Here is a 57671-nt window from a genome sequence, read left to right as displayed (position 1 = left end):
TAGTTGCTTCTCTAATTGTTTGATTTCGAATTCATTACTGTCTTCTATATGCTTTAACTTTTCTAATTGAAATAATGGGTTGTTAATATCATTGTCTATGATGCGATCGAACAAACGTACCTGTAAGTTGCGTTGTGGTTCTTGTGGCAGCAGCTGGGTACTGTTTTGAAAATACCTATCTAAGTACTCGATAATAATGCTGGATTCGGGTATCAGCTGTTCATTTTGGGCTTTAAGCAGGGGGATTCGCGCTTGCGGATAATGTTGGTGAAATTCCTTGCGGGACAAAGGGTCGCGTAGATCTATGATTCTGGGGTAGAAGTTGGCCTGCTTTTCATAAAGTGCGATGAGCACTTTCTGTGAATAGCGTGATAACGGGTGATAAAAAAGCTCCATAGGCACTCACTCCAAACCCAGTCTTTTACGGACTTTACGTTTTAACTTTAGTCGTAATTGAAGCGCTTGCTGTAAGAGTTTTCTTAAAAAATGCTGGAATAAACACAATTTTTCTTGGCAAAGCCAAGTGATCCATCAGGGATAAAAATCGGTATTATGAGCCCATATAGGAAGTGTCGGGATTTAATCATTTTAAAGGTAATAATATGAGCCAGTTAGAGCGTTTTTCATCTATTTATGCCAGAGCCAGTGAGCGCAAAGGCGGACCTGCTGGACTCGAAGCCTTATTGTCTGGTTGCCTGTCTGATGATGAAATTCGCCAATATCGGGATGCTGAATTATTGTCGGCGATGAGCCGTCAGGTGTTTCAAAGTGGTTTTGTATGGCGAGTGGTTGTTAACAAATGGCCCGAGTATGAGAAGTCTTTCTTTGGGTTCGAACCGCATAAAGTATTAATGTTATCGCCTGAGCAAATTCAAGCGCGGGCAAGTGATGCGACCTTGATTCGCCATCTTAAAAAGACTCAAGCTATTTATGATAACGCTCTGATGATCCACGATGTTGCTCGCGAACATGGCAGTTTGGCGCAACTGATCGCCGCTTGGCCGACACAGGATATTATTGGTTTGTGGGCGTTGTTGAAGAAACGCGGTACTCGATTGGGCGGCAATACGGGTCCCTATTTTCTGCGCGGTATTGGCAAAGATACTTTTTTGTTAACCGATGATGTACAAGGCTATTTTAAAGCACATAAGTTAGTCGATACGGGTTTTTCATCACAAACGGCGCTTAAGCAAGTGCAAGCCGTATTTAATCAGTGGCAACAGGAGTCGGGTCGTTGTTTGGCTGATATCAGCCGTATTCTGGCTTGCAGCGTGGGCGATAATCGAATTTAGTCCTGTTAAGTTGTGATTGAAGATGAACAAATTAGTTTTAATAGACAAATATTGCTTTGCTAGCAATATTTTTCATTACAGAAGCATTATTTGTGGGAGTCTGAGTTTCATTTAATGGGGTATTAATCTGAATTTCGGGTTTGCTCCGTTTTGGGGTAACCACTAAAATAGCTCGCTAGCTATTATTTGTGGCTGTTTAATTGTGTGGCGTTGGCTCATAACGCTGGCGCTGCATTTTAGCCGTGCACAAATAGTAGATGTAATAAATTGCACAGCAATCCGCTATCGGATGTATTCATGTTTTTACGCGCAAGCAGTCTGAAGCCAGCTCTTTGCTTACTCTCTTTCGGTATTGTCAGTCTTGATAGGGTCGTTTTTAACGACTTGATGCTGAGAGTGGCCTGAGTAAAAACAAGCGCGCTGCGTTTTCGTCTCTATGTACAAATTATTGCAACAAGTGACGGTTAAGCTAACGTCATTGAGCTGTGGGCCTTGGCCTGCCGCAAGTCTAGAATATGAACAGATTTGCAACATATTCAATATGGAGTAGGCTTATTGGGTGTTTTACGGCATATCCCCCTAACAATGCCACTCAAAGTTAACCGATTTTTTAAATCGAATAACAATTCGATGAATATAGTAATGCTGAATGAGTGAAAATTTTCATTAGTTTACAATTTAGTTTCGTTATCTTCCTTGTTGATTCATATAGGCTATGAGATAAATAACGGATTTGATTTTAGTTACAATTACGGCTCGTGTCAGCGCAATAAGTGTACTGGTATGTGGGCAGTTAATATTTGAAGGAGTTCTCATGCGGCAGACAATTAAACTTGCCTCAGTTATAAGCGTGGCGTTATGGATGGCAGCTTGCAGCCCTCAAGAAGAGAGCGCTCAGGCGGGTGCTGGTCCACGTAGTATGGAAGTGGGAATCCTTAATGTTGTTGCCCAGCCACAAGTGATTCAGGTGGAATTACCAGGACGCAGTAAAGCTTTCCTCGAGGCTGAAGTTCGTCCACAGGTTAACGGTATTATCACTAAGCGTAGTTTTGTTGAAGGTGGCAATGTGAAACAGGGTGAATCTCTGTATCAGATTGATTCTTCAACTTATAAAGCTGCTTTAGTGAGTGCCAATGCTGATTTAGCCAGAGCGAATGCGGGCTTAGCCTCAGCAAAAGCTAAGGCGGCACGTTATCAGCAATTGGTAAAAACCAACGCCATCAGTAAGCAAGAGTTCGATGAAGCTGAAGCGGCTTATAAAGAAGCATTAGCGAATGTAACCGTGGCTGAAGCTGCGATTAACACCGCTAAAATCAACCTGCAATATACTGAAGTATTAGCGCCTATCTCTGGTCGTATCGGTAAATCGAGTGTGACTGCGGGTGCGTTAGTCACTGCCAACCAGAGCCAAACGCTGGCGACGATTCAACAACTTGATCCTATCAATGTGGATATCGCGCAATCGAGTGCTCAGTTGTTACGTCTTAAAGCTAAGTTGCAGCAAGGTAAACTACAAGCTTCAGAAAATGCAGACGTGAAATTATTGCTTGAAGATGGCACTCAATATAGTCATCCGGGTAAGTTGCAGTTCGCTGAAGTGAGCGTGGATCCAAACACTGGCTCAGTTATTCTGCGCGCAGAATTCCCTAACCCTGAAGGTATCTTGTTACCTGGCATGTATGTTCGCGCTATGTTAAATGCGGGCACTGATCCACAGGCTATCTTGGTTCCACAAAAAGCGATTACGCGTAACTCTAAGGGTGAAGCTGTGGCTATGGTGGTGAATGACCAAGGTTTAGTCGAAGCGAAAACAGTGACGACCGCAGAAGTGATTAACAACCAATGGCGAGTTACTTCTGGTTTAACTGTGGGCGACAAGTTGATTGTGGAAGGATTACAGAAAGTTCGTCCCGGCGCTCCAGTAACCACCAAAGTTATTTCTGAAACGCAAGCACAATAGGGCATAGCTATGGCACGTTTTTTTATTGATCGCCCCATCTTTGCGTGGGTGATCTCCTTGATTATTATGCTGGCGGGGATCCTTTCGATCCGCTCGCTGCCAGTGTCCCAATATCCTAACATTGCACCACCGACCGTGGTGATCAGTGCTAACTATCCTGGTGCTTCCGCTAAGATTGTTGAAGATTCTGTGACTCAGGTGATTGAGCAACGTATGACGGGTATCGATCACCTCCGTTATATCGCCTCAGCCAGTGACAGTTTTGGTAATGCTGAGATCACTTTAACCTTTAACGCTGAAGCCGATCCGGATATTGCACAGGTTCAAGTGCAGAACAAGTTACAGGGCGCTATGACCCTGTTACCGCAAGAGGTGCAGGCGCAAGGGGTTAACGTTAACAAGTCGAGTTCAGGCTTCTTAATGGTATTAGGCTTCGTATCGACCGATGGTTCGTTAGATAAAGGCGATATCGCCGACTATGTTGGTGCGAACATTCAAGATCCTATGAGTCGCGTACCGGGCGTAGGTGAAATTCAGCTGTTTGGTGCCCAATATGCGATGCGTATATGGCTAGATCCGTTGAAATTGACTCAATACAACTTGACCAGTTTAGACGTTATCGCTGCGATTCGTTCTCAAAACGCTCAAGTTTCAGCTGGACAGTTAGGTGGCGCGCCCTCTGTGGCAGGCCAAGAGTTGAACGCAACGGTATCGGCTCAAAGCCGCTTACAAACGGCAGAAGAGTTCCGTAAAATTATCCTTAAATCGGATATTTCAGGCGCAAACGTCTTCCTAAGTGATGTGGCACGGGTTGAATTAGGTTCTGAAAGTTATGCTGTGGTGTCACTGTATAACGGTCAACCTGCGACAGGGTTAGCGATTAAGCTGGCAACGGGTGCTAACGCGCTTGATACTGCTGAAGCTGTTCGTGAAAAAATTGCTGAGATGAAACCTTTCTTCCCGCAAGGGCTAGAAGTTGTTTATCCATACGATACAACGCCTTTCGTTGAAAAATCGATAGAAGGTGTAGTGCATACCCTGCTTGAAGCTATTGTACTAGTGTTCATCATCATGTACCTCTTCTTGCAAAATTTCCGCGCAACTTTGATCCCGACTATTGCAGTACCTGTGGTATTGCTGGGAACCTTTGCGATTCTGTCGTTAGCGGGTTTCTCGATTAACACTTTAACCATGTTTGCTATGGTGCTCGCCATTGGTTTGCTGGTGGACGATGCGATTGTGGTGGTGGAAAACGTCGAGCGGGTAATGGCCGAGGAGGGCTTAAGTCCACTGGAAGCGACGCGTAAGTCGATGGATCAAATTACCGGTGCTTTAGTCGGTATCGGTCTGACCCTCTCTGCAGTGTTTGTCCCTATGGCATTTATGTCAGGTTCAACGGGGGTTATTTATCGTCAGTTCTCTATCACTATCGTATCTGCGATGGCGTTGTCTGTTCTAGTTGCTTTGATTTTAACACCTGCACTTTGTGCGACTATGCTCAAACCGATTAAGAAGGGCCATGCTCATATCGAAACTGGCTTCTTTGGTTGGTTTAACCGTAGTTTCGATAAACTGACTAATCGTTATGAATCGAGCGTTGCTGGGATCATCAAGCGCGGCTTTAGAGTAATGGCGATTTACGTTGTGCTGGTTATTGCAGTGGGTTGGATCTTTATCCGTATGCCTACGGCGTTCTTACCAGATGAAGACCAAGGTATTTTGTTCACGCAAGCCATTTTGCCGACTAACTCAACTCAAGAAAGCACCTTAAAAGTATTGGAGAAAGTGTCTGATCACTTTATGGCTGAGGAGGGCGTGAGATCGGTGTTTAGCGTGGCGGGCTTCAGTTTTGCGGGTCAAGGGCAAAACATGGGTATCGCCTTCGTTGGTTTGAAGGATTGGTCTGAGCGTGAAGCGCCTGGTATGGATGTGAAGTCTATTGCTGGTCGCGCTATGGGTGTGTTCGGTCAGATGAAAGATGCCTTAGTATTCGCCTTCGTACCGCCTGCGGTAATCGAGTTGGGGACGGCGAACGGTTTCGACATGTACCTGCAGGATAAGAACGGCCAAGGCCACGAGAAGTTAGTGGCGGCACGTAATCAACTGCTTGGTATGGCGGCACAGAATCCAAATCTGGTGGGTGTGCGTCCAAACGGTCAAGAAGATGCGCCAATTTATCAATTACATGTAGATCACGCTAAGTTGAGCGCGTTAGGCATTGAAATCACTAATGTGAACAATGTGCTTGCAACGGCTTGGGGTGGTTCTTATGTGAATGACTTTATTGACCGCGGCCGCGTGAAGAAAGTATATGTGCAAGGTGATGCCCAGTATCGTATGCAACCGGGAGATTTAGATTCTTGGTACGTGCGCAATAACAAGGGTGATATGGTGCCATTCTCTGCGTTTGCCACTGGTGCATGGGAATACGGTTCTCCACGTTTAGAACGCTTTAACGGCTTACCATCGATGAACATTCAGGGTGCCACGGCTCCTGGTTTCAGTACCGGTGCAGCTATGACAATTATGGAAGACTTAGCCAAGCAGCTTCCTCCTGGTTTTGGTGTCGCGTGGAACGGTCTATCGTATGAAGAACGTCTATCGGGTAACCAAGCACCAGCGCTGTATGCTCTGTCAATCTTAGTGGTCTTCTTAGTATTGGCAGCACTCTATGAAAGCTGGTCGGTACCCTTTGCAGTTGTGCTCGTGGTTCCGCTCGGGATCATCGGTGCCTTGATTGCAATGAATGGTCGCGGCTTGCCAAACGACGTGTTCTTCCAAGTGGGGCTGTTAACCACAGTAGGGTTAGCGACTAAGAACGCCATCTTGATTGTGGAATTCGCCAAAGAGTTCTATGAGAAAGGTTCAGGCTTAGTCGAGGCGACCTTACATGCGGTGCGTGTGCGTCTTCGCCCCATCTTAATGACGTCTCTAGCCTTTGGTCTGGGTGTTGTGCCGTTAGCTATCAGTACCGGTGTAGGCTCTGGTAGTCAAAACGCCATTGGTACAGGTGTACTCGGCGGTATGATGAGCTCGACTTTCCTAGGGATCTTCTTCGTACCATTATTCTTCGTGATAGTGGAGCGTCTCTTCAGTAAGCGCGAGAAGAAAGGTAAAGAACAGAAGCCAAACTCAGCTGAATAAGCTCGATCGTTTCTAAACTTCTAAACTAAAGCCCTGCAATTGCAGGGCTTTTTGTTATTTTAATGCTGTTAGTTATAAAGATGGATAGGCACTGTGCGCGAGTTCTGGCATATTGCGCTGAGGCAGTTAAGAGGACGAAACATGGATGATGCTGCGTTGGAATTGCAAAAACTAGATGCACTCATTGCTAAGGGTAAGATGTACGTCAGTTTGGTCTTTGGCGTATTTTTCTGGGGTATGCTGACCTCCCTCGTGGTCGCCTTAATACATTATTTTATCTCGGGCGATCCATTCTGGGCGGAACTGCAAAGAGCGCTCTATATTTATCCCATTGGCGGTATTTTATTTGGTTTGTTTGTGTGGGTGCAGATTAATCGTAAGCGAGATAAACTGCGCGCCCAATAGTATCAATAGTTGTGGTTAAGCTGAGTGTAGGGGTGACATGGTGTTTTCGTGGGGTAATCTTGCCACTAAGCAACTTATCGTGGGAATGGTATGCCATGGCATAGCGCTGGCGTTTTTGGCCTATGGCGTTTATGCATTTTACTTGCAGGAGCCTGTACTGCCAGAGTTAACTCGCTGTGTCGGTGCTGCTGTGTTATTTGTGGGCATGGGGCTAGCCCCTCAATTATTTTTTATGTCTGTGAGCCAGATAGTGTCGCAAGCTGAGGACACGACATTAAAATCTACCCTACAGACCTATGTGTTTAATCTAGGTATTTTTTTGATGATCTGCAGTCTGTTAATGGAATGGCTATACGACTAAAGCTATCGAATAAAGAAAGGGCGTCGACTTCATCATCGACGCCCTTTTTATTGCGGTTAAGGCGTGTAGTAAGTCGCGGCTCCCGGCCCAACGGGCAGACCAAAGCCAAATACCCACAGGAAGAAGAACGCTGTCCAACCCACGAAAAACACGAGCGAGTACGGCAGCATAGTGGCGATCAGCGTACCTATCCCTAGGTTTTTCTGGTAACGACAGGCAACCGCTAAAATCAAACCAAAGTAGCTCATCATAGGTGTGATTAAGTTAGTCACCGAATCCCCAATACGGTACGCCGCTTGAATCGTTTCGGGCGCATAACCAACCAGCATCAGCATAGGCACAAAAATAGGAGCGGTAATGGCCCACTGGGCCGAGGCACTGCCAAGCATCAAGTTGATAATGCCGCAGAGCATAATAAAGAACAAAAATACGATCGGGCCCGTCAAGCCAATGGATTGCAGAGCATCGGCACCTAACACCGCCAATACAGCGCCTAAATTACTCCAGTTGAAGAAGGCGACAAACTGCGCGGCGAAAAAGACGAGGACGATATACATGCCCATAGTGCTCATGCTGTGGGACATGGCATTGATGACATCTTTATCATTTTTGATGCTGCCCACGACTTTGCCGTAAATAAAGCCAGGTATGGCAAAACAGATAAAGATAAAGGCGACTATGCCCTTGAGGAATGGCGAACCTGAGATGAGACCGGTTTCAGGATGGCGCAGCGGTGCGCCTTCTGGTACGACTGAAATCGCTAAAATAACCGCGAGCACTAACATAGATAACCCAGCCCATTTTAAGCCGCGTTTCTCAATAGCACTGATGCTCTCCATCGATTGCAGTACGGTTTCGTCTGCATCATCATCTTGGTATTGACCTAACTTAGGTTCGACGATTTTTTCGGTGACAAAGGCGCCAAGGAAAGTGATCACAAAGGTGGAGACAAACATGAAGTACCAGTTTACTTCTGGGCCGACGTTGTATTGAGGATCTATCATGCGCGCCGCAGCTTCGGTAATGCCCGATAGCAAGGGATCGACAGTACCAAGCAACAAGTTAGCGCTATAACCTCCTGAAACCCCGGCAAAAGCGGCAGCTAAACCTGCAAGTGGATGGCGGCCAAGGGAGTGGAAAATCATCGCCGCCATAGGGATAAGTACCACATAGCCAAGCTCGGCAGCGGTGTTGGACATAATGCCGGCAAATACTATGGTCACAGTGACTAATCGTTTAGAGGTACCCATGACTAAGGCGCGCATAGCCGCAGATAATAAGCCTGAGCGTTCGGCAATCCCGACGCCGAGTAGCGCCACGAGTACAGTGCCGAGCGGTGTAAAGCCGGTAAAGTTGGTCACCAGATGCGAGACTATCATCCGCAAACCTTCGGCGTTCATCAGGCTCACCACATGGATTAAACCGTCGGCACTGCGGCCGTGTGAGCCAATAGGTCTAGGATCGACCACGGTTAACCCAAAGTAGCCCGCAATACCTGAAATAATGACTATTGCAACACAGAACAGTGCGAATAAGGTAATTGGATGGGGCAGGAGGTTGCCTAAGCGTTCAACAATATTGAGAAAACGTACAAACCAACCACTAGAGCTGATATCGCCCGGTTGTGGATTGGGTTCAGAAGCTTTTTTTTGGGGAATATCGCCGGAATTAAAACTCATCGTCCTTCCTTTATGTCGACCTTTACGCAGCGCAATATTTGGACCCTATAACAGACTCGAGACATTGCCGACGGCCGATTGTGGATGACGTGGCTGAGGGGATAACTCTAGGTGCAAGACTCGGAGTGAAAGCTAAGGTAAAAGTTAAAAAATTAGCGGCAAAGTATGATTGTTAAGTTTTAATTGAAACTTAAATGTTGCTATTGACTGTGTTGAAGTGAGCAGGGCTAAAATTAGGATAAAAAAATGGACTCTCGAGGAGTCCAGTATTCACGAGCAAAATTGGATGCTCTAATGTTGTGCCATATCACTATAGACGTTGTTTGCTGTATCGGAGCTGAATATTGATAAATTTATAGGTTAAATGCTGTTTTTTATGCAGATGATCACTTTTCATCGCTGAATATGGCCAGTTTCGTTGATGATTGCTCGTTAGATAACATCGCCAGCTCTGACCAGCGAGTAATTTCATTGTCTTAATCAGCCCGCAGGTGAAATTTTCACTCATTTATGGTTAGCTGTATCCTATTAACAAGAATAAGAAACCTAAGGATGGAAGATGGAAAAATTGTTATTGGGATTAACGCTGATTTTTATCGTGACCTATCTTTGGTACGTCAGCCTAGTCAAAAAGCGCAATACCGCGCTCGAAGCCTTGTCGGGTATCGATGTACAGCTGACCAAGCGTGCCGACCTTGTGCCTAATATTCTAAAAATTGCTAAACGATTTATGGAGCATGAAAAGTCACTGCTCACTGAAATCACCGAATTACGCACTCTGCTAAGCCATAATTACAACAAGGCCGACCCTAGCGCAGTTAAAGAACATTTAGTTCAGGCTGAGCGGTTGAACGACAAAATGAGTACCTTGATGGTGAATGTGGAGAACTATCCTGAGCTCAAGTCCGACAACACTATGTTGCAGGCGATGCAGACCTATAACGAGGTCGAAGCGCATATCTCAGCTGCGAGGCGTTTTTACAACTCGGCAGTTTCCGAGCTTAATACTGCGGTAGAAATCTTCCCCGGCTCGATTATTGCTTCTATGGCGAGTATTAAAGTGATGCCATTCTATGAGGTGAGCGAAGCGGCAAAAGCGCCCGTAGATGCGGCCGAATACTTGTAAGCTTAGCTGTGCAGGGTGAGTTATCACCCTGCAATACTATGACATCAATATGAATATCATCACTTTTATTTTAGGTAGCCCGATTCGGACTTATCGGGGGCCTGTTGGTTTGTCTGCGGATTTGGACGAACTACCTCAACTCGAAGCCTATTACGAAGAATATATCGCTCCAATCAGTCGCAAATATGAAACTAAGCGTGTGGCTTGCCTTAAGGCGGCGCGTAAACGTTTGTATTTGAGTTTGATGATAGTGCTTGGGCTGAGCTTGCTCACCGTTATTGGCTACTACAGCGGTGGCGCTTATTTTCCGCTTTTGCCATTGCTTGCTTTAGTCGGATTAAGCTGGTGGAGCTTTGCTCCGATTCGTGAGTTTAAGCATTTGGTTCAAAATGATATTTATCCGCTGATGTTTAAATATTTCGGCGATGATTTTATTTATAGCCGCGAAATGCGCCTCGACATGAATCGACTCGTTGCGGCTAAAGTATTACCGCGATACGACAAGGTCAGCTTCGGTGACTATATACAAGGCTGCTATAAGGGCGTTGAGTTGGCGGTCAATGAGCTTACCCTGACCAAGAATGTGCAAGTCGAAGAGCTGGATGTCAGTACCAGCAGGCGCAGAACTGTGACCCGCACGGAAACCCAGTTTCGTGGCTTAGTGGTTGAGCTGAGTAGCCATAAAGCGTTTTTGGGTCATACTGTTGTGCTGAGGGATCGCGGTGGTTTAGCAAATTTCCTGTCCGACAGCCATGCGGGACTGGTACGAGTCAAACTTGAAGATCCGCAATTTGAAAAAGAGTTCGACGTGTTTTCAACGGATCAAATCGAGTCACGCTATTTGCTCAATACGGCATTTATGGAGCGCTTACAGGAGCTTGCCAAACATTTCGATGGTAATATTCAATGTGCATTTTTCCGCAATAAATTGACTTTGTTCCTGCCGAATCGCAGAACGCATTTTCAAATGCAGTCCATTTTTCATGGCGCAACCTTTTCAGTAGAATTTAGTCAGATAAACCGAGAAATGAAGCAACTCTTTGCTATTATTGAAGTACTTAAACTTAATCAGTACACGGGACTTTGATGTTGCTTACTCGCTCAGCGCTTGCTCGTACACTGACTTTTGCAGCCTTTTCATTGCCCTGCAGATTTGAGGGGCTAGGCCTGTGCTTATTATTGATATCGAGTTTGATGATAAATGCAAATGCTGAGGAGGCGCGCGAAAAAGCTAAGCCGCGTATTGTGGCGCGGTACTCACAGAGCGGCATAGTGAGTAGTGAAGGTCTAGAAAAACTCAAAATTTATCAATACCAACAAGCTAATGGTGTCACCGTATTTACTGACAAAGCCCCCGCAAATAACCAATATCAAATTTTGTTATATGACTGTTTTGCCTGTCGTCCCGATTCGACCATAGACTGGAATGGTATTCGGCTATTTACCGCTAATTATGATGCCCTGATCTCCCATGCGGCCCATAAGCATCAACTTGATCCCGCCTTAATCCGCGCAGTGATCCACGCGGAATCAGCCTTTAATGCGCGTGCACTTTCGCGAACTGGCGCCATGGGATTAATGCAATTGATGCCAGAAACAGCAAAAGAAATGGGTGTGGCAAATGCGTTTTTACCCGAAGAGAATATCTTAGGTGGCAGTAAGTATTTGGCACAAATGCTAAAACAGTTCAATGGTGATATCGCATTGGCCTGTGCGGCTTACAATGCGGGGCCGACGACCGTGGTTCAGTACAATGGCATTCCGCCCTATCCTGAAACCCAAGCCTATGTTGAGCGTGTGAAAATTTTATTGAAGCGTTACCGCGAGCAGAAGGACGTTTAGTTGCCGCATTGATAAGCTAAAATGAAGTGGCGAAAATCCGGAGATCATCGCCGCCATTTGAATCGAAGGTTACTCGCCGACTTCCCATTTTACGGTAATGTCACCGTCCACTTGTCCAAGTGTTTTACCCAAGTAATCCATTAATTCAGTTGCGATTTCGTCTAACTGCCAAGGTGGATTGATGATCCATAATCCTGCCGCTGTCATGCCAAATTCATCTGAATCGGGCTTAATGGCTTGTTCAATTCTCAGCTGACGTTTAATGCCACTGCTGGCTAGGCGCGATAGCATACCTTCGGTCTGAGCACGATTTACGACTGGATACCACAGGATAAACACACCCGTAGCAAAACGCTTGTGCGCTTTTATCAGGGTTTCGGCCACATCTTGGTAGTCGGTTTTCATCTCGTAGCTAGGATCGACTAGCACCAGAGCACGACGCTCTAATGGTGGTACTGCGGCGATAAGGCCTTTTAAGCCATCACCTTTGATCACTTTAACTTGTCTGTCTTCGCAGAAATAATCATCCAATAACACATAATCAGTGCTGTGCAGCTCGTGCAAGACCATGCGATCTTTAGGCCCTAGCTCCATGTCGATAATGGCGGGTGAACCTGGGTAGAAGTTGAGTTCGTCTGGATTTTCTTCATTAAAATGGCGCACGGCGGCGACATAGTCCTGCAGCGATTGTGGTAAGTCAGTTTTATCCCAAAGCTTAGCTACACCTTCGAGGTATTCACCTGTTTTCTGTGCAAATTCATCGCTTAAAGCATAACCACCCGCACCTGCGTGGGTATCGATATACACGAGTGGTTTGTCTTTTTTGTGCATCAGCTGCAAGGTTTGTAGCAAGATGGCGTGTTTCAACACATCGGCATAATTGCCAGCGTGATAACCATGGCGGTAACTTAACATGGGGGATCCTAGTAATTTGCAAACATAGCAAAGAGAGGCAAATGCCAGTCGCCAATTATACCTGCGATGCTTCTAGGCGTAAATTTAATGCCTCAGTTGGCGCTCTTTTTATTGGCAAACCAATGTGTGGGGGTTTGCATTTGAAAGGTTTTCAGCCAGAGATTCGCTGGTGCGGGTTTACCGAATAAATAACCTTGAAATTGTTCGCATCCTAGCGCAGTGAGTTGCAATAACTGGGCTTCGGTTTCGATACCTTCGGCAATGACGTTGAGTTTTAAGCTCTTGGCTAACAGGATGGCAGCGTTAACAATTTGGGTATGGCGTTCACTAATGCCCATTTGACTGACAAAGTAACGGTCGATTTTAATTGTGTCGGCACTGATATCAATGAGCTGGCTTAATGACGCATGGCCAGTGCCAAAATCGTCAATGGCGATAGAAACCCCCATGCGAGCTAAGGTGTTTAGGCGTCGGCCTGTTTCTTTATGGGTTGAAAATACAGAGGTTTCAGTAATTTCAATTTCCAACAATGGGATGAGTTCAGGATGATTCATATAGGTTTGGATTAACACCTTAAAGAAGCGATCCGACAGAATATCTTGCCCTGATAAATTAAAGGCTATCCTAACCAGAGGTACATTTTTAGGCCAAGAACGGATCAGTTGTAGTAATTGCCTGAAGACTTTTATCGCAAAAATCGCCTGCAATTGAGATGACTCTATGATGGGGATAAAAGTGTTCGGCATGATCATAGTACCGTCTTCATCAAACATTCTGGCTAGCGCTTCAAAGCTAGTAATGTGGCCATTGGCCATCACTTTAGGTTGCAGCCACATTTCAAGGCGGTTGTGTTTCAGTGCGTCACGGATTCTGGCTTTTTGCGATGAAGCTTCGAGAAGATTGTTAATCAAACCAATGTAATACACCATCACTGGGCTAGCTTGGGTGGTTTGTTTTATGGCAATTAAACATTGCTCCGCGGCTTGCTGCGGTGAGGCTTTATTACCTGAGCTGCAACCGACTCTGCACTCGAGATGATATTCAGTCTGTTGTTCTTGCTTAAGTTGTAGGTTTGTTGGAATACGCTCGCGTAATTGTAGCGCTAGGTTTTCAGGGGAGATAAGCGGCAGGCTAGTAAACTCGAGTGCAAACGATGCTCCTCTAAATCGGTATATTTTTGCGATATGACCAAAGCGATTTTTGAGTTCAATAGCAAAGGCTTTTAGGATGGCATCTCCGACGCTGATACCGAAAGCAGCATTAATTTGGCTAAGATTATCAATTTTGATTAAGGCTACGGTCATTTCCTGATGGATCAAGCTTGGCGCTGGGTTATACCAGTGATTTTCGTTGGGTAATCCCGTCACTAAATCATAGAAATGCGTGCTGATGTGGTGCTTTTTAAGGCGACTCAGCTCAATCGCATGGTTTGCCTGTTCTGTGACATCGTGGCAGTGAAACAACAAAGTATCATGGTGCTGTAATGAGGCTTTTTGCAGCAGATATTTAGTGCTGTTATTGTTCTTTAAATGGGTCGGAAACGAGGCCGCCAGTAAATTCGTGCTGGTATCTTCGGTAAGTTCAAAAATGTCACATAGGCGAGTGCTGTTTAGTGTGACTTCTCCAGCGATTTCCCTCGCGGCATTATTCAGGTTGAGAATGACTCCATCCTCATTGCAGAAGAAGGAGGCTGTACCATTATTTTCAAAGATTTCAGCATATTGGTCTAATGTATGTTGCAGTGCATTTTGATGCTGGATCATTTGCTGCGCATGGATTTTCTGGGTTTTTAGCAGACGCATCGCCGACAACGGGATACAGATATTAAAAAACATAAACAGCAAACCGTTTAGATAAGCGTGGGTCGCAGGTAGGCTGATATCAATATCAATAATGGGAGGCAGGTTTTGGTTACGCAGTAGCAGTAAAAAAGGCAATACGTTGAAACACATCATAATAAAAGCGACTTTTCTGCCAAACAGGAAAAGCGCCATCAAGGGCAAGGTATATAAGAAAGTAATACCTACCTGCGATAAGTTGAAGTCAGGGATAAACAACAGCATAGATAAACAGGCTGCAATAACCATCGCCAGCAGGCTGATAGAGCTGACGAGTAAATATTTGCGCGTAAACCATAAAGATAGGAATAGTACGGTTAAAAAACTGACCGTAATGCTGATAATGAAAGTGAGGTTTAACTCATACGCAATTAAAGAGCTATGCAGCACTATGCTAGTGGTCAAGATGGCGCCACTGAGCAGAATAATCCGCAATAAGCTGGTTTTTAATATCGTTTTGTCAGGATTTAAAAAATCTTGCTCCCTGATAAACAAAAAACCTTTTAGCCATTGAAGCAAAAAAAGTCCTTATCCCGTACGGAAGTCACGCAGGTTGGCTGGGGACGTAACATATAACATAAATCACTAAACTGTTATACAAATAGATTGCAGCCTTTATAAATCAGTATATTACAGTGTGATACTTGTTTGAATTATTAAGGGCGCACTGAGACAAATTGGCTAAGACAGTGATGAGTTTGGCGATGTGTTTTGCTTACTAGCATATTCATAAACGAGATTTTTAGGCATAATGGCCATCATTTTCGTTGGTTAGAAGACAGCCTGTGACCCCGATTTTTTTCAATCAGCAATACCCAACACTTGTGGATATTTGTGCACGTTGGCAACTCGTCTACGATGCGAATGCGACCTTCGAATTACGTTTTGAATCAGATACGTTATCACTGCATAAACGCGATGAGCCTAAGCTCGATGGCATAGTGGTGGACTTTGTGACTGGTGCCGTCGCCCATAGACGTAAGTTTGGTGGTGGTCGCGGCCAATCTATCGCTAAAGCGGTGGGATTAAAGCAAGGGGTAACACCGAGTGTGGTTGATGGCACTGCGGGTTTAGGGCGCGATGCGTTTGTGCTCGCAAGCCTTGGTTGCACTGTAACTATGGTTGAACGTCATCCTGTGGTTGCGGCATTGCTTGAAGACGGCCTGCGCCGCGCCTATCAAGATGCTGAAATCGGCGATTGGATGCGTGAGCGGATGCGCCTATTTCATGGTTCTAGCCTAGAAGCACTATCGAAATTGGCACAAGAGGTGGATGTGGTTTACCTCGATCCTATGTACCCCCACCGTGATAAATCGGCCCTTGTTAAAAAAGAAATGCGTGTATTCCAATCCTTAGTCGGTGCCGATTTAGATGCCGATGGCTTACTCGCCCCAGCTTTAGCCTTAGCAACTAAACGTGTCGTCGTTAAGCGCCCAGACTATGCCGAAGATTTGGATGGGGTTAAGCCTAATATGGTTATTGAAACCAAAAAAAACCGTTTCGATGTCTATGTAAAAGCCGCGATGAAATAGGGAATATTTTTCTCATCGCGAACATAGTATGCTTTCAGTGACAACGGCTTAGCTCATGTCGATATTTCAGTTTTATGGGCTATTTTCTTTTTTATACCCACTTGTGATTTTTTATATGAAACTCATTCCTCTGCTAAAACAACCGCGAATTCACTGACTATTCTAATGTGAAACTTCTCATAACATTATGTTTCGTATTAACTATTTTGTTTATAAAGAGGATTTGCAATGCAGAACAAGCATTGGTCAAAAGTTCAGTTATTGCACGAGGTGGTCACCAATCCCAATATCATAGTCAAAGGTCAGCATAGCTATTACAGTGATTGCTGGGATGCTGGCTTTGAGGGAGCAGCGGTGAGATATCTTCATGGTGATGAAGTGAGCCGTGAGTGGGAACCTAAGTGGCCTATCGATAAACTTTATATCGGTAACTATGTGTGTATCGCTGCCGAAGTTGTGATCTTAATGGGCGGAAATCATACGCATAGAGCAGATTGGTTTTGTTTATACCCCTTTATGGATTTCATCGAGGATGCCTACGTAGGCAAAGGTGATACTCATATTGGTGATGGGGCTTGGTTAGGCATGAGATGTATGTTGATGCCAGGGGTGACGATAGGTGAAGGTGCGGTTGTTGCCGCAAATAGTGTCGTCACCCAAAATATCGAACCCTACAGTATTGTGGCGGGGTCACCTGCAAAATTAGTCAAGTATCGGTTCGATAAAGACGTTATTAGTGAGTTACTGGCGTTAAAAATCTACGATTGGCCTGCCGAAAAGTTTGAAAGCTTAAAGCGGTATTTGTGTTCGGCGGATTTTGACGCGCTCAGCAAAGCGATCACTCTCTATGACCAATCTGTACATCAAAGCAAGTAACCGTTAGTCCCAAAGTGAAAGGTCGCGCTCAGTCGAGGCCTTTCACTTATTCTGCCTTAAATCTGCTTTTTGGCGTTTTGGCTAGTTCCACCAGTTCTTCGATGATCACCCGTAGCTTGGGTTGGAGGTAAGGGGTTTTAAGCCAAATCAGGTGGATAGGTGTGTCGTCACTGGCGAGTTCGTCTAGTACCGAGATAAGTTCACCAGTTTTAAGATAGTCCTCAACTAACCATATCGGCACCTGCGCTAAACCCACTCCCGCCAGTGTGGCCGCTAAAATGGCTTCGCAATCAGCGATTTCGTGGCGTACTGGAATGTCATAGGCCTCAGTGACCCCATCCTCATTTTTAAGTAACCAGCGATGTTGCTGCCCAAGCGGCCAGCCGACAATGCATTGGTGCTGGCTGAGATCTTCTTTGCCTTGTGGCGTGCCAAGTCGAGCGAAATAGGCGGGAGATGCGCAGATCACTCGGCGTTGTTCTCCTAATCTACGGGCGACTAAATCCACAGTGTCGCCGAGTTGTCCGACACGCACCGCCAAATCAATGCCGTCACTGAACAAGTCGGTCACTCTATCGTTAAAGGTAATAGATAACTCGAGCTTGGGATATTTTTGCGACAGTGATAATAGGGTTGGCAGTATATATCGCCGCCCAAACGTCACAGGTAAATCCACTCGCACTCGACCTGAGGGAATTTGCTGTTCGCTGCCGAGTCGGCTCTGTGCATTGTCTAGGATTGCCATGGCATTTTGGCAATCTGTGAGATACGAATCGCCATCATTGGTTAAGCTCACACGCCTTGTGGTGCGGTGCAGCAGCTTAGTGCCTAAGCGGGTTTCTAATCGCACTATGCTTTTACTGAGCGCCGAACCAGTCATGCCTAACGCCTGCGCCGCTAAGGTAAAACTGCCTAGCTGGGCAACTGTGACGAAATGGCGTATCTCAACAAATTGATTATTTATCACGGCAATTAATTCCTTATAGGACTTAGTGAAGGTCATTTTAGTGACTTAATCATGGCAAGTGAATCGCGTAAGCTACTACCACAGTATGAAAATGAGCGTTAACGTACAAGCGAACGTCATTTTGTAATTGATTAAAAAGGTTTTTCTATACAATAAACCTTAACCTCCTATTGAGTGAGCAAACTATGAAATCGTCGAATAATCTGCAAGGTAAAGTGGCTTTTGTACAAGGTGGTAGTCGTGGTATCGGTGCCGCCATCGTTAAACGTTTAGCGAGTGACGGCGCAGCAGTTGCCTTTACCTATGTTTCATCTGAAGCCCAATCACAATTGCTTGTTGACGAAGTTATCACCCATGGTGGTCAAGCCATTGCCATTAAGGCCGACAGCACAGAGCCTGATGCGATTCGTCGTGCCATCCGCGAGACCAAAGCGCATTTCGGTGGCTTAGATATAGTGGTCAATAATGCGGGCACGTTGATTTGGGATAGCATCGAGAACCTGACGTTAGAGGACTGGGAGCGAACAATTAACACTAACGTGCGCAGTGTGTTTGTGGCGAGCCAAGAAGCCGCGCTGCACATGAATGACGGCGGCCGCATCATCAATATCGGTAGTACTAACGCTGAGCGTATTCCGTTTGTAGGTGGTGCGATTTACGGCATGAGTAAATCGGCCTTAGTCGGTTTAGCCAAAGGGTTAGCGCGGGATTTAGGCCATCGAGCTATTACGGTAAACAATATTCAGCCTGGACCTGTGGATACCGATATGAACCCTGATAACGGTGATTCATCTGAGCCCGTTAAAGCGATGGGCGCCCTAGGGCGTTTTGGTAAAGCCGAAGAGATCGCCAGCTTTGTCGCCTTTATCGCGGGTCCAGAAGCGGGCTATATCACTGGTGCGAGTTTGATGATTGATGGTGGGTTTTCTGCATAAGCTTTGTCTGTATTTATCTTTTAGGCAAAAAGTTTGATTCCAGTCATTAATAAGCCTGCACAAGAGTCACTCTGGCGGGCTTTGCTTAAGTTGTGGCTAGTTATTCAGAATCAATATGTTAGAGCATAAAAACTCGTTGAGTATGATGGTAAGAACTTAGGTCGTTGTTACTCAAATTATCTGTCAGCAAAGCGAGGTTTTATTGAAATGGTGGACTATGGCTTGAGTCAGGCAAGGCAAAATAATTTGCTTGTTGATGAACTATTGTTACAATCCGCCGGTCTTATCTTCAGCTATCTGTTGAAAGACACTCATTTTTTATCTTTATTATCAAAGAATAAGACGAAGGGAAATCCAAATTTCTAAGTTATCGACTAAGCAAACAGGCAACCTATGGGGCGTGATGGTATTTACCATTCTGACCTTGTTCTGTTTGACTCAAAATAGTGGAATACTTAACTTGTTGCTCAAGGAGTTGAGCGCGCAAGCGATGTCGGCTACGTCTTTTTCTGGTGCTGGTTTTAGCGCCAACTCAGCTTTAAACTCAAGTTCTGCTTTAAACAGCAGTTCAGCTTCAAACAATATGGCTAGCCACGCCGATGCTCAAGCGGCGAGTACTGAGCTGGTCAAAAGTGAACCTAAAAAATGTGAATTGTCTGAAAAATCGATCCGAACCTGTATCGACACTCCGAGTACCATCCCATTTCTTATCCTGCTGTTCCTACTGCCGTTACTTCCCCGCGCCTCCCGCGTGATAACACTGTTACCCATACAAGGTTATCAAGCTAAACCTAGGCGAATACATCTCACACATTGTCGCTTTCAAGAATAAAAACTTATTTATCAATTTGATAGGTGGGTTTGTTTAGGCATGTTTTCTCTCAGTCAATATTTGACTTTTCTCGCCAGTTTGCCGGTAGAAAAGAAAGTTAAGCGGCTGCAGAACATCCGATTTTACACATCACACCTCCCTATCTGACTGCTTGAACTTAAGCCTTCTATCACGCTGATGTTTCTTAAGCCATAACGATATTGGTAACCAGAACATAGCGTTAGCCAATATTTATATGGCCTAGAAGCAAGGTAAGCATGCACGCAGCATCACAGAGTCTTGTTTAACTTAGCTTGGTCTAACAGCGCTTAAGTATTGCAATGGCAAATGCTGACGATATATCGAAGAGATTAATATGCAATTGAATAACAAACAGTTAATGCATATTTTGGGGACAAAATGAGTACATTAAAATCCATGTTAACCAGATTCTGGATACTCGCCTTGATAGTGACGAGTCCGTCGCTAATGGCCGCATCGACGGGGTGGTTGGTTAATGATAATCACCCGCCAGCCAAAGTACGTTTTATGCTAACGGGGGAGGTTGATCCTGCAACGAATACTTTGCCTGCTGTGCTTGAAGTACAACTTGAGGGCGATTGGAAAACCTATTGGCGCAGTCCTGGGGAAGGCGGTATCGCGCCGACGATAAAATGGGATGGCTCACACAATCTACAGCAAGTGGATTGGAGATGGCCAGCGCCAGAGGAATTCTCATTATTGGGGTTACAAACCTTTGGTTATAAAGGCAATACCATCTTTCCCTTAACCCTAAAAGTCGATGATATCGCTGCGCCAACTCAGCTGCGTGGCAAAGTGACCTTGTCGACCTGTACCACCATCTGTGTACTGACGGATTATCAAATTAGTCTCGACTTCACGCCCAATGCGCTGCAAGCGGATACCGATGCCATGTTGGCTTACAACAAGGCCGTGTCGCTTGTGCCACAAAAAGTGTTGACGAAAGAAGGCCAAAATCCTGCGATGACAATGGGTTGGGATGCCGCCAAAGGTCAACTTGAAATCAGACTCAATGATGCCAACTGGCAGAGTCCAACCGTGATTATCGATGGTGAGCCAGATACCACATTTAAGCTTGTGAGCTTAAAACCGAGTGAAAGCGATGTTAACGGCAAGCAATTGGTCGGTATTTTTAGCGGTAAAAGTTGGCTGGGCGAGCCTGAAGTTTTGGGCAAATCGCTGAACATGACTGTCGCCGATAGCGAGCGGGCGTTGGAATACAGCGCCGAAGTTAAGCCTGTGGTGATTACCCAAGAAAGTACCTCGATATTTGGCATGATTTTGTTAGCGCTTATCGGTGGTTTGATCTTAAACGTCATGCCCTGCGTGTTACCAGTGCTTGGCATGAAGCTCAGTTCAGTGGTTGCAGCACCTGATCTTAAGCGTAATCAAATCCGCCAACAGTTCATCGCATCAGCGCTGGGGATATTGGCCTCATTCTGGTTACTCGCTTGCTTTATCTTAATGCTTAAGCTCACGGGGCAGGCGATTGGTTGGGGCGTGCAGTTCCAAAACCCTTGGTTTATCGGCTTTATGGTGCTGGTGACCACAGTGTTTGCATTCAATATGTTAGGTGTATTTGAGATTAACTTACCCTCTAACGTGCAAACCAAGTTAGCAACAACGGGCGGCAATAATAACAGCGGGCACTTTTTACAGGGCATGTTTGCGACGCTACTGGCGACGCCGTGCAGTGCACCATTTTTGGGTACCGCGGTCGCCTTCGCTTTGGGCGCCGATGTACTGAGCCTGTTTGCCATTTTCACTGCGTTGGCCGTGGGTATGGCGTTCCCTTGGTTGATTGTGGCGGCATTTCCGCAGGTGGCGGGTTATTTCCCTAAACCCGGTCGCTGGATGAACACAGTCAAAGTGTTTTTCTCCGGCATGTTGCTCATCACCAGTTTGTGGCTCATTAGCCTGTTGGCTAGTTTTATTGATGTGCTCTACCTGTGGCCATTAGCGGGTGTCATTACACTGATATTCATGGTGTTTATGGCTAAAAAATACGGTGCAATTGCCATTGTGAGCTGCTTAGGTATCGGCATTTTACTGTCGGCGGTTATTGCATTTATGACGGCGAACCAGTGGGCTAAACCTTTACCTGCGGATCTTGCTTGGACGCCATTGGATCAAGCATTGATTAATCAGCAGGTCGCCCAGGGCAAGACAGTATTTGTCGATGTGACTGCCGATTGGTGTATTACCTGTAAGGCCAATAAAGTTGGCGTGATCTTGCAAGACCCTGTTTATAGCCTGTTGCAACAGCCGCATATTTTGCCGATGAAGGGCGATTGGACTACGCCTTCTGAGCCCATTACTCACTACCTGCAAAGCCATCATCGTTTTGGGGTGCCATTCAACGTGGTTTACGGCCCGGGTGCACCGCAGGGGATTGAGCTGCCGGAAATTCTATCGACTGACCTTGTGCTCGCTGCGATTGAGCAGGCCTCAGCGTCCCCTGAAAAGTCATCCGTAGCGTCAGGGAAATAACGCTAACGAACAGCCATTCACTCGGACATGTCACTCGGCAATATCACTGGCGAGTCTCATTCAATAGCGAGTCGAGTGGCACTCAACAAATACTCAGGTCAGGGATAACCCTGACTTAAGACAATGGAAATCGATTATGAAACAGAAGATTGAAGTACAAAACATCACTGAATCAATGCAGAAAACTCAAGCCATTGGAGGCACCCAAATGTCGAAATTTAGCTCTTTATTCAAACATCGCAAGTTACAGATGTTTGCTGTCTCGGGTGTCGCCATGGCAATACTGGTGGTTTCCTTGCCTTCGGTGAGCACCATGGCCTATGCCAAGGACAGCAGTTTATCGGCTGCCCAGCAGCAAGAGGTGCGAGCGATTCTGAAAGATGCCTTGATCAATGATCCTGACCTAATGAGAGAGGCGATTATTGCGTGGCAAGCAAGGGAGCAAGAGGGGGCCAATACAGCCATGCAAACGAGCCTAGTGACCCACCATAAAGCCATGTATGAGACCAAAAGCGATCCGTGGAAGGGCTCTGCGACACCTGAGATTGAGATGGTGTACTTCACCGATTTTAACTGCCCATACTGCAAGAAAATCGAGCCTTCGCTGAACCAGCTGATTGAAGAATTTCCGCAGTTAAAAATCATAGTCAAAATGGTGCCGCTGCAGGGCGAAGGCTCTAAAATGGCGGTCGATTTTGCCCAAACGGTTTGGTTAAACGAGCCTGAAAAGTATCTCAAGGTGAAGGATATGTTAATGTCGAGTCCGCGTGGGCTCGATGCCGCCGCCATCGCTAAGGTCGCTAAACTGACGGCAACCGAGCGTTGGGTTGGCAACACAGATGAGCGCGTGGCTAAAATGGTCGATGACAATGTTAATTTAATGAATGAGTTAGGCATAGGTGGCACTCCAAGTATGATAGTGGCTGATACGCTTATTCCCGGATTAGTGCCTTACGAAGTGTTAAAAGAGCAGCTTGAAGCCGCGATTGCCGCTAAAGATAAGACGCAGAAGAGCAGTTAAGATGCCGCCAAAGGAAACTGAAAATATGAGCGCCGAACAGGTTTCGATATCTTTACCTAAACGCATATTGGGCTGGATTAAGCAGCTGGCACTTTGGCTGCTCATTGCTCTTATCGTGACCAGCGTGATGGACATCTGGCGCGGCAAAGATATCCCGCGGGATAATTTGCCGCAGCTCCAAGGGACGACGTTGGCTGGGGAAGCGCTTGATATTGCCAAGTTAAGCCAAGATCAGGCGGTATTGGTATACTTTTGGGGCACTTGGTGCCCTGTGTGTAATTTTGTCAGCCCGGCAGTCAATCAAATGTCGGCCTATTACCCCGTGGTGACGGTTGCCATGAATTCGGGGGAGGATGAGAAACTGAGAAAATATCTTCAGCATCAAGGCTATGGCTTTGACACTATTAACGATAGTGACAGCAAGATTGCCCGTGATTGGTCATTGCAGGCGACGCCAACCATTATGATCTTTAAAGAGGGTGAGCTAAAACACTATACGACAGGCTTTACTAGCCTACCCGGTATGTGGTGGCGAATGATGTTCACTTAGAAGTGATGCTTCAGGGGCTGTTTTAGGAGAGAAAAAAAGCGCTAATCTTGGTTAGCGCTTTTGTATTATCAACTTATTTCAGGACTAGACAACTAGCTGAAAGCTTAGGGTTTACTTCACTAAAGTGAGTAGTGGTGCCTGACTCACAACTTGGAAGTCGAGCGCCATAGTCACACTAAGCGCCGTAATAGTGATGATTGAAAAACCAAACACTTGGCGAGCCCAGCGGTGCATGTCGACACCGTGGCGATAACCCTTTAATGCCATGGCAAGCCACCACAGGCTGGTTGCGCAGGTGACCGCCATAAAGGCGATACCTGTGTAACCCGCGAGTGGCAACAGTGCACTGACTAAGGCGAACACGGCAATATAAAGCACGATATGCAGTTTTGCTTTGGTCATGCCTTCTGCAACCGGTAGCACAGGAATATTGGCTGCCGCATAGTCATTAAAACGGAAAATCGCGATGGCGTAAGAATGTGGCATCTGCCATAGACTGAACATCAACAGCAAAATAGCTGCACCTATGTCCATTTGCCCTGTCACACTGCAATAGCCAACCACGGGCGGTACTGCGCCCGAGAAGCTGCCAACTAAAGTGCCATACACTGAGTTACGTTTCATGTAGAGGCTATAAACCCCCACATAAACGATGTAACCAATAACGGCAAATAGCAGGGCTAATGCATTGGTAAACAAGGCTAAGATGCTAAAGCCTAACACACCTAAGGCGAGTCCAAACGCGAGTACGTTACCCACGGCAATTTCGCCCGTGACAGTGACGCGTTTGCAGGTGCGCTGCATCTTGGCGTCGATATCACGGTCAATACAGTTATTGATTGCGCAACCCGAGGCTACGACCAAGGACAATCCCACTAAGCTCGCCAGCATCAAGACCAAATTTACGTCGCCTTTGGCGGCTAATAAAAAACCGCCAGCAACGGAAATCAGATTCCCGAAAATGATGCCAGGCTTAGTAACCTGCACATACCCTTTGAAGCGTGCTTTCCATTGCGGTGACATAAATCTGTCTTGTGTTTGCATAGACTGTTTCTCGTTACATCATCAAAGCGTTGGCTTCGAGTATGATCCACACCGACAGGCCGACGACCATGACAATAATCAGGGCAGTAAATAGGAAGGAGAAGGTATTTACTTTGCCTTCTTTCGAGAAATCTAAGTGCAAGAAGTACTTAAGATGTACCACTATCTGCACTATCGCCATCACTAGCACTAAGCTGAGGGTGGTCGCTTTCTCGAAGTGATGGGTCATTACGGCCCAAAATGGAATGGCGGTTAATACCACTGACAGCACAAAGCCCATTAGATATGACTTAATGCTCGCGGCCAGATCGTCAGTGCCATGGCTAGGCTTATCAGTATGACTATGTGCGCTCATTACAGTGCTCCCAATAAATACACGACCGTGAATACACAAATCCACACTATGTCGAGGAAATGCCAGAACAAGCTTAAGCAGCTCAGGCGGGTGATGCTGCGGTTGCCTAAACCGGTTTTCGCCACTTCAATCATCATGATCGCCATCCAAATCAGACCTGCGGTCACGTGCAAACCGTGCATACCGACCAGGGTGAAGAAGGACGACAGGAAAGCGCTACGTTGTGGGCCATTGCCGTGTTCAATCAGGTGATGGAATTCATAGACTTCCATCCCGATAAACACACATCCGAGGGCGAAGGTGACGAGTAACCAAGCCAAGGTTGCGGCTTTGTTGTGGCGCTTAGCAAAAATCAGCGCCATGCCATAGGTAATACTACTAACGAGCAGGGCGGCAGTTTCAACCAGCACAAAGTCCAATTCGAAAATGTCTTTACCCGAAACGCCACCGTCCGTGTTCATGTAGAGCACAGCATAGGTTGCGAAAACCGAGGCAAACAAAATGCAGTCGGTCATCAGGTAAATCCAAAAACCAAACAGAGTGTTGCCACTCGTATCATGGTGTTCGTGATGATCTTCTGCGTGAGCTACTTCTAAATCTGCTGGGATTGCAATACTCATATCAGCCCCTTACTACATTGTTTAAGTGGGCATTTTCAATGCGAGCCACTTCATCGGGTTGCACGTAATAGTCGACGTCATTGTTATAGGCACGGAATAAGAACACGATAAACGCGCCCACTAAGCCCACAATGGCTAACCAGAGAATGTGCCAAATAGCGGCAAAACCCGCGGCAGTGATCCCCAGCGCCATTAAGATACCGCTTGAGGTATTTTTCGGCATATGGATTGGCTGATAGTGTTTGAGGCCTTGATAAGCCACGCCTTTTTCTTTCGCATCGGTAAAGGCATCGATATCAGCAACCTGTGGCAGCTTAGCGAAGTTATAGAACTGTGGTGGTGAAGCGGTTGACCACTCTAACGTATGGCCATTCCATGGATCGCCCGTAGTATCGCGGTTTTGGTCGCGGTCACGGATACTCACATACAGTTGAATAAACTGCAGAATGATACCGACCATGATGATGCAAGCGCCCACAGCGGCTAAGTAAATCCACACGTTCCACGCTGGGTTATCCGTATGGCTAATTCTGCGCGTCATACCCATAAAGCCTAATACGTACAGCGGCATAAAGGCCACGTAGAAACCGATTTGCCAGCACCAGAATGACGCTTTACCTAAACGCTCATTCAAGTGGAAACCTGTCGCTTTCGGGAACCAGTAAGCAAAGCCTGCTAAGTAACCAAATACCGCACCACCAATAATAGTGTTATGGAAATGCGCGATTAAAAACAAACTGTTATGTAGAACGTAATCGGCTCCTGGTAAGGCTAATAGCACACCTGTCATACCGCCTATGGTGAAAGTCACCATAAAGCCTAGCGTCCACAACACTGGTACCGTTAACCGTAGGCGGCCACGGTAGATAGTGAACAACCAGTTAAACAGTTTTACCCCGGTTGGAACCGCAATCACCATAGTCATCACCCCGAAGAAAGCGTTGACGTTGGCACTTGAGCCCATAGTGAAGAAGTGGTGTAACCAAACGATGAAACCTAAAATTGAAATCGCACCGCTCGCCCACACCATAGAGGTGTAACCAAACAAACGCTTAGCCGTGAAGGTTGAGATCACCTCGGAGAAAATACCAAAAGCAGGCAAAATCAGGATGTAAACTTCAGGATGTCCCCACGCCCAAAATAGGTTGATATACATCATGGCGTTACCGCCACCGTCATTGGTGAAAAAGTGGAAATCCATGTAACGGTCGAGCGTTAACATGGCTAACACGGCGGTTAAGATTGGGAATGACGCGACGATCAAAATGTTCGCCCAAGTACAAGTCCAAGTGAAGATTGGCATTTGCATCAGCTTCATGCCGGGGGCGCGCATCTTAAGTACGGTGGCGATAAAGTTCACCCCGGTTAAGGTTGTCCCTATGCCTGAAATTTGCAGTGCCCAGATATAGTAATCGACTCCAACCCCCGGACTGTAAGCCAGTTCTGAGAGGGGGGGATACGCCACCCAACCTGTTTTAGCAAATTCACCTAAACCCAATGAAATATTGATCAGCACAGCGCCAGAGGCGGTCAGCCAGAAACTGAGGTTGTTCAAGAAGGGGAAGGCAACGTCGCGTGCGCCAATCTGCAGCGGCACTACTAAGTTCATTAGACCTATCATAAATGGCATCGCCATAAAGATAATCATGATCACGCCGTGGGCGGTGAAGATCTGGTCGTAATGTTCTGGCGGCAGATAACCTGCGGCGCCGTTGGTGGCGAGTGCTTGCTGGGTACGCATCATAATGGCATCGGAGAAGCCACGAATGAGCATCACCAAAGCCAACACTATGTACATGATACCGAGGCGTTTATGGTCAACTGAGGTTAACCAATTATTCCAGAGTACGCTCCATTTTTTGTGTTTAGTGATCAAGGCTGCGATATACAAACCTACCACAGCGACGACCGCTAGGGTCACCATGATGATGGGCTCGTGATACGGAATCGCATCTAAGCTTAATTTACCGAGAAATGACATGATTACTCCGCCTCCACTTTATGAGTGGATGAGTGCTCTAAGGATGAAGGTTCTGTGGATGAGTCTTGTGTTAATGACGGTACAGAAGGTGTTGAGCTATCCATGTCGGCCATGTTCTGTGTATTTTCCATCGCGTGCTCGCCTGCCATATGTGCCATGTCGTGCATACCTTTCATGTCTGCCATGTCAGATGTGTGCTCAGTGCCCATGTGTTCCATGCCTGCGTGCATGTCCATTCCTTCGTGACCGTTCATGCCCTCATGTGAGTCCATGTGCATGTATTGCATCACGATTTGGTCAAATATCCCTTTGCTCACTGAGCCAAAGTATTCAACCGGATTGTATTCACTCGGTTTAGCCAGTGTTGCATAGGCCGCTGAGTCCAATGTTTTGCCCTGTTGTTTTAACTTGGCAACCCATGCCTCGAAGTCGGCAGGTGTCTGAGTGGCAATCGCTTTAAACTTCATGCCCGCAAATCCGGCACCGCTGTAGTTAGCTGAGATACCGTCGAAGGTGCCGGGCTCGTTAGCGATCAAATGCAACTTAGTGGTCATGCCCGCCATAGAGTAAATCTGGCTGCCTAACTGAGGTATGAAGAAGGAGTTCATCGCAGTGTCAGAGGTGATCTTAAAGTTCACTGGCACATTGGCTGGAAACGCCAACTCATTGACCGATGCCACGCCTTGTTCTGGATAAATGAATAACCATTTCCAGTCCAGCGACACCACTTCAACCGTGACGGGTTTAGCTTCGTGTTCTAAAGGTTTATATGGATCAAGATCATGGGTCGAACCCCAAGTGATCACACCTAGCACTATCACGATCACAATCGGCACTATCCACACGACGGTTTCAATCGCCGTTGAGTGTGCCCATTTAGGCGCATAGATTTCCTGATCACGGCCATCGCGGTATTTCCACGCGAAGTACAATGTCATGGCAATCACAGGGATAACGACAATGAGCATGAGTAGGGTGGCGACGATAATCAGGTGTTTTTCATCGATACCGATTTGGCCCTTAGGGTCCAACACACCGCCATCACAACCCGCGAGCATGAGTGCTACTGCCGCGATTGCTGCTTTACTTAATTTTCGAATTAACAAAGGAAGATTCCTCTAACCCTAAGGTTTACAACTCTGCCAAGCGTTAACCGGCAGTCGCACTAAGCGGCGTTATCTGAGCGCAAATCCTGAAACCCAAGAGGCATGACACAACAATGTGCCGCCATCCCGAGGCAAATCTAAGATCAGCTTTCAGCGCTTAATGCTTAATTTTAATTTAAAAACAGAGGGTTAAAATGGCGGAGCGCGACAACCGTGGGCGGTATGTTCGAGGGATTTTAGCCTTGGGGGTGCTAAAAAAAGTGAAGCGTTAGTTAAATCGAGATGATTGAAAAATTTGAAGCAGCAGTCGATTAAATGCCATAACTGCAGAATAACGAGGGGATTGAGTAATAACAAGCTGAGCAAACTAGCGCCAATAAACTCGACTAAAAAGCCATTGCTGAGGCTGATTAATTCACTAATATCGACACAACCGCCGATCAACACGGATAAAACGTCAGCAATAGGCAGCACAAACAATAACCCGAAAAACAGGGTTAGATTTGTCATGCTAAAGGTTGAAAGCCGAATAGTTAGGTTCAATCTTTCAACAATGAATTGGCTAAGAGCTAATTTCAATTAATGAGTCCGGCTGAACGGGAAAAGGAGTCAGTTGGCAGAACAAAAAATATTCAGCATGTAACTTTTTTATGCGGCAGGAGGATACCAAGAAGCGGCTATTGAATGAAAGCGGATCCCTGTAGTAAAAGGGCTTTAGTATTAAAAAAACCTTAATTAAAACTAAATTGGATCGTTAGATTTACAAAATTAACATTATTTAAACTGATTTTGTTCTCATAAAATAAAAAAATGTGAAGCCTCTCATTTATTCATTTTGACTAAAGTTGATTTGCTCGTGGCGTCATTGAGTTGATTACAGCCCCTATAAACATGTTCGCTTTACCCGCAAAAAGACTAAGCTTAACTTCTATGGCGGGGCTAATGTTGCCAGTAGTTGTCTTGATGGGTTAGCTTGTTTGTCGCAAGATTGGGCTCGCCAAGTTTGGCTGTGTGATTAAGTGCATTTGAGATCGGCATCCCAAATAAAAACATCACGTTAAATGAGTGATTGCGTCAGTCATTTACGCTATTTACATTAGATAAACCGATTATTAAACTGTGAACTTATCTCGCCCCTGATATGTGCTTGAGATTGAGCCTGTGAGTAGGGCATGATGCTTCTCAATTCTTGAAGTGCGTCAGCATGAAGGACTACACATAAAGTCATTTATCCCATACCTTAAGGTAAACATTTTCATCGCCTTAGCTTACGTTATTGTAGGTAAAATTGGTTTGATGATTGCTTTGCCGCCTGGATATTCTGCTGCAATTTGGCCTGCCGCAGGTATTGCCATTGCCGCTTGTGTTTTATGGAAAGAATATGCGCCTTGGATTGGTGTGTTCATTGGTTCTTTGTTGATTAATCTCAACATCAGCGGACATATCCATTGGGGGTGGTTGCCCTTTGCGATTTCAATTGGCTCATCTATACAGGCAGTGCTTTCTGCCTATGTTCTTGGGCGAGTCGATCATTTATTCACCCTAGATAATCCTAACGCCGTCATTAAATCCTGCTTGAGTTTAGCTTTAACTTGTACTGTAGCGACTGTTTTTGGCAATTTCTCCTTAGTGATTAACGGTACGATTCCACAGTCCGATTTACTGGGTAGTTTAATAAATTGGTGGACTGGGGATTTGCTCGGTGCCGTGATTTTTATCCCTCTGACTATGTTGTTATTTGATAAGCGAGTTATTTGGCGTTCTCGCCGCATTCAGACGGGTGTGCCTTTGCTGGTGGGTTTTTTATTTTGCGTGGGAATTTATTACTACTCAGATATGAATCAGCGCCAACAGTTGCAGGATAAGTTTCTGGTTCAATCTAATGCGATTATTAGCAATATTGAAAGTTTTCAAGATGCTAACCTCCAACAAATTGTTGCCTTAGCAAGCTTGTTCGATAATAGCGAGCAGGTTTCTGAGGATGAGTTTGTACAGTTTGGCAAACGCAATATGTTGATGAAGGATGGCTTTAGAGCTTGGTCTTGGTCACCGCTTGTGGCGGCAGCCGATCAGCAAAGTTTTGAGGCATCAATTCGTTCTGTGGTTGGTGGTTCCTACAAAGTGACTCGTCCCGAAGGCTGGCAGGCGAATACTGATGGTTGGCTAGTCCCTGTGATGTATATTCAGCCGCAGATAGGTAACGAAGCGGCCTTGGGATTAGATCTCAATAGTGAGCCGACGCGAGCTGCTGCCATAGCAAAAGTGCGTGCGACGTTAGCACCCGTGATGACAGCCAAGATTCAATTAGCACAAGATCCCAATGGTCCTGGTGGCACTTTACTCATTGCTCCTGCTTTTGACAGATTGGGTAAGATCTCAGGGTTTTGTTCTGCTGTAATTGATTTGCAAGGCATTATTGATGATGTTGATAGTGTAAAAGGGTTGCAGTGGCAACTGACAGATATGAGTGCGGGCGGTACCTTACTTTATAGCAATACTCAAAAATCGTTTCCCGAATTTAGCAGTAAGCTCTTCAGCGATAAAACTGGGCAGTATTTTCAGGCAAACCTGATGTTAGCGGATCGTCATTGGCATATAGTGATTTATCAATCCTATGCGGTACTGATGGGCGATACTTTTAGCTTATCGCTACTGATGCTTCTGCTCGCCTTTATCACTTGTGCGGTCGTGGGCGGCATGACACTGGTTTCCTCCGGCGAGCGCCAACGTATTGCCGAAAAAGTGACAGAAAAAACCATGGCATTGTCGAAGGAAATTGCCCGCCGTCAGGCTTTTCAAGCTACCTTGGTCGAAAGTGAGCAAAAATATCGAAACCTATTTGATAAGGCCCCAGTGGGGCATGTGCTTAAACGTTTAGATGATGGTCAATTTGTGGCGATTAACCCCGCCTTTCAAGCGATTACGGGTTATTCACTCGATGAGCTTAATCAACTTGATCCTTGGGATCTTACCCCAAAGCGTTATCAATTAAGTGAAACTGAGCAATTAGAGCGCTTAAAGCAGACGCGCCGTTACGGTCCCTATCAGAAGCATTATTTACATAAAAATGGCCAATTAGTGGCGGTGCGCCTCAACGGGGCTTTAGTTACTGGTGCTAATGGTGAACAGCTAATTTTGTTTATTGTCGAAGATATTACTGAGCAGGAGCGTACCGTTGCGCGGGTAAATCTCTTGGCGCAAGTATTTCAGCAGAGTGGTGAAGGCATCACGATTATGGATGCCAACGATATCATTGTGGATGTGAATAGCGCATTTTCTCAGATCACGGGTTATTCCCGAGAGGACATTATTGGTAAAAACTGCCGTTTTATAGAGGCTGAACGAACGGATAAAAGTATCGATTCTCAAGTCCGTGCAGCCCTCGAACAAACGGGTTTCTGGCAAGGTGAAGTCTGGGATAGGCATAAACAAGGCTACGATTTCCCGAAATGGTTGATGATGTCTGTGGTGCGGGATGATTCTGGTGCCGTGAGTCACTATATTGGCAGCTTTACCGATATCAGTGAGCGTAAAGTCAGTGAGGAACGCATTCATTTCCTTGCCCATCATGACTCTTTGACCTTATTGCCTAATCGACTGAGCTTGCAGTCGCGCCTCGAAGTGGTGTTTAAGGATGCTCTGGTATCCCACAGCCAAATAGCGGTAATGTTCATCGACATGGATCACTTTAAAAATATCAACGATACCTTGGGCCATCATGTGGGCGATCAACTGCTGCTAGAGGTGGCCCGACGTTTGAAATACATCGTTGGTGATAATGATACTGTGGCGCGTTTGGGAGGCGATGAGTTTGTGGTTGCCTTGTCCGATACAAACCATGATGAAGTGGCCAGTTTAGCCGAGGCGCTGCGCAGTGGTTTGAGTCAAACCTATGTGATTAATAATCAAGCATTACATTCATCGCCAAGTATAGGGATCAGTTTATTCCCCAATGATGGTGACAGTGTTGAAGCCTTGATGAAAAATGCCGATATGGCCATGTACCGCGCAAAAGCGGCTGGACGCAATAACTATCAATTCTTTACTGCGGCAATGAACACCTTGATCACTGAGCGCCAGCATATTGAAACTGGCCTGAGGCAAGTGTTAGCAAACGACGAATTGCGGCTGCATTATCAGCCACAAATTGATATTAGAAGCGGGCAAGTGGTCAGTGTCGAAGCGCTTGTGCGCTGGCAGCATCCCGAATTTGGCATGATAGCGCCTGACCGTTTTATTCCCATTGCCGAAGAGATTGACATGATCATCCCAATTGGCCAATGGGTGTTAGAAACGGCGATGGCGCAACTTGCTGTCTGGCGCGCTGCGGGTGCCACTGAATTGCGAATGGCGGTGAATCTGTCGGCACATCAACTCCGTAAGGATACGATAGTCGCCGATATTACCAATGTGTTGGTGAAGCACAAGTTGGGCAAAGGCGCACTGGAGCTGGAGATTACCGAGAGTGTGGCGATGCAATATCCTGAGCAGAATGCGCGCTTATTAGCGGAATTGCGCCAACATGGTATCGAGCTCGCCATCGATGATTTTGGTACTGGATATTCCTCTTTATCCTATTTGAAACTCTTGCCCTTAGACAGGTTAAAGCTCGACCGATCCTTTGTGAAGGATATTGAGACCGACTCGAACGATGCAGCCATTAGCGCTGCAACTATTTCTATGTCCCATGAATTGGGGTTAACTGTGGTCGCTGAAGGGGTTGAAAACGAGGCGCAATTGGTATTATTGTCGAGCATGGGGTGCGACTTAGTGCAAGGGTTTTACTTTAGTAAACCCTTAGCGGCAGAAGAGTGTTTCCGCTTTATCCAGCGTAATTTATAACGGCATAGTGTTGTTGTTTTTCTAATGCTGGCGCAGAGTTGGACTATACTTGAGTTCGCATTATGCATGCGTTAATCAAAATACTAAGGATGGTTTTATGCAAGTCATCTTCACTAAAGGTACTCAGCGTTATGGCCAGTTGCGCTGTGTGCGCATGGACGGTAGTGCGACCCAAACCCAAATGCCAGAACAAGGTATAGCACCTCACGATATGATCCACTATGTGGTTGAAAAACGCCTGCATATTCAAGGTGCTTTCTTCTCGCAGATCAGAGCTGGCGCCGATATCAGCTTTACCTTAGAGCATAATGAAACCTCCCGCGCCATCGCTGATAAAACGGAGGTGTGGCAAGCTGAATCCATAGTTGAGACCCTGCAGTCGCTACTGTGGGCGGGTGAAACGCCAACCTATGACGGCTTTATTTATCTGTTAGAGCAAGCCTGTAGCAGTCGAGACTTGGCCGTTCCTACTGTTAACCAAACAGATTTTGATCATATTCTCAATGAGATTATGGATTTGAGTGTTGAGTGGCAGGGAATGGGAGAAGGTCAGTCCTTGACCTTGAAGTTCTGATCTATTGATTAGGGCGGTGAGTGGTTAAATGCCTTCCCCTAAAAAGACTTTGGTATAGCGCGGTTGGATCCAAGCGCTATCACCTTTGTTTATGCCAAGCTGTTTAAATTGCACTTTAGATAATTCAACATGGATCAGTTGGTTATTTAGCTCAGTTAGGACTTCTAATCTTACTGCAGGGCCAACTATGGTCACTAAGTCTAAACTGACTTTAAGGGCATTTTCAGTTGGTTGTGTCAGTACCTCGATTTCGTGTGGACGAACATAGGCCAAGCCTTGTTGCTCTTCGTTAATCGTGTGCTCAGGTGAGGGAATGTGGATATTGCCTATAGTGCTATGCCCTTGTTTTACCCGGGCATGAAATAGGTTCACATTGCCAAGAAACTCGTACACAAAAGGATTGCTTGGATTATCATAGACTTCTTCTGGCGTACCTTGCTGCTCGATACGACCTTGATTCATCACTACAATTTTATCTGCGACTTCGAGTGCTTCTTCCTGATCATGGGTCACAAATACGGTAGTGACATTAATCTCATCGTGTAAGCGTCTTAACCAGCGGCGTAATTCTGCGCGGACTTTTGCATCGAGCGCGCCAAAGGGTTCGTCTAACAGTAGAACCTTAGGTTCGACCGCAAGCGCGCGGGCGAGTGCGATGCGTTGCCTTTGACCGCCTGAAAGTTGTGATGGATAGCGATTAGCAGTCCAATCTAATTGGACGAGTTTGAGTAATGAATGCACCTTATCGGCAATGTCTGCCTTAGTCGGACGTGTCTTTCGTGGTCTGACTGTGAGTCCATAGGCGACATTTTCGAATACAGTCATATGTTTAAATAGGGCGTAATGTTGGAATACAAAACCGACACCGCGTTCACTCACATGCTGTGTGGTGATGTCTTCGCCATTAAATCTAACTATGCCACTGTCGGCCTGTTCGAGTCCGGCAATAATCCTGAGTAAAGTTGTTTTGCCTGAGCCGGATGGGCCTAAAAGGGCCGTCAGCTCTCCGGTTTTGATCTCTAAATTGACCGAGTCCACGGCAACAAAATCACTAAAACGCTTATTAACTTGTTGAATGTGTATGCTCATAATGCTCTGTTCCTAAGGACGTTGCGTTTAGTTAATTTGATGTTTGCGCTCATCTTTCCACTCCACGAGGCTTTTCAGCACGATAGTGACCAGTGCTAAACCTGTGAGTAGGGATGACACGGCAAACGCGGCCGTAAACATGTATTCGTTATAAAGCACTTCTATGTGTAGCGGCATAGTATTGGTCTCACCGCGAATGCGCCCAGAGACCACTGCTACCGCACCAAACTCGCCCATAGCGCGGGCATTACACAGGATCACGCCGTAGAGTAAGCCCCACTTAATATTCGGTAAAGTGACGTACCAAAAGGTCTTTAAACCACTGGCGCCTAAGGTGAGTGAGGCCTCTTCTTCATCTTTGCCCTGTTGCTGCATCAGTGGGATGAGTTCACGGGCAATAAAGGGTAAAGTGCCAAACATGATGACAATGACTATGCCCGGAACGGCAAAAATCACTTTTAAATCATGGGCAGCAAGCCAAGGCCCAAACCAGCCTTGGGCACCAAAGAGGATCACAAAAATCAGCCCGACCACGACGGGTGAAATGGCGAAGGGCATATCGATTATCGAGATCAGTATGGTTTTGCCTCTAAACTCAAATTTAGCAATAGCCCAAGCGATGGCGACACCAAAAATAGCATTGGTGGGTACAACAATAATTAACACTAATAAGGTGAGGCGAATGGAAGCGAGCGCATCGGGATCGGTCACGGCTTGCCACCAGATCTTGAGACCCGCTTCAAAGGCGCCGTAGAGCACAACCGCTAATGGCAAAACCAGAAACAGTGCGAGAAAGCTTAATGCGATCCCGATTAAACTCCACTTTATCCAAGGTGCCTCAGTGGTAGCTTGATAATTTACAGTCGATATTTGGCCCATAGACTTAACCTCTTTTACTCGCCCACCACTGTAGGCTATTAATTAATAACAATAAGAGGAAAGCTGCTGCGAGCATGACCACTCCGATAGCCGCAGCGCCGTTATAGTCATATTGCTCAGCTTTGGACACTATCAGTAGCGGAGTAATTTCGGTGCGATAGGGCAAATTGCCCGAGATAAAAATGACGGAACCATATTCGCCTACTGCACGTGCAAAGGCTAAGGCGTAACCCGTTAATAATGCAGGTAATACCGCAGGTAGGATCACTCTTCTTATGGTGGTTAATCGATTAGCACCGAGGGATGCAGATGCTTCTTCAAGTTCCTTTGAAAAATCAGCCAAAACCGGTTGTACTGTTCGTACGACAAAGGGCAATCCAATGTAAGTTAAGGCGATCACAACACCAATTTGACTGTAGGCGACTTTAATACCCCATAAGTGTAAATATTGACCTACCCACCCGGTAGTCGAATAAAGCGTTACGAGCGCGATACCTGCGACAGCCGTCGGTAAGGCAAAAGGCAGATCGACTAAAGCATCGACGACTTTTTTACCAAAAAATTGATAACGTACTAACACCCAAGCGACGAGAGTCCCAAAAATGGCATTAATGCTGGCGCCAATAAAAGACGCCGTAAATGACAGCTTGTATGAGGCTACAACCTGAGGATGACTAATTGCGACCCAAAAGTCAGCCCAACTCATTTGCAGCGTAAACAGAACTAATCCGGCTACAGGAATAAGAAATAGCAAACTTAAATATAAAACTGAGAAGCCTAAGGTAATACCAAATCCAGGTAGCACAGATTTTATGACAACCTTGCTCATATCATTATTCCGTCGCGAGATAAGTGAAACCAATGGGCGGTTTCGTATTAATGAAACCGCGTAAAAGATTACTTGCTAATCTTGGTTAAAATAGAATCGAATTGACCACCATCATTAAAATGAGTTTTTTGTGCTTTGTTCCAGCCACCAAAAACCTCATCAATGGTAAAGAGCGTCAGTTGTGGAAACTTGTCTTTGTATTGCAACGCAATGTCTGGGTTTGTCGGGCGATAAAAGTGTTTTGCAGCTAGGTGTTGTGCTTCATCAGTATAGAGATGTGCTAGGTAAGCTTCTGCTAACTTAAGTGTCCCTTTGCGATCGACATTTTTATCTACCACTGTCACTGGTGGCTCAGCAAGAATACTGACACTTGGAACAATAATTTCAAATTCACCTTTTCCTAACTGCTCAACAGATAATATGGCTTCATTTTCCCAAGCGATGAACACATCGCCAATGTTACGCTGTACAAAGGTATTGGTTGCGCCACGGGCGCCTGAGTCCAGCACAGGTACGTTTTTATAAATCTGAGTGACAAACTCTAACGCTTTTTCTTCTGAGCCGTATTGCTTCAGTGCATAACCCCAAGCAGCGAGATAGTTCCAGCGTGCCCCGCCTGAAGTCTTAGGATTTGGGGTAATGACTTCTACACCTTCACGAACTAAGTCATTCCAGTCATGGATATTTTTGGGATTTCCCTTGCGAACCAATAGCACTATGGTCGAGGTATAGGGCGAGCTATTGTGTGGCAGGCGACTTTGCCAATTTTCAGGAATTAAATCCGCTTTTTGTCTTAATGCATCAACGTCATAGGCCAGTGCTAGTGTGACAACATCTGCTTCTAATCCATCAATAACGGAGCGAGCTTGCGAGCCTGAGCCACCGTGAGATTGACGTATGGTTGGGGCTTTATGGCCTTGTTTTTGCCAATATTGGCCGAAGAGTTGGTTATATTCCCGATAGAATTCACGGGTTGGATCATAGGAAACATTTAATAGCGTATCTTCAGCGAGTGCGAGAAAACTAGCCGAGGCCAAAACTAAGGTGAGTGTTGCTTTTTGTAGGTGAGATAAAATATTCATACCGAAATCCTCATATTATTTAATAAGGCTTCCGGTTGACCGGTCAGCGATGTGGTCTAACTGTGTTGATTGGGTGGTAAATTTCGTTTTTATTTTGACGGCGTAACTTGGTCTAAACGAATTTTTTCTTTTTTTTCTAATTGCACTAATTTCCCATGGTGAAAGGTTAATTCCACTGTCCCAAACTCGATTCTACCCAGTAGTTTTTCTAAACTATTGACGAGCACGGGGATCACGGTTTGTAGATCTTCTTTGGTTGCCATATCAGTCCTCATGTAAGTGGTTTTTGACAACGTAATTGGAATTATAATCAAATATTGATAACTAAAAAGTTACATTTTGCGATTTGATATTCTTTTATGTAATAAGTGTGTCTTTTGTGTCTTTGAGTTTGCGAGATCGTTAGGCTAGATCTGAGTTGCACTTTCTATTTGATAGATAAGATTACCAATAAGCACATCAATGAGGGGCCACTGTCCATGTCCGGAATCGACATTAATGTGGCCACTTAACCCTAAGTTGATTGTTGGGAATCCAAATTTCTTTGCCAGTTTTGCAGCTTGATTAAAGGGCATCCAAGGATCGTTTTCACTGGCAATGACAAGCCCTGCGACACCTAAGGGATATTTTGGCAACAAGTGTTTGATCGTTTGAGTGCCATCGTGTTCATGCAGAATGTGTCCATTCTCAGAAAATCGTGCTGGTGATGCTGGCGCGACTAAAATAGCTGCTGCTACCCGCTGTGGATGATGAGCGATGGCAAGGCTTGTCGCTAAACAGCCAAAACTGTGGGCGAGGATGAGGATTTCACCTTCGATTTGATCGATTGCGCGGCAAATGGCATTGGCCCAGATATGAATCTTAGGCTCCAATAGTGGTAAGTCATTGACCCATATAGCTGATTCATATTTTTGTGCAATCCAACTTTGCCAATGTAAAGGGCCGCTACCACCAAACCCTGGCACAATTAATAAGGTTGCCATATTTCATCCTCCAAGATGTGAGTTGATAAGAGAGCCAAATGACGACCGGATGAAGCCAGTTTGACTCGCACTCTGACTATATCTGCAAATTTGGTTATTAAAATTGTTATTTATAGTTCATTTTAGAATATGAGATGTATTTAGGATCTTAACTCTGGAGGACGTTGCCTTTGTGAGGTGATGTTACAGATAAATAATCCATAAAAATGCCCAGTAAGAGGGTGAGTCTTCTGGGCACTCGTTTTCAGTTTATATCTTGTTATTCCCTATGACGGCGTTCTTGGCTTTGAGTTGATCGACCTTGGTTATGTTCTACCGAGCGAGCGGTTTGCGCATTTTGGCGTGGTTCACTTTGTCTCACTTTCACTTCTTCGCGTTGTCTAGGCGCCGCTTGTCTTGGTTGTTCAATCCGTTGTGGCTCTGTACGTCTTGTTTCAGGTCGTGGCGTTTCAACTCTTGGGGTCATAGTTCTTGGTTTTTCTTGCCTTTGTGACTGTGCCCTTTGTTGATCGACATTACGCGGCTGTGACTCCCGAGTTTGATATTGCCTTTGCTGAGGCTCCTTTGATGGCATTGGCTTTGACTGCACGGGTCTTGATTGCATGTCATTACGCTCCTTGTGGGTTGGTGTTTGTACCATAGTCGCTGCGCGACGCTCCTTTAACTCGGCTTGCGTTTTCTGATAACTCGGCGCGCGGTTATCACGTTCACGGCTGACGTTGTGATAGTCTTTATTATCACGACTTTTATTGCCCTGATTACTCATATTACCCAGATTACTATGGGTATCTTGGCGTTCTTTAGACTTCGAATATTGGCTATTGAAGTGCTGTTTACTGCCGCTTGAGTGTGAATCTCTGCCGCGATATTTATCATCATGGTAATAGCGTTGTTTCACCACTGGATTGTGATAACTCACACCGCGTCTATGTTCGGGTTTATGTTTCCAAGGTTGTGCGCCATGGCTAACACTGTATCTTTCCCGTGGGCGATATCGGTGTGAATGGCGATAGTCGATCACCACCACTTTATGGTTGTGCCAGTGGAACGAACTGAAGAAGTAGTTAAAGGAAATATGGATGCCCGGTGACCAGTAGAAATGGTTATGACTCGGACGATAGGGATAGCCAGCATAGCCGCCAAATTCCCAATATACGGGTGGATAAGCCACTCCCCAACGCCATGTGCCGTAAACCACGCGTGGATCGTAATAGGGGACGTAGACGATTTCTCGCTTAGCGGGTTCTATGATGATCTGATTGTTGGCGCGGGTAATTGCCATGTTATCCATGTCCGCTAAGCTATTCGCTTTATCAGCCTGTTGTCTTAGGGACTGAATGCTGTTCATCACTTGGCCTTCATCTTCTAAGAAGGCTTCACCGAGTCTTTGAGTCCATTCGAGATCTTCACTCATTTTTTGCAGCAGCGTCGGGAAGGCCAGCAAGGCTTTGACGCTCGGGTCCCAGTCCTGATCTTCGGCTTGCGACATAATTTGGTCGATCGATGATTTGGGGCGCTGGGTTAACCAACGCTGTGCCTGCACTATTTCGAGTGGATAAGTTGAGGCAATAAGTATGTGGGTCAATAAGCTATCGGGATACAGGGCAATAGGCGCCAGCATTTGTTCGAGTTCGGCTTGGCTTGCCGCGGTGCTCGATCCTTGGCTCGCAGATATGCCCGCAGCCTGTGCTGTGGTAGTGAAAGGCAAGGCCACTAATGCCGCCGTTAACACTAGCCAATTCCATCGATGTAGTCTGTTCATGGTTTGCTCCAATAATCCTGTTCGAGGATGTTATGGGCATATTAGGCGTGTGAATATGAACATAAGCTGAAAGTGTTTTGCGGTTAAATATTTATTTATAGCCAAATTTTAAGAGAAGTAATAAACCTATCACATTGAAAATAAAGACTTAAACTGAGTGTGCAAAGCTGATGCTAAATTTGGCACCACCTAAGGTTTCTGAACGAGAGACAGAAATTCTGCCGTTATAGCTGTCGACTAAATCGCGCACGATAGCAAGCCCAATACCATTACCTTGAAGGTAGGAGTCTGCGCGAATACCACGTTCAAAGATTTGATTTTGCAGGGCTTCACTGATCCCTGGGCCATCATCTTCGATACAGATTAGCAGTTGATAGGCATCGCCTGTGACCGTTAATGTCACCGTAGACTTCGCGGCTTTACAGGCGTTGTCGAGTAAATTGCCTAGAATTTCAGTCAGATCTGCTTCATCCCCCTTGAATACTGCGTGTTCTACCATCTCACCGCTGAGATTGATTTGTGGCTCTCGATAAATTTTAGCTAACGTGCGTAATAACTTAGCGGCGACTTCATCGACACGAATACCTAAATGCCACGAGGCCGCCGCTGCGGTTTGGGCACGTTTTAGCTGGTGGCCAATGATCCGGCTGATCACTGATACTTGCTCACTGGAGGATTCGCTTAAGTCGGCCTGACTCTTGATCACCGCCAGTGGTGTTTTGAGGCTATGGGCTAGGTCGGCCAAGGCATTACGATAGCGTTTTCGTTGGGTTTGTTCGGTATTGAGCAAAATATTAAGCTGCCGAGCAACCGCTTGTAATTCAGTGGGGTACTGGCTACTTAGCTGCATCGACTTACCTTGCTCGACGGAATGTAACTCTTGGGTAAAGCGTGCTAAAGGTCGCAACGTCCACAGTAACCAACTCAATTGAAACACTAACATGACTAACATTAAGATCAGCAGCCAAGTCCAAAGCTGTTGATTAAACTGATCAATTTGCTGCTGAAATTCTCGCTCGTCTTTAATGATGTGGATTGTCACTGGCACGTTTTGATTTTGGCTGGCAAAACTGACACTAAAGCTATAAATCAAATGGAGTTGATCGGCGAGCTCGATTTGCTCAAATGCGCTTTGACCTGTGGCTGGGATGGTAAAATGTGGCGGTGGCGTAATCCCCATAAAAGATTGCGAGTGCCACACTATATCTTGTTTGCCGCTGGCGTCTTCAGTGGTTGCAATGGCATACAGTCCTGATTGAATGAGGTTAAAACGATTCTCTAACACTAACTCTGGGATGGAGATTTGTTTGTTTTCGACTTCAGTCACCGCGAGAATCGAATAGACATAGGCACTGAGTTCATTCTTGGTTGCGCTTTTAACTTGTTCAGTAAAGGCATCGTTTAAGGCAACGCCGATCAAAGGTAATAACACTAAGATAAATAATAGCGCGCTGGCAACTAAGCGTGCTTTTAGGGAGTTCAACACTTGCCACGCCATGGCGCGTTTACTCATCGGCTGCTTGCCCGGACGTTAACGCTTTTAGGCGATAACCTTGGCCGCGCAGAGTTTCAATTAAGTTGTATTGATTATCTGGGTCGAGTTTTTTGCGTAACCGGCGGATAAAGACTTCGATGACGTTAGAATCTAAATCAAAATCCTGATCGTAGATATGCTCTGTGAGTACAGTTTTTGATTTGACTTCGCCTTGATGCAACATAAAAAATTCGAATAGCTTGTATTCAGAACCACTGAGATTAACCAGTTCTTCGCCTTTACGTACTTCTAGACTGCTGGTGTTAAGGCTAAAGGGGCCGTTGTAGATCAGGGGGCTGGCCTTACCAGCAGAGCGACGGATCAGGGCTTTTAGTCGTGCGATGAGTTCTTGGGGATGGAAAGGTTTCGTCAGATAGTCGTCGGCACCAGCATCGAGTCCTTCAACCTTATCTTGCCAACTGTCTCTTGCGGTTAAAATCAGGATAGGAAAGTCGCGTTTTTGTTCACGCACGCTACGGATCAAGGCGATACCATCGAGTTTAGGTAAACCTACATCGATAATTGCTGCATCATAGTTGTATTCGAGCGCTTGAAATAAGCCTTCTTCACCATCACTCGCCACATCGATACTGTAATGGGCATCGAGGAGATGTTGCTTTAAGTTAGTCTGTAGTTCTATATCATCTTCAACTAGTAACAATCGCATCGTTAGTTCCTCGAGACTCGGCCCGTTGCGGCATCTACTGAAACAGAAAATACTTGGCCATCATTATTGAGGATTTTAATACGATATCCCGATCCGCTGGATTGTACGCTCAATACTTTGCCTTGAAATTGTCGTTGCGCCATTGCCACCGCTTGATCAGGGCTATTGACCGCTAGACGGCGCTGCTCATTCTTCGCACCTTGGTTACGAGGCTGATTGCGATCATCATGTCTATCATTACCTGCTATGCAACCAAAGGAGGCTGATAAGCAAGTGATTAGGGCCAAGGTCAAACCAAGTTTCATATCGGGTACCCGCAATGTTCAGCGATCTTAAGTTAATGAGTGAGATGGATAACTTATCGAGTCGACTAAGAATACCTCATCACCTTAACAAACACATAGAGATCAGCCAATTGGTTGGCACAATTCCTTCAAAATTAACTCTGGCAGTTATTTTGTTATTCGTGACAGAACTGAAGTTCTGTTGGCGAGTCTATCTCTATGCTCGCGCTTGTATCGTTTAAGTTTTGTGAGTGTACCCATTCCAGATGAACTCGGGCTGAACGTATCTTCTGGCTGAGAACAGTGAGCGTTGATGTTCAGCTTATGTTCACCTTCATTGCACTTTAATAGCTCCAATTTGAACGGGTTATCCATAGGATATTCAAGATGAACACACTCAATAAGCAAGATATGGCAGCCACAGTTAATGTTAAGCTGTTTATGGCAACGGCTATTGCAGCTCTGTTTTTAGCGTCCCCTGCCGCTAGCGCTCAGCCCCGCGAACTGGAGTCATCGCAAAGCTTAACGCCATTTACTGCAGCCAGCGTTGGTATTGCCAAAAAAGCAGAAAATAGCGAGCAAGCTGCCGAGCAGGAACAACAAGCCTTAGCCTTGTTACAACAAGCCGCGCCCGCAAAAAATGTCACTGAAGTCGCCGCTGCGGCCGTGAAATCCTTGGCGCCAGCCTTATCATCCAAAGCGCCGACGGCAAACCGAGTGCAACTTATGGGCGCCTCGCCGATGACGCGTGAGCAAGTAACTGCGAAACATGCGAGTCAAGGGATTCCGAGTTCGAGTGCGACCAGTGAAGATCCCTACCGCGCACCTGTGTATCACAGCTTTTCGATTTTTGATGCCAGCAGTCGTTTGTTTGAAGACTTTGACTACGATGGGTTTTATCAAACGTTTAGCGTGACCTTCGATGTTGATGTCAATGGTGCATATCTTAATGAAAGAGCTGATTTATTTGCCGAGCTTTATCTCAGTCGTGATGGTGGCCCTTGGGTGCATTACTACACCACAGACGTATTTACCATTTACGGCGATTCGACACAGGACGATTACGAAGTGTTGACCACGCTCTACACAGGTTATGCGACGGATCACTATGATGTGTTGATTGATGTGTATGAAGTGGGTTACAGCGATATTGTTGCGACCATTAGCGCCGATGAAATCGATAGTTTGTATGCGCTGCCATTGGAGAGTAGCGATCGAGACAGAGAGCCCGACATTATCGTTGTTGAGGAAAGTGGCGGCGCCTTCTCAGTATTAGGTTTGTTATGTCTTAGTTTGTGTGCGGGGCTGCGGTTGAATCGAACTCGAGTCTAATCGCCCTTATTTCTCTCGGTGTTTATCTGCGGTAAATAGGGCTAGTATGGATGAGTTATTTTAACTAAATGGAGAAAGACATGATTGCTCAAGGTCAAACATTACCCGCGGCCACATTAGGTCAACTGACTAAAGATGGCATGGTGAATCACCAAGTTACCGAATTGTTCGCGGGTAAAAAAGTCGTATTGTTTGCAGTGCCAGGTGCTTTTACTCCAACGTGTTCTGAAGCGCATTTACCTGGCTATGTGGTATTAGCCGATCAATTTAAAGCGAAAGGCGTGGATTTGATTGCCTGTGTTGCTGTGAACGATGCCTTTGTTATGAAAGCGTGGGGCGAAGCCCAAAATGCCTCTGAATTAATGATGTTAGCCGATGGCGATGCCAGCTTTACTAAAGCCTTAGGTTTAGAGATGGATACTGCCGGTTTTGGTGGCGTGCGTTCACAACGTTACGCCATGATCATCGATAATGGTGTAGTGACTCTACTGAATGTAGAAGAGCCAAAGGTTTTTGAAGCCAGTAAAGCTGAAGTTGTTTTGGCTGCTATCTAAGCGTATTTAAGACATGAAGTTTGGATGTGACCAAAGCCAGCCATTCATTGGCTGGCTTTAACTAAATCAATTTATTGTACGATTTGAATGTTGTCTGCATCTATGGTCACTTCAGACCAATCTTTATCCACTTCACCACGAATAATGACCTGAGTTTCAGGTGTTACTGTGTTGCCGCGCCATAAATCATCATCAATTTCGACCTTAATATCACCCGTAGCGTCACGGAAAATATAATCATCGTGTCCAATGGAAGAAATGATATGGCCCGTTAACTCAATTTGGGCGTCATCACTGGCATTGAGCGCGCTTACCACATCATGAATCACTTGTCTTGCGCTCGGCCCTTGGAAGCCACCCTGTATTTGAGGTTCACCCGTTGTAGGTTGAAAGCCTGCTTGGCTGGTCATAGTCGTGAATGAAAGTGCCATTGCGAAAACGGTAAGAGTCATTTTATTCATCTGTTTGTCCTTTCTATGGTTTTATGTAACTCAGCCTCAATGGCTATTACAGTGTTGCGAGCATAGTGCCAAGACAAGCGTGAAGCGGTTGTGAAGATTGGGTTTGCAACTCAGAATTTGCTAAAACGAGGTCATTTATCCAAGCTAACTTCAGTTAATGGGCATTATCTATAAACTGAACATAAGCCTGATAGCTAGCACCATCGTTTTGGGTTGAAAATGCCCAGCCCATTCGCTCGCAAATACGTTCAATAATAATTAATCCGCAGCCATAGCCTGATGTATCAGTACTTTGAGTGCTTAGTGGATTCAGTATCCATAATTGGTTGCTTTGCATCGTAATTTCAATGTTTCCGGCACTGTAATTGAAAGCATTTTTAATTAAATTACCTATCACTATGTCAATAAAGCTCAGTGGCGCCTTGATGCTCAAGCAATCTTTAAGCGTTAAGCTGTAGGTGATTTCTTGCTTGGCAAAATGCTGCGCCATTTCAGCTAAAATGTGTTCAAGGCGTGGTGCTAAATCAATTTGGCTGTAGTGCTGGGATTCAATGTCTTCTTTTCCGAGAAGTAAAAAGGCCTCGGTGAGCGTTTTCATTTGATGCCCTGCGTAATCAATACGTGTAATGGCTTTTTTGACCATTAATTGTTGAGCCTCGGTTGTCGCATTGGGGATTTTTTTGAGCAATTCTACCGAACCTTGGATCACCATAATGGGCGTGCGTAGTTCATGGGAGGCAAAACGGCTAAATTCTTGTTCCCGAGTGAAGTAGGCGGCAATTTTAGCTTTGTTGCTTAATAGGGTTTGCTCAATCTGGCGGGTTTCACGGTATGAAGTACTCGGTGTTGATGTCGGTCTTTTTGGTGATAGTTGATTGATTTTATTTTCAATCTCAGCAAGTGGACTGGATAGCAGACGTACAAAATACAATCCATACGCCATGATAAACAGGAGCAAACCGATCCCCATAATAGAGATCAAAATGTGCATTCTATCTTCATAGCTATCAAGGAAATCGTCCGCGTCATCCTTATAAACCACATACAACAGCCCTTGCCCAGAAGGATGAGCGGATATTAAAAAGTGTTTATCTTCGTCACCCAGTTGATGTTCGTAAAATCCGGTATTTTGATAAGGTTGCAGCCAAGCTGGTACAAACTCTTTGCTCCAATATGTTTTCAATTCATTGATATCGGGGAGCTGTGCTTTATCACCAAACCTTTGATAATTCTTTAGATATTCGCGAGTCTCTGTGGCCAGCGTTTGCTCGAGGCTAATCTTCTCAATTTGTTCTTCGGCGATATAAATGAGGCTCCAAAAAATGGCAAACATCAAGCTAGTTAATACTAAAAAAGTGAGGCGGATTTTTTTATATAAACTCGGAAAATACTCAGGGGATAAGTCGGTAACCTTGGCCATGGATAGTCTCTAATTTTGAGTCTGAAAAACCTTTATCGAGTGCACTGCGTAAGCTGTATATGTGGCTGCGAAGTGAGTCACTCGAAGGAGCATCATCTCCCCATACTGTATCTACCAATTGCTCTTTACTCACGATAGCGGGCGCATGTTTTAGTAACAGTGAAAGAATGGTGCGCTGAATTTTACTGAGCTTAATTTCTTTATCAGCACGGGTAACTTGATGGGTTTGCAAATTTAAACTGATATCACTGAAGCGCAAAATACCCACATCTAAACGTGGGCCACGATTATGCAGTGAATGTAGTCGTAAGCATAATTCTTCCATCGCGAAAGGTTTATTTAAAAAATCATCCCCACCTGATGTAAAAGAATCAATTTTATCCTGCAGACTATCTTTGGCGGTTAAAAATATAATCGGTGTATTACAATAAATTTCTTCACGCAGTTTTTTGACCGTATTAATACCGTCTAATTTTGGCATCATAATATCCATTATGATGACATCGTAATGGTTTTGTTGAATTAAATTGATTGCACTTTCCCCGTGATATGCACAGTCGGCAATAATCCCCTCTAGGGTTAAATAATCCATGATTGTTTCAATAACATCATGATTATCATCAACAATTAATACTTTCATAGGTTAATTCATTTCTTCACATTTGCTTGACGATCTTCATACTAAGATGCCCAGCACTGATTTAACAAGACATAATAGGGAAGAAAATGAATAAACTCTTAGTCTGTATTACGGCCATTTTGCTGGCAGGTTGCGGTGGTAATGATTCATCAACAGATACCTCTAAACCCGATCCTATCGTTCCACAACCTACGTTACCCGCAAAAATCAACGGTACAGTAACAAATATTGCTTCTGACAATAATTCGATTACTGTCAACGGATATAGCGTAAATATCGCTAATGCTAAGATTCACTATGGACAACAGCCGTTAGAGGTTAATGCCATTCAAATGGGGATGAGGGTTAAAATTGATAATGAAGGCCAACAGGCTAAAAATGTCATATTAGATCCAAGCCTTGTGGGTGAAATCAGTTCCGTTAATCAAAATACTATTGCCGTTAATGGGATTAATTTAATCGTTAAACCAGCGGACGCGACTCAGTATAAAGTAGGCGATTGGGTTGCGGTAAATGGTTATCCAACGGTAATGGGAGAATGGCAGGTTAATTCTATAAACCTTATCCCCAATTTTGCGTTTGCTGAAATTGAGGGACGTGTCTCTGGATTAAACAAGGCCACGCAACAATTCAATATCGGTTCGGCAGTGATTGATTATGCCAACGCACGTTTAGAAGGCAGCTTACAGGAAGGCGCATGGGTCGAAGTGGAAGGCCAGCAAAGTGGTGCTTCATTTTTGGCCTCTGAAGTCGAGGTGGAAGATACGGCGTCTTTTAACGATATGGAGCTAGAAGGGACTATTACTTGGGTCAACCAAGATAAAACGCAGTTTGAGCTTAATGCCCGTACTCGACTCTATGTCACTACAAATACTCAATTTGAAGATGGCAAGCAAGCTAACTTGGTTGAAGGCAAGTTAGTCGATGTAGATATTCAATCTATGCCGCAGGGTTTATGGGCCAGAGAAGTTGAATTTGAAACATCACATGATAATGGTGGAATACCTCCAACCTTAGGTAAAAAGTTCGAGCTAGAAGGTCTGGCGACACTGACTACCAATAATCAGCTACAAATTAATGGATTTACATTTGATATTGATGCCAGAACTCAATTCGATGACGGTTTAACCTTAGCGACACTTGACCAAAAATGGATTCAAATAGAAGGTGTTGAACTCGCAGACAACCAGTGGTTAGTGAAAGAAGTTGATCTTGAAGTGCGAAGCAATGAGCTTGATTTGTCGGGTTTAGTGATGCAAAAGACCTTGTGGGGCTATCAAGCGACTGATGCTTCATTAACGCCATTTGAAGGCAAATGGGTTGATGTCGAATGTCAGTTCGATGGCTCTAATATCCACAATTGTCGAATCGACGATTAAACACAAATAGAGAAATTAAGTGAATAAACGTGCGGTTTTAGGCCGCACGGTTTATTTGGCTTTGCCCAATCCCCAAGCTGGTTTCAATATCTTCTACACTCTGCTGTACTTCTTGGGCGATGACCTCACTCTGCTGTGAACTGGTTTGCGCTTGTTCTTTTAAACTATCCATAGTGCGAACAAATTCATCGAGATAATCGACTTGCTTTTTGGCATTTAGCGAGCCTTGTTTGGCGGTATTAGCCATTTCACTTGCTTGGTTTTGCACTGTTTGCGCCACTTGCCACAGGCTTTGAGCACGCAGTTTCTGGCTGCTGGTGGCCTGTGCTATGCCATCGACACTCTCACTGAGAGCATGATTTGATTGGGTAAGTTGTTGCAGAATTTTCACGATCTCATTCAAAGACACTTGGGTGCGTTGGCTTAAATTACGCACTTCATCGGCCACCACGGCAAAGCCGCGACCTTGCTCGCCAGCCCGCGCAGCTTCGATGGCAGCATTAAGGGCGAGTAAGTTAGTTTGCTCGGCAATATTGCCAATCACATCAATGATTTTCGATACATCCGTCACTGAGTTATTTAGGCTTTCAAGGGACGAATGGCACAGACCGACCGCGGTTTGTGTTTGCTCGGTTGCGCTCAATACCGCCTCGGCTTGTGCTTGACTCGACTGCATTTGGCGCATGGTTTCGGCGGCGCTGTCTTCCACGAGTGCCGAAGTGTGGCTCACCTCATTGGCGAGGCTGCGGATATGTTCGGTCTGTGTTTGCGTATCGGCCACAATCGTCTGGGTATGCTCTGTGTGCTGCGACAGCTGAGTAATGCGCGCCACTAGTTGGCTTAATGATTGAGAAACTTTAGTGATTTGCTGGCGCTGTGCCTCGTCTTCCTGCTCAAACCTGTGCAGTAACTGGTTGAAATGACCTGCGATTTGGCCCGTCTCGCAGCGACGATTAATATCTAAACGCTCGCGGCTGTTCGATTCGCTTAATTTCATAAAAGCTTGGTTGAGACGTTTTAGCGGTTTGACGACGCGATTTTGCTGCAGGATTAAATAACCAATCGCAAACAAGGCCATGATGGAAACCATAGTGTAGAGGATTAGCTGTAACTCATATTTCAGCTGCTGGTTCTTCGCTGCCTGAGCCTCACCTAAGCCAATAAGCTGTTGCTCCACATTGCTAATCGCTTGAATGAGTTGATCTTGCATCTCTTGGTTTGTTTGCAGTAATTGGTGGGTATTGGCGACTTCTTTGTTATATCGATTGGCGAGACTGAGCAGTTCACTGCGGTCACTCTCGCCGATTTCAATTTGTTCCGGTTCGCTGGCACCGAGTGCAAATTCATCTGCTTCTTGCTGTTCATATACGCCGATTAACGGCAGTGCGCTGAGGGAGTCGTGCCACGTATTTAGCTCTTTGCTGGTGCTGTCTAAAATACCCTTGAGCTGCTGATTTTTACCGATCAGATAACCATCGGTCAGTTGGGAAAGTTGGTAGACGATAGAAGGTAAATCGCGGCTCAATTGCAGATATTGTTCGGCGACCGCCGCATTTGTGGCTAAGCCTTTATCGGCATAACTGCCCAGACGACGGTTATAGTCGAGCATTTCAGATTCGGCGTGGGCGAGCAGTTGCCTAGGGTTGCCAGCGAGTTTACCCGCGGCGCGGTACTTGGTATCTAAATCTTGAATGAAGTTGCTTAGGCTGGCTTGCAAGTCATTGTCGGTAGCGCCCATGGCTGCGAGGTTAAGCTGCGTGAGCTGGTTCTTAATGGCGCTGAGTTTGGTTTTCGCTTGTTCAAGTTGGCTAGCGTTGCCACTGGCTAAATAGCCATCGAGATCGCGGCGTACACCGACGAGAAAATCCTGCTGAATAGCTTGTAATGTAAGTGTTTGCTGCTCAATTTGTTGCCGCTGATCACTGCTCCACAGCACTACGGCTGCTAGCAATCCCGCGAGCAATAACAACAGGGCAGAAGCAGAAAGCGACAGCGTTGAAATTTTCATTTTGCAATCTTCATAATGGTCAGAGCCAGTAACTGTGCTGAGTTTATGAATTTAAGGTGACATTAATATGACAAGTGCTCACTTGGATGTCAGCGTTGTCATTTGATTTGCAAATATGTGATCTCGCGTTATTCCAGCGGCAGCCACACTTGGGCTTTTAAACCGCCTTCGGCGCGGTTGGAGAGGGTAATTTGCCCTTGGTGTCTGTCGATAATCCGTTTGATAATGGCGAGGCCTAGGCCCGAACCAACACTACCACGGGCGATATCACCTTGGGTAAAGGGTTGAAATAGTTTGGTGATTTGTGACTCGTCGATCCCAGGGCCGTTATCTTCAACGCTAAAACCGATACGTTTACCATCGAACTGTGAGCTAATGCGGATCCAGCCTGAACCATAGCGAAAGGCATTTTCGACTAAATTACTCAGTACCCGTTTAATGGCAATCGCTTGGAATTGGGCTTCTGGGCAGTCAGTTAACACCACTTCAATTTCACCAGCGCGATTGGCTTCTGCTTGAGCGATATCTTGAATGAGTTTATTGATTTGGCCTAGCTCACGGCTGGTTTCCTGATCTTGGCGAATATACGCAATAAACTGGCTGATGATGGCGTCCATATCTTCGATATCATTGACTATGCCATCTTTAAGATATTGATCTTCCTCAACCATCATCTCAGAGGCGAGGCGAATACGGGTGAGCGGTGTGCGCAAGTCGTGGGAGATCCCCGCCATCAATAGCGCTCTGTCCTGCTCCAGTTGCTTCATGCTGTTCGCCATCTGGTTGAAAGCATTGGTAACTTCGACAATTTCACTCGAACCTTTTAGCGGCAAGGGATCGGGAAATTCACCGCGGGAGACTGAAATCGCGGCTTTTTGTAGTCGCCTAAGTGGGCGGTTTTGCTGGCGAGCAAACCACCATCCCCCAGCGACACTAAGTGCGCCAATCACCATTAAATAAAGGGTGAGTGGCGAAAGATCTGAAACATTTTGGCCGATAAGTGGCACTTGTATCCAAATAGAGGGCGCCTGTGGTGGACGGATCCAAATCTGTAATACGCTGCCATGGGTGACGCGGACTTCAGCATCGCCACCAAGATATTCCGACATCTGCGATGACCAGAAACCATAGTAAGTGGCTTGCTCAATACCCGCTTCATGCGCTTGCTGTTGATTGTAGATTTTCATGCCATCGTCGTGGACTTTGGCATTAAGGGCATCGACTATGGTTAAGTGTTCGCGGCCAATATCTATGCCGTCGACAAACAGTAATTTGACTTGGCGAGCGATTAACTGATTAATTTGTTGGTAACTTGGCTTAAGTACATAGACGGCGACCGTGACGTAAGACACCAGCTGATTGATCAGTAATAGGCAACCAATCAGCATCACGGTTTGACTAAATGCGCTGCGAGGAACAAACCGCCACCAAAACTTAGGTTTCATCGTGGGCTCAATAACCGCAGGAGATTAAGATGGCAGCGCGGCTCATCGACGCGCGGCACCATCGGGTACAAACACATAACCTAAACCCCAAACCGTTTGAATGTAGCGAGGATTCGCGGGATCTTTTTCGATTAAGCGGCGCAGACGTGACACTTGCACGTCGATCGAGCGTTCTAGCGCCGAATAATCGCGGCCACGGGCGAGGTTCATCAACTTATCCCGAGACAAGGGCTCGCGTGGATGGGTGACGAGCACTTTAAGTACGGCAAACTCACCGCTAGTGAGTGCGATGGATTCGTCGCCGTGGTACATCTCACGGGTCGCTAAATCCAGCGAGAACTCACCGAAGCTAATCTGTGCTTCCTGCTGGGCTGGCGCACCGGGCACATCTTGGGTTTGGCGACGCATCACGGCTTTGATCCGCGCAAGTAATTCCCGTGGATTGAAAGGTTTTGGTAGATAATCGTCAGCGCCCAACTCTAAACCAATAATGCGGTCGACTTCATCGCCCTTGGCCGTCAGCATCACGATAGGAATAGGGTTACCTTGCTGGCGCAGCCTGCGACAGATAGACAGGCCATCTTCACCGGGCAACATCAAGTCGAGCACGAGTAAATGGAAGTTTTCGCGTTCTAATAGGCGGTCCATCTGCTCGGCATTGGCCGCGCTGCGCACCTGATAACCTTGCTCCATCAGGTAACGCTCGAGTAACGCTCGCAGGCGCATATCATCATCGACGACGAGGATTTTCGAGGTTTCTTGTCCCATGGGATGTCCTTTAATTGCTCAGATTGGTGCTTATTCTACTGATGAGAAACAGTTAAGATTAACCAACTGGCTGAAATTGAAAACGAATCTGCCTAATATAGCCGCATTCAACCAAGGCGACTAGCTCACCTTAGTAACTTGAATGCGATAAATGCTGACATTGATTGCCCAATGTTAATACTAAGCAAATGAAATTGCATGGGAATGCTCGCGTTTATTCACGCTATAGCTGAAATTGTAACTAAATTGGCATCAGCAAAAGAGGTGATTTAAAAGCCATTATGCACAGAGATGATTTAGTGAGTTAACTTTAGCGTCCAGTCTGAGTATCATCAGTCTAATATATTATCCCGCATCAATTGTGGTCGTTTAATCCAACGATTGAGTAATGAGTATGAAAGCGCATTTGATCACCCGTCAGGGGTGGCAAACTTTAGATAAAGAATTGAAGTATTTGTGGAAAGAATATCGGCCGCAAATCACCCTTAAAGTCCAAGAAGCGGCGGCGCAGGGCGACCGTAGTGAGAACGCGGACTACACCTACAACAAGCGTTTGTTAAGACAAATTGATGGCCGAGTCAGATACTTAGTTAAGCGGTTAGAAGAATTAAAAATCGTCGATTACTCGCCGCAGCAGGAAGGCAAAATATTCTTTGGCGCTTGGTTTGAGCTTGAAAATGAAGCCGGTGATCGCGTGCGTTATCGGATCGTCGGTAAAGATGAGCTCGATACAAAATTAGGCTATATCACCATCGACTCGCCCATGGCGCGTGCCTTAATCGGCAAGCAAGTGGATGATGAGGTGCTAGTGCAAACGCCCTCGGGTCCAAAAGAGTGGTATATCAATCAGATCCGTTATACCCCTTTTGAAACTACTCTCGCCAGCGAGGCGAATTAACCACAGAGTTGCCGCTGTTAAAATAGCGGCGGTAGTCACGGGATTGCGGGAAAGATCAAACTCTCTGATTTGACCTAGGCTTTAGCATGAAACATACGGGGCGCCTGTGGTATCTTTGGCGCAATAACGACTTACTTTACAGTTAGGCACGACACTTTATTTATGCAAACTAATGCACATAACATCGCTCAGATTATCGCTCAAGAACTGAATGTTCGTGAGCAACAAGTTGCCGCAACCATCACTCTGCTTGACGATGGTGCGACAGTTCCCTTCGTTGCCCGCTACCGTAAAGAAGCAACGGGCGGTTTAGACGATACACAACTGCGTACCTTGTACACGCGTTTAGGTTACCTGCGTGAGCTGAACGACAGACGCCAAGTGATCCTGTCTAGCATCCAAGCTCAGGGTAAGTTAACGCCAGAATTACAATGGGCGATTGACGAGGCAGACAGTAAGACACGCCTCGAAGATTTATACCTGCCCTTCAAACCTAAGCGTCGTACTAAGGGCCAAATCGCTATCGAGGCTGGGCTTGAGCCATTAGCCGAGGCCTTACTGGCTGATCGTAGCGTAGATGTCGAGACCACCGCGGCAGGCTATATCAATAGCGAAGCGGGTTTTGCAGATGTTAAAGCTGTGCTCGAGGGCGCGCGTTATATCCTGATGGAGCGCTACGCCGAAGACGCTGAATTACTGCGTAAAGTGCGTGAGCATTTAAGCCAAAACAGTGTGTTAGAAAGCCGTTTAATTGCTGGCAAAGAGAAAGACGGCGCGAAGTTCCGCGATTATTTTGAGCATACAGAACAGTTAGCTAAGATCCCATCACACCGTGCACTGGCTATGCTGCGTGGGCGTAATGAAGGTTTCTTAACCTTATCTATGAATGCCGATCCAGCCGCTGAAGCGGGCCAAGGTAGTTACTGCGAAGTGATTATCTGTGATCATTTAGGGCTGAAATTAGGCGATAGCAGCGTTGATCAATGGTTGAAAACCGTGGTGACGTCGACATGGCGTATTAAGATTGCCCTGCAGATGGAAACTGAGTTTATTTCGCAAATGCGCGAACGCGCTGAAGCCGAAGCGATTAAAGTTTTCGCCCGTAATCTAGGTGATTTATTGATGGCCGCTCCTGCGGGCGCGAAAGCCACCATGGGACTCGATCCTGGTTTACGTACCGGTGTTAAAGTCGCTGTGGTCGATAACACAGGTAAGTTGTTGTGCCATGCGACTATTTTCCCACACGCACCGCAAAATCTGTGGGAAAAGTCGATCCGTACTTTGGCTAACTTAGTCAAAATGCATAAGGTTGAGCTGATTGCGATTGGTAACGGCACTGCATCACGGGAAACTGACAAACTGGCTGCTGAGCTGATTGCCGAAGTGAAAGATACCCATCCACATTTGACCAAAGTGATGGTCAGTGAGGCGGGTGCGTCTGTGTATTCTGCATCGGAATTGGCGGCGTTGGAGTTTCCTGATCTTGATGTGTCGATTCGTGGCGCTGTGTCTATCGCCCGCCGCTTGCAAGATCCATTAGCCGAATTGGTGAAGATTGAGCCTAAGTCTATCGGTGTCGGTCAATACCAACACGACGTGAGTCAAAGCCAATTATCGGGTTCGCTGGAAGCTGTGGTTGAAGACTGTGTAAACGGCGTGGGTGTAGATCTCAACATGGCCTCAGTGCCGTTATTGTCACAAGTGGCTGGTTTAAATAAGACGTTAGCGAAAAACGTGGTCGATTATCGCGATGCCAATGGTCAGTTTAAGAATCGTAAAGAGTTGCTGAAAGTACCGCGTTTAGGGCCTAAAGCCTACGAGCAAGCAGCGGGCTTTTTGCGTATTCGAGAAGGGGACAATCCACTCGATGCCTCGTCTGTGCATCCAGAGGCTTATTCACTAGTGGAAACTATCGCTAAAACTAAGCAAGTAGAGTTGGCGAGCCTGATGGGTAACTCTGATTTGCTGCGCAGCATCAAGGCAGAAGAGTTTATTACGGCGGAATTTGGTTTGCCGACGGTTACAGATATTTTAGCAGAACTGGATAAACCTGGACGCGATCCCCGCGGTGAGTTCAAAACCGCCAAGTTTAAAGATGGTGTTGAAGAACTTAAACATCTGAAACCTGAAATGGTACTCGAAGGCGTAGTGACCAACGTGACTAATTTTGGTGCCTTCGTCGATATTGGCGTACATCAAGATGGACTCGTGCATATCTCTTCTCTAACCGACAAGTTCATCAGCGACCCGCACACAGTGGTGAAAGCGGGAGATGTGGTGAAAGTCAAAGTTATGGAAGTTGACGTTGAGCGCCGCCGCATCGGTTTGAGCATGCGTTTGGATGAAGCTATCGACCAGAGCAAGCCACAGCAAAGACCACACAATCCTGCCAGAACTAATCATGGTAAAACACCGCAGTCAGCGAAACCGGCTGCGCGTCCTGCGCAGAAGCAAACACCTAAAGCGCCAGCAAACGCGGCCATGGGCAATGCCTTTGCCGATGCCTTCGCTAAGCTGAAAAAGTAGACGCTGTAATGTTAATACTCGGACATACGTCATGTCCGAGTCGACTTTTTAACCTGTTACTCACAAAATTGTTGCATAAATGTCGTCTTAGGGAATATAAAGTCGGCATTTAATGCAACGTTAAGCAAAATCGGTTGTCATAGCACAGCTTATTCACCGATTTTTTCAAATTGACACTCCAAAGCAGAGTGGCTCTTTTTACACGTTTTGGGGTAACACATGCAATCTGGTTTATCACCTCGCGGGCGAAACAATGCCCATGGGCCTTTTCGCGCCATCTTTATCTTTTCGTTATTAGTGCTTTTCATTGCCACTGTGAGCCGTATCGCTTTAGGGCTGTGGCAAGCGGATCGCGTTGCCGCTGTGGATGGCTGGTCGCATCTATTAATTCAAGGTTTACGCGTCGATATCGCTACCCTGTGTTGGTTATGGGGTATTGCCGCCTTAGGGACTGCATTATTTTCAGGTGATCATTTTATTGGCCGTCTATGGCAGCCGATTTTACGGGTGTGGTTAACCGTCGGCCTGTGGATAATGCTGTTTTTAGAAGCATCGACCCCCGCCTTTATTGAAGAATACGGTTTTCGTCCGAATCGTTTGTATGTGGAATATCTGATCTACCCGAAAGAAGTGCTTTCTATGCTGTGGGCGGGTCGTAAGCTTGAGCTTATTTTCTCAATATTATTAACCATAGGTACACTCTGGGGCGGTTGGGTTCTCAGTGGTAAACTGACGAGAAACCTGCGCTTTCCACGCTGGTATTGGCGTCCAGTATTAGCGTTAATCGTTATCGCAATTACGATATTAGGTGCCCGTTCAACCT

50 protein-coding genes (2 of these 50 running past the window's edge) are annotated in these 57671 nt (G+C 45.9%); 23 read left to right on the top strand and 27 right to left on the bottom strand.

The features are described 5' to 3' along the window. Positions 1–396, bottom strand: the 5' portion of a protein-coding gene (locus CKQ84_RS07165; RefSeq protein ID WP_105250705.1) for a glutathione S-transferase family protein. 252 nt of this gene lie to the left of the window's left edge; only the first 396 of its 648 coding nucleotides appear in the window; it begins with the start codon at positions 394–396; its stop codon lies off the left edge, out of view. Positions 397–602: 206 nt separating this feature from the next. Between CKQ84_RS07165 and CKQ84_RS07160 the strand changes: the two genes are divergently transcribed. The 5 genes from CKQ84_RS07160 (at position 603) to CKQ84_RS07140 (ending at position 7162) form a co-directional block, all read left to right on the top strand. Next, the gene (locus CKQ84_RS07160) at positions 603–1292 is read left to right on the top strand and encodes a DNA-3-methyladenine glycosylase I (protein WP_105250704.1); all 690 of its coding nucleotides are present in this window, start codon (positions 603–605) and stop codon (positions 1290–1292) included. Between the two features lie 814 nt (positions 1293–2106). Continuing rightward, on the top strand, positions 2107–3252 hold the full coding sequence (locus tag CKQ84_RS07155) for an efflux RND transporter periplasmic adaptor subunit (RefSeq protein ID WP_105250703.1): 1146 nt from the start codon (positions 2107–2109) through the stop codon (positions 3250–3252). Between the two features lie 9 nt (positions 3253–3261). Continuing rightward, positions 3262–6396 (top strand): efflux RND transporter permease subunit, encoded by a 3135-nt coding sequence (locus tag CKQ84_RS07150; RefSeq protein ID WP_105250702.1) that lies wholly within the window; start codon positions 3262–3264, stop codon positions 6394–6396. Between the two features lie 141 nt (positions 6397–6537). Then, positions 6538–6801, top strand: a complete 264-nt coding sequence (locus CKQ84_RS07145) for a hypothetical protein (RefSeq protein WP_105250701.1) — start codon at positions 6538–6540, stop codon at positions 6799–6801. A gap of 37 nt (positions 6802–6838) precedes the next feature. After that, positions 6839–7162 (top strand): hypothetical protein, encoded by a 324-nt coding sequence (locus CKQ84_RS07140; RefSeq protein WP_105250700.1) that lies wholly within the window; start codon positions 6839–6841, stop codon positions 7160–7162. A gap of 56 nt (positions 7163–7218) precedes the next feature. On the opposite strand, the gene CKQ84_RS07135 is transcribed toward CKQ84_RS07140, so the two are convergent. Further along, positions 7219–8841, bottom strand: coding sequence for an AbgT family transporter (locus CKQ84_RS07135; protein ID WP_105250699.1), 1623 nt, complete (start codon positions 8839–8841; stop codon positions 7219–7221). Positions 8842–9400: 559 nt separating this feature from the next. Here CKQ84_RS07135 and CKQ84_RS07125 point away from each other — a divergent pair. The 3 genes from CKQ84_RS07125 to CKQ84_RS07115 are packed head-to-tail and all read left to right on the top strand — an operon-like array spanning position 9401 to position 11809. Next, a complete protein-coding gene (locus tag CKQ84_RS07125) occupies positions 9401–9967 on the top strand; it encodes a LemA family protein (protein ID WP_105250697.1) in 567 nt (188 codons plus the stop codon). 49 nt (positions 9968–10016) lie between these two features. Continuing rightward, a complete protein-coding gene (locus CKQ84_RS07120; RefSeq protein ID WP_105250696.1) occupies positions 10017–11054 on the top strand; it encodes a DUF3137 domain-containing protein in 1038 nt (345 codons plus the stop codon). Continuing rightward, complete coding sequence (locus CKQ84_RS07115; protein WP_105250695.1) at positions 11054–11809, top strand: lytic transglycosylase domain-containing protein; 756 nt, start codon at positions 11054–11056, stop codon at positions 11807–11809. The genes CKQ84_RS07120 and CKQ84_RS07115 overlap by 1 nt, the downstream gene beginning before the upstream one ends. Positions 11810–11878: 69 nt before the next feature. Here the strand turns inward: CKQ84_RS07115 and CKQ84_RS07110 are convergent, their stop codons facing one another. Both CKQ84_RS07110 and CKQ84_RS07105 read right to left on the bottom strand, forming a co-directional pair. Continuing rightward, positions 11879–12724: a 23S rRNA (adenine(2030)-N(6))-methyltransferase RlmJ gene (locus CKQ84_RS07110; RefSeq protein WP_105250694.1), complete on the bottom strand. Its 846-nt coding sequence runs from the start codon at positions 12722–12724 to the stop codon at positions 11879–11881. A 92-nt stretch (positions 12725–12816) separates the two neighbouring features. Beyond that, entirely contained in the window at positions 12817–15081 is a 2265-nt protein-coding gene (locus CKQ84_RS07105) for a bifunctional diguanylate cyclase/phosphodiesterase (RefSeq protein ID WP_105250693.1), read from the bottom strand. A 266-nt stretch (positions 15082–15347) separates the two neighbouring features. Here CKQ84_RS07105 and CKQ84_RS07100 point away from each other — a divergent pair, with 266 nt between their 5' ends. Both CKQ84_RS07100 and CKQ84_RS07095 read left to right on the top strand, forming a co-directional pair. After that, positions 15348–16094 (top strand): class I SAM-dependent methyltransferase, encoded by a 747-nt coding sequence (locus CKQ84_RS07100; RefSeq protein WP_105250692.1) that lies wholly within the window; start codon positions 15348–15350, stop codon positions 16092–16094. Positions 16095–16322: 228 nt separating this feature from the next. After that, entirely contained in the window at positions 16323–16970 is a 648-nt protein-coding gene (locus CKQ84_RS07095; protein ID WP_105250691.1) for a CatB-related O-acetyltransferase, read from the top strand. 46 nt (positions 16971–17016) lie between these two features. On the opposite strand, the gene CKQ84_RS07090 is transcribed toward CKQ84_RS07095, so the two are convergent. Then, positions 17017–17937 carry a LysR family transcriptional regulator gene (locus tag CKQ84_RS07090; RefSeq protein ID WP_105253022.1) on the bottom strand — a complete coding sequence of 307 codons (921 nt, stop codon included), beginning with the start codon at positions 17935–17937 and terminating at the stop codon, positions 17017–17019. 185 nt (positions 17938–18122) lie between these two features. Between CKQ84_RS07090 and CKQ84_RS07085 the strand changes: the two genes are divergently transcribed. The 5 genes from CKQ84_RS07085 to CKQ84_RS07065 all read left to right on the top strand — a co-directional run bounded on the left by CKQ84_RS07085 (position 18123) and on the right by CKQ84_RS07065 (position 23786). After that, complete coding sequence (locus CKQ84_RS07085) at positions 18123–18872, top strand: 3-oxoacyl-ACP reductase family protein (RefSeq protein WP_105250690.1); 750 nt, start codon at positions 18123–18125, stop codon at positions 18870–18872. A gap of 403 nt (positions 18873–19275) precedes the next feature. Next, complete coding sequence (locus tag CKQ84_RS07080) at positions 19276–19704, top strand: hypothetical protein (RefSeq protein ID WP_105250689.1); 429 nt, start codon at positions 19276–19278, stop codon at positions 19702–19704. A gap of 399 nt (positions 19705–20103) precedes the next feature. Further along, positions 20104–22215 (top strand): protein-disulfide reductase DsbD, encoded by a 2112-nt coding sequence (locus tag CKQ84_RS07075; RefSeq protein WP_105250688.1) that lies wholly within the window; start codon positions 20104–20106, stop codon positions 22213–22215. Positions 22216–22351: 136 nt separating this feature from the next. Continuing rightward, the gene (locus CKQ84_RS07070) at positions 22352–23236 is read left to right on the top strand and encodes a thioredoxin domain-containing protein (RefSeq protein ID WP_105250687.1); all 885 of its coding nucleotides are present in this window, start codon (positions 22352–22354) and stop codon (positions 23234–23236) included. 25 nt (positions 23237–23261) lie between these two features. Continuing rightward, positions 23262–23786 (top strand): protein disulfide oxidoreductase, encoded by a 525-nt coding sequence (locus CKQ84_RS07065; RefSeq protein ID WP_105253021.1) that lies wholly within the window; start codon positions 23262–23264, stop codon positions 23784–23786. A gap of 111 nt (positions 23787–23897) precedes the next feature. On the opposite strand, the gene cyoE is transcribed toward CKQ84_RS07065, so the two are convergent. From cyoE to CKQ84_RS07035, 6 genes are all read right to left on the bottom strand, one after another. After that, positions 23898–24830: a heme o synthase gene (gene cyoE / locus CKQ84_RS07060; protein WP_105250686.1), complete on the bottom strand. Its 933-nt coding sequence runs from the start codon at positions 24828–24830 to the stop codon at positions 23898–23900. A 13-nt stretch (positions 24831–24843) separates the two neighbouring features. Then, the gene (gene cyoD / locus CKQ84_RS07055; protein ID WP_011787512.1) at positions 24844–25185 is read right to left on the bottom strand and encodes a cytochrome o ubiquinol oxidase subunit IV; all 342 of its coding nucleotides are present in this window, start codon (positions 25183–25185) and stop codon (positions 24844–24846) included. Next, entirely contained in the window at positions 25185–25805 is a 621-nt protein-coding gene (gene cyoC, locus CKQ84_RS07050; protein ID WP_105250685.1) for a cytochrome o ubiquinol oxidase subunit III, read from the bottom strand. The genes cyoD and cyoC overlap by 1 nt, the downstream gene beginning before the upstream one ends. A gap of 1 nt (position 25806) precedes the next feature. Next, positions 25807–27786 (bottom strand): cytochrome o ubiquinol oxidase subunit I, encoded by a 1980-nt coding sequence (gene cyoB, locus CKQ84_RS07045; RefSeq protein ID WP_105250684.1) that lies wholly within the window; start codon positions 27784–27786, stop codon positions 25807–25809. Positions 27787–27788: 2 nt separating this feature from the next. Next, on the bottom strand, positions 27789–28892 hold the full coding sequence (gene cyoA, locus CKQ84_RS07040; protein WP_105250683.1) for a ubiquinol oxidase subunit II: 1104 nt from the start codon (positions 28890–28892) through the stop codon (positions 27789–27791). Positions 28893–29081: 189 nt separating this feature from the next. Then, positions 29082–29471, bottom strand: coding sequence for a hypothetical protein (locus tag CKQ84_RS07035; protein WP_105250682.1), 390 nt, complete (start codon positions 29469–29471; stop codon positions 29082–29084). 615 nt (positions 29472–30086) lie between these two features. Between CKQ84_RS07035 and CKQ84_RS07030 the strand changes: the two genes are divergently transcribed. Both CKQ84_RS07030 and CKQ84_RS07025 read left to right on the top strand, forming a co-directional pair. Continuing rightward, entirely contained in the window at positions 30087–33734 is a 3648-nt protein-coding gene (locus CKQ84_RS07030; RefSeq protein ID WP_105250681.1) for an EAL domain-containing protein, read from the top strand. Between the two features lie 97 nt (positions 33735–33831). Continuing rightward, positions 33832–34308 (top strand): cytoplasmic protein, encoded by a 477-nt coding sequence (locus CKQ84_RS07025; RefSeq protein ID WP_105250680.1) that lies wholly within the window; start codon positions 33832–33834, stop codon positions 34306–34308. A gap of 24 nt (positions 34309–34332) precedes the next feature. Here the strand turns inward: CKQ84_RS07025 and CKQ84_RS07020 are convergent, their stop codons facing one another. The 10 genes from CKQ84_RS07020 to CKQ84_RS06975 all read right to left on the bottom strand — a co-directional run bounded on the left by CKQ84_RS07020 (position 34333) and on the right by CKQ84_RS06975 (position 43438). Continuing rightward, a complete protein-coding gene (locus CKQ84_RS07020; protein WP_105250679.1) occupies positions 34333–35397 on the bottom strand; it encodes a sulfate/molybdate ABC transporter ATP-binding protein in 1065 nt (354 codons plus the stop codon). Positions 35398–35424: 27 nt separating this feature from the next. Then, complete coding sequence (cysW, locus tag CKQ84_RS07015; protein WP_105250678.1) at positions 35425–36276, bottom strand: sulfate ABC transporter permease subunit CysW; 852 nt, start codon at positions 36274–36276, stop codon at positions 35425–35427. Between the two features lie 4 nt (positions 36277–36280). Then, a complete protein-coding gene (gene cysT / locus CKQ84_RS07010; protein WP_011790693.1) occupies positions 36281–37105 on the bottom strand; it encodes a sulfate ABC transporter permease subunit CysT in 825 nt (274 codons plus the stop codon). Between the two features lie 68 nt (positions 37106–37173). Further along, positions 37174–38187: a sulfate ABC transporter substrate-binding protein gene (locus tag CKQ84_RS07005; RefSeq protein WP_105250677.1), complete on the bottom strand. Its 1014-nt coding sequence runs from the start codon at positions 38185–38187 to the stop codon at positions 37174–37176. An 89-nt stretch (positions 38188–38276) separates the two neighbouring features. After that, the gene (locus tag CKQ84_RS07000; protein ID WP_105250676.1) at positions 38277–38450 is read right to left on the bottom strand and encodes a YezD family protein; all 174 of its coding nucleotides are present in this window, start codon (positions 38448–38450) and stop codon (positions 38277–38279) included. A gap of 144 nt (positions 38451–38594) precedes the next feature. Continuing rightward, positions 38595–39170 carry an alpha/beta hydrolase gene (locus CKQ84_RS06995; protein ID WP_105250675.1) on the bottom strand — a complete coding sequence of 192 codons (576 nt, stop codon included), beginning with the start codon at positions 39168–39170 and terminating at the stop codon, positions 38595–38597. A 259-nt stretch (positions 39171–39429) separates the two neighbouring features. Continuing rightward, positions 39430–40932, bottom strand: coding sequence for a DUF3300 domain-containing protein (locus tag CKQ84_RS06990; protein ID WP_105250674.1), 1503 nt, complete (start codon positions 40930–40932; stop codon positions 39430–39432). A gap of 148 nt (positions 40933–41080) precedes the next feature. Beyond that, entirely contained in the window at positions 41081–42445 is a 1365-nt protein-coding gene (locus CKQ84_RS06985; protein ID WP_105250673.1) for an ATP-binding protein, read from the bottom strand. Further along, complete coding sequence (locus tag CKQ84_RS06980; RefSeq protein WP_105250672.1) at positions 42438–43133, bottom strand: response regulator transcription factor; 696 nt, start codon at positions 43131–43133, stop codon at positions 42438–42440. Before CKQ84_RS06980 ends, CKQ84_RS06985 begins: the two co-directional genes overlap by 8 nt. Before the next feature lie 2 nt (positions 43134–43135). After that, positions 43136–43438: a PepSY domain-containing protein gene (locus CKQ84_RS06975; protein ID WP_105250671.1), complete on the bottom strand. Its 303-nt coding sequence runs from the start codon at positions 43436–43438 to the stop codon at positions 43136–43138. A gap of 366 nt (positions 43439–43804) precedes the next feature. On the opposite strand from CKQ84_RS06975, the gene CKQ84_RS06970 reads away from it, so the two are divergent. Together CKQ84_RS06970 and CKQ84_RS06965 are read left to right on the top strand one after the other, a co-directional pair. Then, entirely contained in the window at positions 43805–44749 is a 945-nt protein-coding gene (locus CKQ84_RS06970) for a choice-of-anchor H family protein (RefSeq protein ID WP_105250670.1), read from the top strand. Between the two features lie 80 nt (positions 44750–44829). Continuing rightward, on the top strand, positions 44830–45303 hold the full coding sequence (locus tag CKQ84_RS06965; RefSeq protein ID WP_105250669.1) for a peroxiredoxin: 474 nt from the start codon (positions 44830–44832) through the stop codon (positions 45301–45303). A 71-nt stretch (positions 45304–45374) separates the two neighbouring features. On the opposite strand, the gene CKQ84_RS06960 is transcribed toward CKQ84_RS06965, so the two are convergent. The 3 genes from CKQ84_RS06960 to CKQ84_RS06950 all read right to left on the bottom strand — a co-directional run bounded on the left by CKQ84_RS06960 (position 45375) and on the right by CKQ84_RS06950 (position 47824). After that, positions 45375–45764: a YgiW/YdeI family stress tolerance OB fold protein gene (locus CKQ84_RS06960; RefSeq protein WP_105250668.1), complete on the bottom strand. Its 390-nt coding sequence runs from the start codon at positions 45762–45764 to the stop codon at positions 45375–45377. 154 nt (positions 45765–45918) lie between these two features. Next, positions 45919–47184 (bottom strand): HAMP domain-containing sensor histidine kinase, encoded by a 1266-nt coding sequence (locus tag CKQ84_RS06955; protein WP_105250667.1) that lies wholly within the window; start codon positions 47182–47184, stop codon positions 45919–45921. Further along, complete coding sequence (locus tag CKQ84_RS06950; RefSeq protein ID WP_105250666.1) at positions 47156–47824, bottom strand: response regulator transcription factor; 669 nt, start codon at positions 47822–47824, stop codon at positions 47156–47158. Before CKQ84_RS06950 ends, CKQ84_RS06955 begins: the two co-directional genes overlap by 29 nt. 86 nt (positions 47825–47910) lie before the next feature. Between CKQ84_RS06950 and CKQ84_RS06945 the strand changes: the two genes are divergently transcribed. Next, entirely contained in the window at positions 47911–49203 is a 1293-nt protein-coding gene (locus CKQ84_RS06945; RefSeq protein WP_105250665.1) for a DUF5666 domain-containing protein, read from the top strand. Between the two features lie 37 nt (positions 49204–49240). Here CKQ84_RS06945 and CKQ84_RS06940 read toward each other — a convergent pair whose 3' ends face one another. The 3 genes from CKQ84_RS06940 to ompR all read right to left on the bottom strand — a co-directional run bounded on the left by CKQ84_RS06940 (position 49241) and on the right by ompR (position 53424). Beyond that, positions 49241–51211, bottom strand: a complete 1971-nt coding sequence (locus CKQ84_RS06940) for a methyl-accepting chemotaxis protein (RefSeq protein ID WP_105250664.1) — start codon at positions 51209–51211, stop codon at positions 49241–49243. Positions 51212–51339: 128 nt separating this feature from the next. Beyond that, complete coding sequence (envZ, locus tag CKQ84_RS06935) at positions 51340–52656, bottom strand: two-component system sensor histidine kinase EnvZ (RefSeq protein ID WP_105250663.1); 1317 nt, start codon at positions 52654–52656, stop codon at positions 51340–51342. Positions 52657–52698: 42 nt separating this feature from the next. Then, positions 52699–53424, bottom strand: a complete 726-nt coding sequence (gene ompR, locus CKQ84_RS06930) for a two-component system response regulator OmpR (RefSeq protein WP_006079507.1) — start codon at positions 53422–53424, stop codon at positions 52699–52701. Positions 53425–53818: 394 nt separating this feature from the next. Here ompR and greB point away from each other — a divergent pair, with 394 nt between their 5' ends. The 3 genes from greB to CKQ84_RS06915 all read left to right on the top strand — a co-directional run. Continuing rightward, on the top strand, positions 53819–54322 hold the full coding sequence (gene greB, locus CKQ84_RS06925) for a transcription elongation factor GreB (RefSeq protein ID WP_105250662.1): 504 nt from the start codon (positions 53819–53821) through the stop codon (positions 54320–54322). A 162-nt stretch (positions 54323–54484) separates the two neighbouring features. Further along, positions 54485–56848, top strand: coding sequence for a Tex family protein (locus tag CKQ84_RS06920; RefSeq protein ID WP_105250661.1), 2364 nt, complete (start codon positions 54485–54487; stop codon positions 56846–56848). Between the two features lie 219 nt (positions 56849–57067). Further along, on the top strand, positions 57068–57671 hold the beginning of the coding sequence (locus CKQ84_RS06915; RefSeq protein ID WP_105250660.1) for an LTA synthase family protein. 1361 nt of this gene lie beyond the right edge of the window; the window shows 604 of its 1965 coding nt (coding positions 1–604); the start codon lies at positions 57068–57070; its stop codon lies off the right edge, out of view.

It is taken from the genome of Shewanella sp. WE21, assembly GCF_002966515.1.
Taxonomy (GTDB): Bacteria; Pseudomonadota; Gammaproteobacteria; order Enterobacterales; family Shewanellaceae; genus Shewanella; species Shewanella oncorhynchi.
The sequence above is the reverse complement of the archived record's forward strand: the minus strand, read 5'-3'. Positions and strand labels throughout refer to the sequence as shown.

Coding starts and splice junctions, on each gene's coding strand:
- envZ (WP_105250663.1), bottom strand. CDS start 52,656: ATGAAACCTAAGTTTTGGTGGCGGTTTGTTCCTCGCAGCGCATTTAGT.
- CKQ84_RS07135 (WP_105250699.1), bottom strand. CDS start 8,841: ATGAGTTTTAATTCCGGCGATATTCCCCAAAAAAAAGCTTCTGAACCC.
- CKQ84_RS07150 (WP_105250702.1), top strand. CDS start 3,262: ATGGCACGTTTTTTTATTGATCGCCCCATCTTTGCGTGGGTGATCTCC.
- cyoD (WP_011787512.1), bottom strand. CDS start 25,185: ATGAGCGCACATAGTCATACTGATAAGCCTAGCCATGGCACTGACGAT.
- CKQ84_RS07125 (WP_105250697.1), top strand. CDS start 9,401: ATGGAAAAATTGTTATTGGGATTAACGCTGATTTTTATCGTGACCTAT.
- CKQ84_RS06955 (WP_105250667.1), bottom strand. CDS start 47,184: ATGGCCAAGGTTACCGACTTATCCCCTGAGTATTTTCCGAGTTTATAT.
- CKQ84_RS07140 (WP_105250700.1), top strand. CDS start 6,839: ATGGTGTTTTCGTGGGGTAATCTTGCCACTAAGCAACTTATCGTGGGA.
- CKQ84_RS07000 (WP_105250676.1), bottom strand. CDS start 38,450: ATGGCAACCAAAGAAGATCTACAAACCGTGATCCCCGTGCTCGTCAAT.
- CKQ84_RS07120 (WP_105250696.1), top strand. CDS start 10,017: ATGAATATCATCACTTTTATTTTAGGTAGCCCGATTCGGACTTATCGG.
- cysT (WP_011790693.1), bottom strand. CDS start 37,105: ATGAGCAAGGTTGTCATAAAATCTGTGCTACCTGGATTTGGTATTACC.
- CKQ84_RS06975 (WP_105250671.1), bottom strand. CDS start 43,438: ATGAAACTTGGTTTGACCTTGGCCCTAATCACTTGCTTATCAGCCTCC.
- CKQ84_RS06980 (WP_105250672.1), bottom strand. CDS start 43,133: ATGCGATTGTTACTAGTTGAAGATGATATAGAACTACAGACTAACTTA.
- cyoC (WP_105250685.1), bottom strand. CDS start 25,805: ATGAGTATTGCAATCCCAGCAGATTTAGAAGTAGCTCACGCAGAAGAT.
- CKQ84_RS07020 (WP_105250679.1), bottom strand. CDS start 35,397: ATGAGCATACACATTCAACAAGTTAATAAGCGTTTTAGTGATTTTGTT.
- CKQ84_RS06920 (WP_105250661.1), top strand. CDS start 54,485: ATGCAAACTAATGCACATAACATCGCTCAGATTATCGCTCAAGAACTG.
- CKQ84_RS07110 (WP_105250694.1), bottom strand. CDS start 12,724: ATGTTAAGTTACCGCCATGGTTATCACGCTGGCAATTATGCCGATGTG.
- CKQ84_RS07080 (WP_105250689.1), top strand. CDS start 19,276: ATGGTATTTACCATTCTGACCTTGTTCTGTTTGACTCAAAATAGTGGA.
- CKQ84_RS06985 (WP_105250673.1), bottom strand. CDS start 42,445: ATGAGTAAACGCGCCATGGCGTGGCAAGTGTTGAACTCCCTAAAAGCA.
- CKQ84_RS07065 (WP_105253021.1), top strand. CDS start 23,262: ATGAGCGCCGAACAGGTTTCGATATCTTTACCTAAACGCATATTGGGC.
- CKQ84_RS07155 (WP_105250703.1), top strand. CDS start 2,107: ATGCGGCAGACAATTAAACTTGCCTCAGTTATAAGCGTGGCGTTATGG.
- CKQ84_RS07145 (WP_105250701.1), top strand. CDS start 6,538: ATGGATGATGCTGCGTTGGAATTGCAAAAACTAGATGCACTCATTGCT.
- CKQ84_RS06950 (WP_105250666.1), bottom strand. CDS start 47,824: ATGAAAGTATTAATTGTTGATGATAATCATGATGTTATTGAAACAATC.
- CKQ84_RS06965 (WP_105250669.1), top strand. CDS start 44,830: ATGATTGCTCAAGGTCAAACATTACCCGCGGCCACATTAGGTCAACTG.
- CKQ84_RS07160 (WP_105250704.1), top strand. CDS start 603: ATGAGCCAGTTAGAGCGTTTTTCATCTATTTATGCCAGAGCCAGTGAG.
- greB (WP_105250662.1), top strand. CDS start 53,819: ATGAAAGCGCATTTGATCACCCGTCAGGGGTGGCAAACTTTAGATAAA.
- CKQ84_RS07095 (WP_105250691.1), top strand. CDS start 16,323: ATGCAGAACAAGCATTGGTCAAAAGTTCAGTTATTGCACGAGGTGGTC.
- CKQ84_RS07025 (WP_105250680.1), top strand. CDS start 33,832: ATGCAAGTCATCTTCACTAAAGGTACTCAGCGTTATGGCCAGTTGCGC.
- CKQ84_RS07115 (WP_105250695.1), top strand. CDS start 11,054: ATGTTGCTTACTCGCTCAGCGCTTGCTCGTACACTGACTTTTGCAGCC.
- CKQ84_RS07085 (WP_105250690.1), top strand. CDS start 18,123: ATGAAATCGTCGAATAATCTGCAAGGTAAAGTGGCTTTTGTACAAGGT.
- CKQ84_RS07075 (WP_105250688.1), top strand. CDS start 20,104: ATGAGTACATTAAAATCCATGTTAACCAGATTCTGGATACTCGCCTTG.
- CKQ84_RS06970 (WP_105250670.1), top strand. CDS start 43,805: ATGAACACACTCAATAAGCAAGATATGGCAGCCACAGTTAATGTTAAG.
- cysW (WP_105250678.1), bottom strand. CDS start 36,276: ATGGGCCAAATATCGACTGTAAATTATCAAGCTACCACTGAGGCACCT.
- CKQ84_RS07070 (WP_105250687.1), top strand. CDS start 22,352: ATGAAACAGAAGATTGAAGTACAAAACATCACTGAATCAATGCAGAAA.
- CKQ84_RS06940 (WP_105250664.1), bottom strand. CDS start 51,211: ATGAAAATTTCAACGCTGTCGCTTTCTGCTTCTGCCCTGTTGTTATTG.
- cyoB (WP_105250684.1), bottom strand. CDS start 27,786: ATGTCATTTCTCGGTAAATTAAGCTTAGATGCGATTCCGTATCACGAG.
- CKQ84_RS06960 (WP_105250668.1), bottom strand. CDS start 45,764: ATGAATAAAATGACTCTTACCGTTTTCGCAATGGCACTTTCATTCACG.
- cyoE (WP_105250686.1), bottom strand. CDS start 24,830: ATGCAAACACAAGACAGATTTATGTCACCGCAATGGAAAGCACGCTTC.
- CKQ84_RS06945 (WP_105250665.1), top strand. CDS start 47,911: ATGAATAAACTCTTAGTCTGTATTACGGCCATTTTGCTGGCAGGTTGC.
- CKQ84_RS06995 (WP_105250675.1), bottom strand. CDS start 39,170: ATGGCAACCTTATTAATTGTGCCAGGGTTTGGTGGTAGCGGCCCTTTA.
- CKQ84_RS06990 (WP_105250674.1), bottom strand. CDS start 40,932: ATGAACAGACTACATCGATGGAATTGGCTAGTGTTAACGGCGGCATTA.
- ompR (WP_006079507.1), bottom strand. CDS start 53,424: ATGGGACAAGAAACCTCGAAAATCCTCGTCGTCGATGATGATATGCGC.
- CKQ84_RS07005 (WP_105250677.1), bottom strand. CDS start 38,187: ATGAATATTTTATCTCACCTACAAAAAGCAACACTCACCTTAGTTTTG.